This window comes from Amycolatopsis circi (genome assembly GCF_003385235.1).
GTDB classification, from domain to species: Bacteria; Actinomycetota; Actinomycetes; order Mycobacteriales; family Pseudonocardiaceae; genus Amycolatopsis; species Amycolatopsis circi.
Window position 1 is genome coordinate 1 of sequence record NZ_PQIA01000019.1, and the last position, 55,543, is coordinate 55,543.

The following is a 55,543-nucleotide window of genomic DNA, read 5'->3' on the forward strand; positions in this document are numbered from 1 at the left end:
GGGTGGGTCCGTGAAGGGCTCCTTGAGGGAATCTGGGTCCGTGAAGGGGCCCCTCACGGACCGTCGTTGGTCGTGAGGGGAACCCTGAGGGACTCTGAGTCCGTGAAGGTTCCCCTCACGGACTCAGGCGGGGCAGGGAGTAGGGGACTAGCGTCACGGAGTGCGTCGCGCGGAGGGCTGAACCCGGTACGTCCAGACGGCATGGCCGGTGCGGCCTGCGTAGGGTGACCGCTCGTGAACGGCACTCTCCCTGCCACGCCGCCGGGTTCTGCGTCCACGTCATCTCGTTCGCGGCAGGTCACCGTGCTCCTTCCGGTGCTCGGGCTGATCGTCGTGGCGTTGTGCGGGCTTTTTCTCTTCGGGCTCGCTACCGCGCGCGTGGGGTGGCTGGCCGTCGCGATTGGCGTGGTTGCTGCGTTGCTGCCGGTCGTCGTGGTGGTCGCCGGGTTGCTCTGGGTGGATCGGTGGGAGCCTGAGCCGGCGAAGTTGCTCTTGATCGCTTTTGCTTGGGGCGCTTGCATTGCCACGGTTACCGCGCTGCTGATCAACACCGGGGCCGAGGCGTTCGGCGATCTGCTTCTCGGCGGCGGCAACGGCAGCAAGGTCAGTGCGCTCATCTCCGCGCCGCTGGTCGAGGAAGCCGCGAAGGGCGTCTTTGTCCTGTTGATCTTCTGGCGGCGCAACGAGGAATTCGACGGGATCGTCGACGGCGTCGTCTACGCGGGGTTCGCGGCCGCCGGGTTTGCCTTCACCGAGAATATCTATTACTTCGGCCGCGCCTTCGCTGACCATGGCTTCGGCAACGGCACCAGCTCCGGGGTGCTCGCCGCTTTCCTCGTGCGGGGCGTGCTTTCGCCGTTCACGCATCCGCTGTTCACCGCTATGACCGGCATCGGGTTCGGGATCGCCGCTCGCTATGCGCAGCGGTGGGTCCGGATTCTCGCGCCGCTGGCCGGATACCTCGCTGGCGTCTTCCTGCACGCGCTCTGGAACGCCGCGGCTACGCTGAATGGCGGAAAGTCCTTCCTCACCCTGTATTTCCTGGTGATTTTGCCGCTGCTGATCGCCGCGATCTACGTGATCGTGTTGCAGCGGCGGAGAGAACAGCGGATCGTCGCCGCGGCGTTGCCGAAGATGGCGGCTGCGCGGTGGATCGCGCCGTCGGAGATCGACTTGCTTGCCAGTCTCCCCGGGCGGCGCGAATGGCGTAAGCAGGCGCGGAAGCAATCCGGGCGGGCGGCGGCGCGGGCGGTGGGCCGGTATCAGACGAGCGTGACGGAACTCGCATTCCTGCGCCGTACTCGGCTGCGCACTGAGCAGGACCGGCAGCGGCAGGAAGAGTTGCTGCAGGCACTGCGAGACGCCCGCGCCGATGCCATGCGATTGGCGAACAGTCGCGACAGTCGGTGAACATTCCCCGTCCGGGGTAGCTCTACCGTGCCAAAAGTGGCGTTCCACCGGGGGATTCGGGCACACGGCGACCGCGAGAAGCTGACTGCCAATAAGGTACGGGCGCGATTGGCCGCCCCGGGTGAAGCTGGTCACCCGGGCACCTTGATCCGGCCGGGGCGGGGCTACTCTCGCGCCGTCGTCTGGTACCCGCGACGAAAGAGCGGGACTGGAACGAACATGAGGAGTTCGAGCCATGAGCGTCCACAGGCGCACGCCATGAACCGGCCGGCCCGCCTTGCCGTGGGCGTCGTTTCCGCCGGCCGAGTGGGCAGTGTCCTCGGTGCGGCACTGGCCAGGGCAGGCCACACCGTCGTCGCCGCGTCGGGGCTGTCCGCCGCTTCGCTGAACCGCGCGGAACGGCTGCTGCCCGACGTCCCGTTGCTGCCGCCCGACGAAGTCGTGCGGAGAGCCGATCTGGTCCTGCTCGCGTTGCCGGACGACGCGCTCGCGGGCACCGTCCGTGGTCTGGTCGCTACGAATTCGGTCCGTGCGGGCCAGATCGTGGTGCACACCTCGGGTGCGCACGGCATCGACGTGCTGGCCCCGGTAGCGGAAGCCGGTGCGCTGCCGCTGGCGTTGCATCCGGTGCTCACCTTCACCGGCCGCGAGGAAGATCTGGAACGCCTTGTCGCGGCAAGCATCGGCGTCACCGCGGCACCGGACGACGAAGCCGCGTGGAACGTCGGCGAGGCGCTCGCCGTCGAGATGGGCGCCGAGCCGGTGCGGGTTCCCGAATCCGCGCGGGCGCTGTATCACGCGGCGCTGGCGCACGGCGCGAATCACCTGATGACGCTGGTCGCCGACTGCACCGAAATCCTGCGCGACGCCGGAATCGGGCATCCGGAACGACTCGTCGCACCGCTGCTTTCGGCGGCATTGGACAATGTCCTTCGCCACGGGGACCGCGCCCTCACCGGACCGGTCCCGCGTGGTGATCTCGGCACCGTCCGCAAGCACCTCGACGTGCTCACGGACCGGGTGCCGCAGATCGCCCCGGCCTACCGGGCGCTGGCCCGGCGCACGGCCGAACGGTCCCGCGCCGCCGGCCTGCTCGATCCCGCGGCCGCGGGCGAACTGACCGATCTTCTCGCCGACCCCGCCGAAGGACAGACCCCGTGACGACACCGAAATTCCAGCGCGGAACGCTCAACACGTTCCAGCCGCCCGAGCACATCAGCAAGGTGAGCTGGAGCCTGCGCAGCGTCGGCCGGAAGGTCGCGCTCGTGCCCACCATGGGCGCGCTGCACGACGGCCACCGAGAACTGCTGCGCCGTGCGAAGCGGCTGCCGAACACCGTCGTCGCCGCGTCGATCTTCGTGAACCCGTTGCAGTTCGGCGAGGGCGAGGACTTCGAGGCGTACCCGCGTCAGCTCGAAGCCGACTTGGCGACCTTGTCCGAAGCGGGCGTCGAGCTGGCCTTCACGCCGAAGGCTTCGGACCTGTACGCGGACAACGCGGTGGTCACCTTGAACCCCGGCCCGCTCGGCGACGAGCTTGAGGGGGCCGTCCGGCCCGGGCATTTCGCCGGGGTGCTGACGGTCGTCGCGAAGCTGTTCAACCTGCTGCGCCCGGATTACGCGTTCTTCGGGGAGAAGGACTACCAGCAGCTGGTGCTGATCAAGCGGATGGTGGCGGACCTGAACATCGACACCCGCGTCATCGGGGTGCCGACGGTCCGGGAGCGGGACGGCCTCGCGCTGTCCTCGCGCAACGTCTACCTGACGCCGGAACAGAGGCAAGACGCCGTGGTGCTGTCGTCCGCGTTGTCGGCGGGAGCGCACGTCGGGCGGGACGGAGCGGACGCCGTGCTGGAAATGGCACGGAAGACGCTCGCGGCCCGTCCCCAGGTGGAAGTGGATTACCTGGAATTGAGGGGAACCGATCTGGGGCCGGCGCCCGTCGACGGAGAGGCGCGGTTGCTGGTCGCCGCCCGGGTGGGGAGTACCCGGCTGATCGACAACGCGGGAGTGCTGCTCGGAAAAGCCGTGGAACATCCGAGCGGGGATCCGGACGCAGGGGAATAGGGAGAGTCTGCGATGTATCGCACGATGCTGAAATCGAAGATCCACCGGGCCACGGTGACCCAGGCCGACCTGCACTACGTGGGTTCGGTGACGGTCGACGAGGACCTGATGGAGGCCGCCGATCTGATCGAGGGCGAGCAGGTGTCCATTGTGGATGTCACGAACGGCGCCCGGCTGGAAACCTACGTCATCACCGGCGAGCGCGGCAGCGGCGTGCTCGGCATCAACGGGGCCGCCGCGCATCTGGTGCACCCGGGCGACCTGGTCATCCTGATCGCCTACGGCCAGATGGACGACGCGGAAGCGCGCGCCTACCGGCCGCGAGTGATCTTTGTGGACGATTACAACCGGATCGTCGAGCGCGGGGACGACCCGGCGCACGCCCCGGACGGATCGGGTCTGCTGAGCGGCACGGTCACGCTGCCCGAAGAGGACACGATGACCTTCCCGGTGGCCGAAACCGCGGACGCGCGCCGTCTCGACGCGTTGCTGCACGCCGAAAACTGACCTGTACCGGCGGCGGTCGCGAGCCGCAGTAAGGAAGACCTCGTTGCTGCTCACTGTCGACGTCGGCAACACCAATATCGTGCTCGGCCTCTACCAAGGCGCCGAGCTGGTCGGTGACTGGCGGATGCGCACCGACGCGCGGATGACCGCGGACGAACTCGCGCTCACCGTGCGCGGGCTGCTCGGCCCGCACGCCGACGCGGTCACCGGAATCAGCGCACTGTCCACAGTGCCCGCGGTGCTGCGCGAATTGCGGGTGATGCTCGGCCGCTATTACGCGCGGGTGCCGAAGATCGTGGTCGAGCCCGGCGTGCGCACCGGGGTCGCGCTGCTGGTGGACAATCCGAAGGAAGTCGGCGCGGACCGGCTCGTGAACACCCTTGCCGCGCACCATTTGCACGCCACCGCGTGCGTGGTGGTCGATTTCGGCACCTCCACGAACGTCGACGCGATCTCGGCCAGGGGCGAATTCCTCGGCGGGGCGTTCGCCCCGGGCATCGAGATCTCGGTGGACGCGCTCGCCGCCCGCGCGGCCGCGCTGCGGAAGGTGGAACTCGTCCCGCCGCGGTCGGTGATCGGCAAGAACACCGTGGAATGCCTGCAGTCCGGCATTCTGTACGGCTTCGCCGGCCAGGTCGACGGGCTCGTCCGGCGGATCGTGCGCGAATTGCAAGCCGACAGCTCGGATCCGGTCACGGTGATCGCCACCGGCGGGCTCGCTCCGCTGGTGCTGGGCGAATCCGAGACGATCAAGGAGCACGTGCCGGACCTGACGCTGCTCGGCCTGCGGCTGGTGTACGAACGGAACGTGCGTTAGAACTGCTCGGCCAGGTAATCCTCGAAGGTGCGGGTGCCGGTGTCCGCGTCGAGGTTGAGGTTGCCGTCCGCGCGATAGACCTTTCCGGCCGCACCGGGAATCCGCATGGGCATTTTCCCTCGCCGCCGTCCGCGCACCTGCAAATACTTGTCGACCAGTTCGCCCATGCCATACACCTTGGGCCCGGCCAGATCCCGTACTCGCCCGGCCGGGTCGCCGACCTCCAGCCGCGCGATCCGCTCGGCCACTTCCCGGGCGTCGACGGGCTGGAAATTGATCGCGGGCACCGGCACGATCGGCAGTTTCGCCATTGCCTGCACGGCATTGAGGCAGAAGCCGTGGAACTGGGCCGCGCGCAGGATGGTCGACGGCACGTCCGCCGCGGCGACCAGCTTCTCGGCCTCGTGCTTGCGGCGGAAATAGCCCAGCGGCACCGCGTCGGCGGCGATCACCGAAATGAAAACCAGGTGGCCGACTCCGGCGCGTTCAGCGGCGCGGACGAGATTCGCCGTTGCTACGTCGTCGCCCTTCGGTCCGCCTGCCAGGTGGACGACCACGTCCGCACCGTCGACCGCGGGAGCGAGACCTTCGCCGGTCATCAGGTCGCAGGCGAACCGGTCGGGGCCGTTCGCGTTCCGGCTGAGAATGCGTACCTTCGCGTCGCCGAGAGCGGGAACGACCAGCTTGCCGAGGGTTCCGGTGCCGCCGGTGACCAAGATCGTCGTCATGACAATTCCTTCCGGGTAAAGTGCTGCGGGGTCGGGCACTGGGGGTGTCCTACTGGGATGAACCCGCCCGTGAAGGAGATGTGACAGGTGGACGACAGAGACCTGCTCGCCGCCCAATTCGAGGAACAGCGGCCGCGGCTTCGCGGCGTCGCTTACCGGATGCTCGGCTCGCTTGCCGAGGCCGACGACGCGGTGCAGGAAGCCTGGCTGCGCGCGGACGGCGCAGATGTTTCCGAGGTACAGAATCTGCCCGCCTGGCTCACCACAGTGGTCGCGCGGGTGTGCCTGAACCTGTTGCGCACGCGCGAACGCCGCCGCGAGGACTCGCTGGACGCGTTCCCGCTCGACCGCGGCGACGACGGCGCGGACCTCGCCGAAGAAGCCCAACTGGCCGATTCTGTCGGCCTGGCGATGCTGGTAGTACTCGACGTCCTCGGCCCGGCCGAACGGATCGCGTTCGTGCTGCACGACATGTTCGCCGTGCCCTTCGAGGACATCGCGCAGATCCTCGACCGCAACCCGGCGGCGGTCCGCCAATTGGCCAGCCGGGCTCGTCGCCGGGTGCGTGGCGGAGAAGCCGGGCCAGCCGACGCGAGCAAGCGGCGCGGGGTCGTCGAGGCGTACCTGGCCGCTGCTCGCGAGGGAGACTTCGCGGGACTGTTGAAAGTGCTCGACCCGGACGTCGTGCTGCACTCGGACACCGGCGCGGCGCCGGTGGTGCTACGCGGTGTCCGAGCGGTCAGCAAGGGCGCGCTGCTCGCTTCGGAAGTCGCGCGCAGCACGCAGGTCGCGTTGGTCGACGGCGGTCCCGGCCTGGTGCTCGCCCCGCGCGGCCGGCTCGCCGTGGTCCTCAAGTTCGTTTTCGACGGCGACCTGATTGCCGGGATCGACGTGATTTCCGGGCCGGAGCGGCTGCGCGGGCTGGAGATCGCCCTCGGGTGAAGATCAGTGGAACAGTTTCAACCCGACGACCCCGGCGACAATCAGCACGAGGCAGGTGATCCGGCCGACGGTGAGCGGATCGTTCATCGCGACGATCCCGTACCCAGCGGTCCCCACCGCGCCGATGCCGACCCACACCGCGTATCCGGTGCCGAGCGGAATTTCGCGCAAGGAATACGCGAGACCGGACATGCTGAGCAGCAGTGCGCCGCCGAACAGCACGCTCGGCCAGAGCCTGCTGAAGCCTTTCGAGGCGCCGAGCGCCGCGGCCCACACGGTTTCGAGAAATCCGGAAACGACAAGAACGAGCCAAGCCATGATCGAGAGCCTTTCGCAGTGACGGATACGTCCACTGCGCCGTCTTGTCGTCACCGGGTACGACGCGCTCGTCCGGGGCGGAAGCACCGCCGCTTCCGAAATTAGCACCAACCGGACGCGCCGAGGTGGTGATTTCGGTCGCCGCTCAGCTCCGGCGGGCCCGCAGAACCGTGGTGACCAGCGGGTAGTCGAATTCGCCTGTACCGGTCTCCGGAACAGATTCCAGGTACGCCCGGGCCCGCGCGAGTTGTTCATCGCGGTCCTGCGCGGACGCGACCAGCAGATGCGAATGCGTGGCCACGGTCGCCAGCAGCGATTCGATCGAGCGCCGGTGGGTGTGGGCGAACCGGTCCTGTTCGAACGGGCCGAAGCCGTCCGCGCGCAGCGTTCGCTCCTCATCGGAGAACCCGCGGCTGATGCCGGTGCGGACCAGCCGGGCGAATTCGAGCACCCACGGCACGGATTCGTCGTCGTGATTCCACAGCGCCACCACGGCTCCCCCAGGCCGCAGGATCCGGCGGATCTGCGCGAACGCCGGCTCCAAATCGAACCAGTGCAGGGCCTGTCCGACGAACACCGCGTCCGCCGATCCGTCCGGCAGCGGGATGTCCTCGGCCTTGCCGAGCAGCGCGGGAACGTCCGGCAGCCGCCGGGACAGTTCGGCGAGCATGCCCGGGTCGGGCTCCACCGCGGTCACCGAGCGGCCGAGATCGACCAGCCCCTCGGTGAGTTTTCCGGTGCCCGCCGCGAGGTCCAGCACGTCGCGTACCGGTCGGTTTGCTCCGGACATGCCCCATTCGAGTGCCGCCCGGGGATAGTCCGGCCGGTGCCGGGCATAGGCGCTCGCCTGGTCGCCGAACGAAGAAGCCCGCTGGGCCCGCAGTTCCGCATCAGTGCTGGGATCGCTCACGAGTAACCACCCTAATACCGTGAGTGCCCCGGAAGGGGAATCCGGTTGACGCGGTTCACCAGCGGCTTCGTACGCTGTGGCCATGACCGAATTCCCCGCGTCCGACGCACTGCCCGATGACGACCTGCCCGAACAGATGCGGGTGCGCCGGGACAAGCGCGACCGGATAATCGCGGAGGGCGCCGATCCTTACCCGGTAGAGGTTCCGCGCACGCACACTCTCGCGCAGATCCGTGCCGAACATTCCGGTCTCGAAGCCGACACCAGCACCGGTCAGTCGGTCGGCGTCACCGGTCGCGTCATGTTTCTCCGCAATACGGGCAAACTGTGTTTCGCCACTCTTCGTGAGGGCGACGGCACGGAACTGCAGGCGATGCTGAGTCTCGCGCAGGTCGGGCCCGAGTCTCTCGCCTCGTGGAAGTCCGATGTCGATCTCGGCGACCACGTATTCGTGCACGGCGAGGTGATCACCTCGAAGCGCGGCGAGCTTTCCGTGCTGGCCGACAGCTGGCAGATCGCGGCGAAGTCGCTGCGACCGCTGCCGGTGGCGTTCAAGGAGCTGTCCGAGGAAACGCGAATCCGGCAGCGTTATGTCGATCTGATTATGCGGCCGAAGGCGCGCGACGTGGTGCGCACGCGCTCCGGCGTGATGCGTTCGCTGCGCGAGTCGTTCCACCGCCGGGGATTCACCGAGGTCGAGACCCCGATGCTGCAGACGTTGCACGGCGGAGCGACGGCCCGGCCGTTCGTCACGCATTCCAATGCCTTCGACCTCGAGCTGTTCCTGCGCATCGCGCCGGAGCTGTACCTCAAGCGCTGCGTGGTCGGCGGGATCGAGAAGGTTTTCGAGATCAACCGGAACTTCCGCAACGAGGGCAGCGACTCCTCGCACTCGCCGGAGTTCGCGATGCTCGAGTACTACGAGGCCTACGCCACTTACGACACGAATGCCGTGATGACCCGCGAACTCATCCAGGAGGCCGCGGAGAACGTGCTCGGCACCCAGGTCGTCACTCTCGCCGACGGAACCGAGTACGACCTTTCCGGCGAATGGACGACACTCGGCATGTACGAGTCGCTCTCGGAAGCGCTCGGCGAGGAAGTGACGCCGGATACTCCCGCCGAAGCACTGCACAAGATCGCCGCGGCGCGCGAGATCGAGGTGGATCCCAAGCTAGCGCACGGCAAACTCGTCGAAGAACTGTGGGAACATCTCGTCGGCGACGGACTGCAAGCGCCTACATTTGTCCGGGATTTCCCGCTCGAGACCTCTCCTCTCACGCGGCAGCACCGCAGCCGCGCGGGCGTGGCCGAGAAGTGGGACCTGTACGTGCGCGGTTTCGAACTCGCGACCGGATACTCCGAGCTGGTGGATCCGGTGGTGGAACGGCAGCGGCTCACCGAACAGGCGCGGCTCGGCGCCGCCGGGGATAGCGAGGCGATGCGTCTCGACGAGGATTTCCTGCGCGCGCTCGAGTACGGAATGCCGCCGAGCGGCGGGGTCGGAATGGGGATCGACCGGCTGCTCATGGCACTGACCGGGCTCGGTATCCGCGAGACGATCCTCTTCCCGCTCGTGCGACCTGAATAGGACGCCGTTCGCCGCACCGGTCGAGATTTCCTCAATGCGGATTTGCCTACGGCCGGGCAAGCGGGTATTAATATGGGTGTCAAAGACTTCTGTAGCTCGGGGCTTGCCCCGAAACCAGATCATGTAGCCAGATCATTCGGGTAAGCCCCGCAGGAGGAATCAGATGGCACAGAAGGTGCTTGTCTCTCTGGTCGACGACCTCGACGGCAGTGAGGCGGAAGAGACCGTCGAGTTCGGTTTGGACGGTGTGAGCTACCAGATCGACCTGTCGAACGAAAACGCCGAGGAGCTGCGGGACGCGCTGGCGCAGTACGTCGAGCACGCCCGTCGTGCGGGCGGCCGCAAGCGCGCGCCGCTGCGTCCGGTCGCCGGCGGCAAGTCCCCGGCCCGCCCGGCCGCGGTCGACCGCGAGCAGAACCAGGCGATTCGCGCGTGGGCCCGCAAGAACGGTTTCCAGGTTTCCGACCGCGGGCGCATCCCGTCGGAGGTCGTCGAGGCTTACCACAAGAAGAACTGACCGGGCATTTCCGGAACTCGCGGATGCGGTCCTCCGGTTAGCGAACCGGGAGAACGCACCGCGGCGGAGACGGGGGTGTCTTCGCACTCCGCACGCCAAACGGCCGTCGGGAACATTCCCGGCGGCCGTTTGGCGTTCCGTATTAGTTTCCCGGCTATGCGCCGTCCGGCGTGCCCGAGATCAGCCGGCGGGCCGAACGGGCGTACTCCGCGGGAGGCGCTCCGGTCACCGCGCGGAAATCGCGGACGAAGTGAGGTTGGTCGCTATAGCCCAGCCGAGTCGCCAGATCCGCGTAATCCGGAGCGGCCGGTGCGGCGAGCAACCGGGCGGCTTCGTTGAGGCGGTAAATCCGGATCGCCCACTTCGGCGTTGTTCCGACGTGCTCGGCGAACAACCGCTGCACTGCCCGGATCGACAGTCCGAGTGCCGCCGCCAGTTCCGCGACCTTGGTGATCTCGGGATCCGCCGCGATTGTTTCCACCGCCTCGGCGGCCGTCCGGGCGGCCGGGAGAATGGGACGACGGTGTGCGATCAGCAAGTTGTCGATTGCAGTGATCATTTCCTCGTCCGTCCGCGCATTGCGGACGGATTTTTCCGCGACCGCGGCGGCGGGTCCGAAGATCGTGGTCACGTCCTCCGCGCGATCGGCGAGGGTGCGCACCGGGGCGTCGAGGAACGGGCGGAAACATCCGGGCCGGATCCTGGCCCCGATCCCGTGCACGCGTCCGCTGAGCCGATGCGTGAAAAGCCGGTGCGCCGGACCGTAAACGCCGCACGCGCCGGGGAAGAACGTCACGTGCACCGACAGATTCGGCAGCACGTGCTGTTCGTGGGATTCGGTCAGGTCCCAGCGCAGTATCCAGTGGTGTTCCACGAAATCGCGCAGTTCCGGGGCGGGCGGATGCCGGGCGAGAGTGAACTTGGTGCGAGCCGTCCGCTCGTTCAGGATGCCGCTCGGGATCCGCCGCATGGCTGAAAACAGTAGTGCGTCGCGTAATTTCAAGACGGGTCCCGCGCCGCGTGGTTGGCTGGGCCGCATGTCGAATCACTCCGGACTGCTCGCCCCGGCCGCCGCCGAACTGCGGCGCGTCGCGGCTGCCGCCCCGTCGCTGACCGCGCCCACCGCCTGCGCGGACTACGACGTTCGCGGCCTTCTCAACCACCTTTTCTACTGGGGCCCTTGGCTCGCCGCCGCCATCCGGCACGAGTCCTACGAACCGCCCGCGCCGAGCGAAGCCGAGGCCTCGCTCGTCGGCGACGACTGGCCGAAGACTCTGGAAGCACTGACCGACGACGTCGTCGCCGCGCTCGCTCCGCCGGAAGCGTGGACCGGCACCATCACCTTCGGCGGGTCCGAACTGCCCGCCGCGGCCGTCGGAGACATGGTGCTCGGCGAATTCGTCGTGCACGCCTGGGATCTCACGCGGGCGAGCGGCACCGAGCTGAACTGCTCGGACGAAGCCGCCGAAGTGGTTCTCGCGTTCGCGGCCGGAATGGGCGAGGAGGCCCGCGCCGGCGGAGTCTTCGGCCCGGAAGTCGCGGTGCCGGAAACCGCGCCGGTGCTGCACCGGGCGCTGGGCGCGACAGGCCGGGACCCGTACGCCTGATATTTCACTCGATGGAGATCAACGACGGCAGATTCGCGGACAGCTTTCGCATTCCGCCTCCCCGGGCAGGAGATAGGAGAAGCAGCAGCTCTCCCGGCGGCGCTCCCAAGCCCGGTGTCCGTCGTCGTCGATCGCCACGCGCAAGGTGGACGCCGAGGTCAACGGGCGGTACTGCGCGTCGAGCACCAGCGCGGCGTCCGCGACGCCAGCGCCTTCGGCCTCGGCTGTCCCGCCTTGTTTGCCAACCCGCCACAGCGCGCCGTCCAGTGCGTCTGTGGCGGCCGCCCAGAGCATGCGGCGGCCGAGCCGGGTGCCGGGGGCGTAGGCGCGGACGAAGCGGGCAGCGTGGCCGATGAACTGCGCACGCAGCACTGCGGCCAGCGCGCGTTCGTCGCGCACGACGGTGGCCTCCGGGCGGACGCTGCCCGGGTCGGTGGGCAGGCAGTAGAAGGCGTCGCTGAGCACAGCCATGCCCTCTGGATGCGGCCGGTCGGGGCCGAGGCCGAACGCGAGCCGCTCCGGCTTCAGGGACGGCACGCGGCGCTCGTGGTGCAGCAGCAACGCGCCTACGTACGCGGGGACGTAGAGGTACCAGGACATGACGTAGCTGGCCGCTGTCCGCGCCGGTGCCGCGCCGTGCTGGTCAAGGAGCCAGTCGGTCAGCCGGGACCGCCACTCGCCGAACAGCGCGGGCTGTTCCAGGAGGTCAGCGCAGCGGAACCAGTCCGCCGGGACGTCGCGGCGCAGTTCGTACCGTGCGCTGGCGCGCAGCAGGGAGGACGCGAGCCCGTCGCCGATCTCGCGGGCACCGTCGCGCGAGCGCTGCGGGTTCACCGGTCCACCCCCGTCCTGGGCACGGCTAGCATTAGGTGTGCCTAACCTTACATGTGGAGCGGGATTGCGCCAATCGGGTGGCCAAGGGGGGAGACCACCCGGTCGCGCGGGGTGTTCGCGCTGAGCGGACAGGGGTGCCCGGGCGGAATCCTAATCCGGTCCCGTACGTTCGACAGGGAGTAAAGGTGCAGCGCAACCGGATGAGCAGCGGTGACCGACCGGGTCGCCGTCCGGGTGCGAACGGGCCGCCGGAAGCCGTAGTGGTACGCAAGCGCGACCGCTTGGCTACTAGAGTGGTCTCACGGTGCTGTCCGCCGTGGACGCGATCCACGGAGGTTACGGGCCGCCGACGCAGCAGTCGAGGGAGTGCGCATGTTTGAGAGGTTCACCGACCGCGCGAGGCGGGTGGTCGTCCTGGCCCAAGAAGAGGCCCGGATGCTCAACCACAACTACATCGGCACCGAGCACATCCTCCTGGGTCTGATCCACGAGGGTGAGGGTGTCGCCGCCAAGGCGCTGGAGTCGCTGGGCATCGCCCTCGAGGGCGTGCGCCAGCAGGTCGAGGAGATCATCGGCCAGGGCCAGCAGGCGCCGAGCGGGCACATCCCGTTCACGCCGCGGGCGAAGAAGGTGCTGGAGCTGTCGCTGCGCGAGGCGCTGCAGCTCGGCCACAACTACATCGGCACGGAGCACATCCTGCTCGGCCTGATCCGCGAGGGCGAGGGCGTCGCCGCCCAGGTGCTCGTGAAGCTGGGCGCGGACCTCAACCGGGTCCGCCAGCAGGTGCTGCAGCTCCTGTCGGGCTACCAGACCGGCGAGAAGTCCACCGAGAGCGGTTCCGGCCGCGGCGAGGGCACGCCGTCCTCCTCGCTGGTGCTCGACCAGTTCGGCCGCAACATGACCGTGCTCGCCCGCGAGGGCAAGCTCGACCCGGTCATCGGGCGCGGCAAGGAGATCGAGCGGGTCATGCAGGTGCTGTCCCGCCGGACCAAGAACAACCCGGTGCTCATCGGCGAGCCGGGCGTCGGCAAGACCGCCGTCGTCGAGGGCCTGGCGCAGAGCATCGTCAAGGGCGAGGTGCCCGAGACGCTCAAGGACAAGCAGCTCTACACCCTCGACCTGGGCTCGCTGGTCGCCGGTTCGCGGTACCGCGGCGACTTCGAAGAGCGCCTGAAGAAGGTGCTCAAGGAGATCAAGACCCGCGGCGACATCATCCTGTTCATCGACGAGCTGCACACGCTCGTCGGCGCGGGCGCGGCCGAGGGCGCGATCGACGCGGCGTCGATCCTGAAGCCGATGCTGGCCCGCGGCGAGCTGCAGACGATCGGCGCGACCACGCTCGAGGAGTACCGCAAGTACATCGAGAAGGACGCCGCGCTGGAGCGCCGTTTCCAGCCGATCCAGGTGGGCGAGCCGTCGCTCGAGCACACGATCGAGATCCTCAAGGGCCTGCGCGACCGGTACGAGGCGCACCACCGCGTCTCGATCACCGACTCGGCGCTGGTCGCGGCCGCGACGCTGGCCGACCGCTACATCAACGACCGGTTCCTGCCGGACAAGGCGATCGACCTGATCGACGAGGCCGGGGCCCGGATGCGCATCCGCCGGATGACCGCGCCGCCGGACCTGCGCGAGTTCGACGAGAAGATCGCCGACGTGCGCCGGGACAAGGAGTCCGCGATCGACGCGCAGGACTTCGAGCGGGCCGCGCGCCTTCGCGACGAGGAGAAGCAGCTCCTCGGCCAGAAGGGCGAGCGGGAGAAGCAGTGGAAGGACGGCGACCTCGACGTCGTCGCCGAGGTGGACGACGAGCAGATCGCGGAGGTGCTGGCCAACTGGACCGGCATCCCGGTGTTCAAGCTCACCGAGGAGGAGACCACCCGGCTGCTGCGCATGGAGGACGAGCTCCACAAGCGCATCATCGGCCAGGAGGACGCGGTCAAGGCCGTCTCGCAGGCGATCCGCCGTACGCGTGCGGGTCTGAAGGACCCGAAGCGTCCGTCCGGTTCGTTCATCTTCGCCGGTCCGTCCGGTGTCGGTAAGACGGAGCTGTCGAAGGCGCTGGCGGCGTTCCTGTTCGGCGAGGACGACGCGCTCATCCAGATCGACATGGGCGAGTTCCACGACCGCTACACCGCCTCGCGGCTCTTCGGTGCCCCTCCGGGCTACGTCGGCTACGAAGAGGGCGGGCAGCTGACCGAGAAGGTGCGGCGCAAGCCGTTCTCGGTGGTGCTGTTCGACGAGATCGAGAAGGCGCACCAGGAGATCTACAACACCCTCCTGCAGGTGCTCGAAGACGGTCGCCTCACCGACGGCCAGGGCCGCACGGTCGACTTCAAGAACACCGTGCTGATCTTCACCTCGAACCTGGGCACCTCGGACATCTCCAAGTCCGTGAGCCTCGGCTTCTCCTCCGGAGCGGATTCGAGCAACCGCTACGAGAAGATGAAGCAGAAGGTCAACGAGGAAATGAAGAAGCATTTCCGCCCGGAGTTCCTGAACCGGATCGACGACATCATCGTCTTCCACCAGCTCAACCAGGAACAGATCATCCAGATGGTGGATCTGATGATCGGCCGGGTCGAGACGCAGCTCAAGGCCAAGGACATGGAGCTCGAGCTGACCGAGAAGGCGAAGGCGCTGCTGGCCAAGCGCGGCTTCGACCCGGTGCTCGGCGCCCGGCCGCTGCGCCGCACGATCCAGCGCGAGATCGAGGACCAGCTGTCGGAGAAGATCCTCTTCGGCGAGGTCGAGGCCGGACAGATCATCCTGGTCGACGTCGACGGCTGGAGCGGCAACCCGGAAGACCGCGACGACGAGGCGCACTTCACCTTCCGCGGGGAGAAGCGCCCGGCCTCGGTCCCCGACGCTCCGCCGGTGACCATCGGCGCCGCGGAAAACGGCGAGTCCGAGAACGAGTGAAGTAACTGAAGAAAAAGGGCGGCTCCCGGTTCGGGAGCCGCCCTTTTCTCTATTGTCGGGTTATGGGGTCTTCTCGAATCTCGCGGCACGCCGCGGCGAGCACCGCGCTTTCCCTGCTGAGCGACCGTCAGCTCACCGAACGGCTCGAGTCCGCTGAGGTGTTGTCCGAGGGAATCGGCGGCAGCGGTGCCCGGCTGGACGTCGGCGGGGTGCCGGTGTTCGCGAAGCGGGTGCCGCTCACCTCGTTGGAGCGGCAGCATCCGCATTCCACCGCCAATCTGTATGGCCTGCCTGGCTTTTGCCATTACGGTCTGGGCTCGCCGGAGGGTTCGGCTTGGCGGGAGCTGGCGTTGCACGTCATGGCCAACGGCTGGGTCCTCAGTGGACAGTGCGAGAACTTCCCTTTGCTGCACCACTGGCGAGTACTGCCGGTCCTCTCGGGTCGAGTGCCGGATCGTTCGCTGGAAGAGGACGTCGAGTACTGGGGCGGTTCTCTTGCGGTCCGGCGGCGGCTCATGGAACTGCAGGAGGCTTCGTCGAGCGTTGTGCTGTTCTGCGAGTATTTTCCGACTAACTTGCACCGTTGGCTGCCGGGGCATTTGGATCAGGCTGAACGTGTTGCGTCGCAGGTCGGCGAGACGCTCTCGTTTCTTCGTGCGCAGGGTGTCCTGCACTTCGACAACCACTTCGAGAACTTCCTGACCGACGGGGATCGGTTCGTGCTGACTGATTTCGGCCTGTCGTTCGCGCGCCGGTTCGATCTGACCGAGGAGGAGTTGGCGTTCGCTGAGCTGAATACTGAGCATGACCGGGCTTATGGGTCGATGTATTTGGTGAACTGGCTGGTGACCGAGGTGCACGGAACGTGGGATCGCGAGAGCCGCCTGGCCGCCGTGCGCAAGGCGGCGGCTGGGGAGCTTGAGCTGCCTTCGCCGATCGCCGATGTGGTGGCTAGGCATGCGGCGGTGGCGGTGGAGATGAACGACTTCTATACGCGGCTTCAAGCGGATCGGGAGACGCGTTTTCCGGCGGAGCTTTTCGCGGGGTAGGCCTGCGGCTACTGGTCGAGTGCGATCTCGCGGCAGCGCTCAGTGATTCGCTCAGCGAAGGCGGGACAGCCGGATTTCACCAGTGCGCCAGCGAAGTCCGGGTGCGCGCCACCTCGTCCGGAGAAGTACAGGATTTGCCTGCGCAGTGTTGCGCGGACCAGCCTCGGCGACGAATCGTCAATGAGGAGGAAGAATTCGTCCGGGGTGTAGATCTCGTAATCGAGTGTGTCTCGCACTGCCGTCGGCAGGTTGGTGAACCCGTGGTCAAGACTGACGACGCAACCCATCGATCCGGGGATCGCGGCCGCGTGGATGCGCCGGTCGAACGGGTCAGTCAGCATGACGGCGTCCTGTCCGGACGGATAGTCGTCGATGCGGCCGTCCATCGTCCCGGCGATCGCGTCGCGGATTTTGGTGATCTCGGTTCCGGTGAGACCGGGATTGCGTCGGCGAATGCTCTGGATGGTCTCGGCAAGAATGTCTTCGGTGTAGCAGACGTGAAACATGCTTGCGTTTCCCGTGTCCTTCAGCAGAAGCAGCCAGTCTCGGAGCGTTCTGGCGTGCAGGACATTGGCATCGGGAAGCACGCGAGTGGGCATCGCACCACGATGCGAGGACGAGAGTTCGGCGGTGCGGCCCCTCCTGATCGATTCTGACTATTCGACGCCGAGCTGGTCTTCGATCGCGAGCAATTCATTCAAGGCGTCCCGTTGTTTGCGCAGTCGTTCCCGGCGAAAGGCGAGGACGTCGTCGCGGCGGAGTTTCGTGTGGCTGCCGGTCCGGGTGCTCGGCAGGTCGCCGGCGCGGACGTGTTTCATCAGCGTGGTCCTGGAGATCCCGAGCAACTCCGCGGCCACCGTGGTGGTGATGATCTCCGGCATCGCACCGACGGTCACTGTTCCGCCGTCGGCGACGATGGCGATGATCTGGCGCAGCAGTTCGCGGATCTCGCCGCCCAGTTCAACGCCGTCGAGCGTGACCTGGCCGCCTGCTTCGGCGATCAGCTCCGCGGCGGCGTGGGCCTCTTGCTGTGCGCGCGGGGTCGCGAACAGCGACTCTCGCGCGGTGGTGGTCGGCGTCATGGTCTCTCCGCTTCCCGGCTGTTGACGTACTCAAGTGTGCCTCAGTGTCGCTTGCTATGGCAAGTTGGTTTCAGTTATATCTGCCACCTGGGCTCGTGAGACGATGCGGTGGGGTTTTGGGGAGGGGAACTGCGTGGACGTCCTGTCGATCGACTTCGGTACTTCCAGCACGGTTGGCGTCTTGGCTGCCTTCGGGCGCGGACCGCGGGCGATCGAGGTCGACGGGTCGGTCACCATGTCTTCCGCGGTTTACGCGGAGGAGGACGGGCGGCTCGTCGTCGGGCAGGACGCGGAGCGGCGGGCTCGGCTGGATCCCAGCCGGTTCGAGCCGAATCCCAAGCGGCGCATCGACGACGGCGAGCTTCTGCTCGGCGATCGGGCGGTGCCGGTCGTCGACGCCTTCGCCGCCGTGTTGCGGCGGATGGGCGAGGAGGCCGAGCGGCAGCTTTCCGGGGTTCCGGACGAGGTGCGGTTGTCCCATCCGGCCGGGTGGGGCGCGCAGCGGCAGCAACTTCTTCGCGCGGCGGCGGGGAAGGCCGGGTTTGGGCAGGTGCGGTTGGTGCCGGAGCCGGTCGCGGCGGCGGCGCATTACGCGACCCTGCGCGAAAACGGAGCGCCTGGCGGGCCGATCGCGGTGTACGACCTCGGGGCGGGCACGTTCGACTGCGCGGTCGTCGGGGCGGGCACCGCGGTTCTGGCGGAGGACGGGTTGCCGGATCTCGGCAGCCTGGACATCGACCAAGCCTTGCTGGTCCATATTGGACGTTCGGTTTCGCATGCGGATCCGGCCCAGTGGCAACGGCTTCTCCGGCCGCAGACGACCAGCGATCGACGGTTGCGGCGGGTGTTGCTCCAGGACGTCCGCGACGCCAAGGAGAGTCTTTCCCGGCACGTGCACACCGAGGTACCGATGCCGGATCCCTTCGGCGACGTTCTCGTCACCCGCGCCGAGTTGGAAGCGTTGGTGCGGCCGAATCTGTTGCGCAGCGCTGAAATGCTCGCGGCGACGATCGCGCGCGCCGGGCTTTCGCCGGATCGGCTCGGTGGCGTGTACCTGGTCGGTGGACCCAGCCGGATGCCGTTGCTGGCCTCGTTGGTCGGGTCGACGCTCGGGGTGGTGCCGACTACCGAGGACCAGCCGGAGACGGCGGTCGCGTTCGGGTTGCATCACGTGCCGGTGGACGAGCGTCCGGCGGCACCGATTCCAGCTGCACCAATGCAGGCAGCACCAACGCAGGCAGGGCCAATGCAGGCACCGCCATCCTGGCCGCCCGTCCAGCAGCAGCCCGGTCCAGTTCGGCAAGCCGGTCCGATTCAGCAGCCGGTCCTGAACCAGCGGCCGCCCATGCCGCCCCCGCCCGGATGGCAGCAGCCGCGAAAGAAGTCCCGCAAACCTCTCGTATTCGGCGCGATCGCCCTGACCGTGCTCGTCGTCGCCGGAATCGTGACCGCCGTTCTCGCCACCAGCCGCGACGACAAGCCCTTGCCCTCCGCGGCGGCGAATCAGCCCGCCAGTCCGTCCAGTTCAGCAGCCCCGGCTGCCGCCTGCGTCGGCTATCAAGCAGCAGCCCCGGCCGAGAACGGAATAACCCGGTGCATGCTCCGCCTCGCCGGTTCGACCATTCAAACCCGCGCCACCTGCTCGGACGACCCGGAACTGGCGAAAGCCCTAGGCGCACTCCGCACCGCACTGTGCCGCTTCCCGGACCAGACCACGGTCGCGTTCCACGAAGGACTCACCCTCGCCCAGGTCGAGCCGGGTGCGCGCAAGGACATGACCGGCCGCGTCGAGACCGACACCTGGCGCACCCGCACCGGGCTGAGCGGCCGTTACGTCGCGGGCGTCGGACCGAAGCTGGGTCTGCTGATCTACCAGGCCGACGGCATCCCCGTGGTCGGCACGGTGATGGACACCAGCCCGTCGCACACGAGCCGGAGGCCGCAGGATTTGGTGCAGTTCTTCCAGCAGACCGTCCAGCCTGGCGAATAAAGCTCAGTGCAGCGTTCCGGCCGAGGTCGGCACGTCCTCGTGCACGGTCAGCGCGGTGTCCACGACGATCCCGAGCGCTCGCGCGGTCGAGTCCAGCGGCATCCGGGCTTCCTCCGGCACGTGCACGAAACCGCCGCGCAGTCCGGGGAACTCCGTCGTGATCAGGTGCATCAGGCCGTAGAAGACTTGATTGCACACGTACGTCCCGGCGGTGTACGACACGGCCGCGGGCAATCCCGCCGCCTCGATCGCCGCGACCACCGCTTTCACCGGCAGCATGGTGAAGTACGCGGAAGGCCCGTCCGCGACCACCGGCACGTCGACCGGCTGTGCGCCCGCGTTGTCCGGGATCCGGGCGTCGATCAGGTTGATCGCCACTCGTTCCGGCGTGACGTGCTCACGTCCGCCGGCGAGCCCGGCGCACACGACCAGTTCTGGCCGGTGTGCCAGGATCGCGGCCCGCAGCGCCGGCAGCGACGCGTCGAACTCGCACGGCAGCTCTACCGCCACCGTGTCCGTCCGCCGCGCCGCTGCCAGCGAAGCTGCCTGCCAAGAAGGATTCGACGCCGCTCCGTCAAAGGGCGCGAACCCGGTCAGCAGAACTGTCACTTCGCGGCCGGTTTGAGGTCGCCCGGGTAGAGGAACTCGTCGGACGGCTTGCCGTTGCCGTAGATCCACGCGTCGAAGAAGCCCTGCAGGTCCATGCCGGACAGCTTCTCACAGTACTTCTGGAACTCCTGCATGCTTGCGTTCCCGTTGTGGTGCACGGAATTCCAGGTCTTCAGCATCCGGTCGAACGCGTCCTGGCCCATGTACTTGCTGAGCGCGTGCAGCATGACCGGGCCCTTGGAGTACACGTAGGTGAACTCGTGGCCGGGACCCATGTCGTACAGCTTGCCGTTCCAGAACTGGTCGCTGGCCGAGGCGACCTCGTTGAGGTAGGTGGCGTCGAGGTCCTCGCCGTTCTTCGCCTGCGCCCACAGCCAGGTCGCGTAGGACGCGAAGCATTCGTTGAGGCAGACGTCCTTCCAATGGTCGACGGCCACGGTGTCGCCCCACCACTGGTGCGCGTTCTCGTGCACGATCGTGCTGATGTTGCCCGCGCGGCCGGAGTAGATCGGGCGGCTCATCGTCTCGAGCGAGAACCCGATCGGCTCGGTCAGGTAGATGCCGCCCGCGGCGTCCACCGGATACTTGCCGAACTTCGATTCGAGGAAGTCGATGACCTCCGGCAGTTGGCCGTCAGCCTGCTTCGTGGCGTCCGAGGTGCCCGGCGCGTACGCGCTGACGATCGGGGTGCCGTCCTCGCGCTTGCGCTTGTTGAAGGTCCACTTGTCGATCGCGACCGTGGTCATGTACGGCGCGGTCGGGGTGTCCTCCGCCCAGACGTGCGTGGTGCCCGCGCGCGTCCGGAACGAGCCGACCTCGCGGCCGTTGGCGATCACGCCCCATTCGTTCGGGACGGTGATCGACAGCCGGAACCGGGCCTTGTTGCGCGGGGTGTCGTTGACCGGGTACCAGGTGGTGGCCGACTTCGGTTCGCCTGCCGCGAACGCGCCGCCGGACTTGGTGAACTGCCAGCCGTTCTTGCCCAGGTTCGGGTCGTTGATCGCGACCGGAACGCCGTGGTAGGCGACCTCGGCGATGAACGGCAGCCCCTTCCACAGCGGCATCTTCGGCGTGATCACGAGTTCGTGGTCTTCGGTGCGGGTGAACTTCGCGGGCATCCCGTTGACCCGGACCGAGTCGACGGTGAGGCCCCGGAGGTCCAGGTCGAACGAGCTGAGCGACTGGGTCGCCTTCGCATGGACCGTCTGGAGACCGGCGAGCTGATGGGTGTCCGGGGCGTAGTCGACCTTGAGGTCGTAGTCGGAGACCTGGTACCCGCCGTTGCCGTCCTGCGGGTAGTAGCTGTCTCCGGCGCCGTCCGAACCGGGGGTCGGCCGGTCCCAGCCGTCCTGGCCGGCCGAGGCGATTCCAGTGCCGAGCGTCAATGCGGTGAGGGTGGCTGCGACGGTCACTGCCGGGCGACGCCAGCGGTGCAGTGCTCTCATGGGCGCTCCTGTGTCTGCGTGTGAATCCTCCGCAACGTAGCGCCGAGAAGGCATGGAGTAACCGCAAGGTGGGCAGATTGTCTCGAAAGTCCACACTTCCGTCGGGCCCCCACACGGCGTGGCCGTCGTCTGGAAAGCTGGACCTCATGCGCGTCGCGCTGCTGGGTCCGCTGCGAGCGGAGGGGGAGGACGGCACGCCGATCGACATCGGCGGAGCCCGCCTTCGCATGCTCCTTTCGCGGCTCGCGCTCGACGCCGGGCGCGCGGTTTCCGCCGAGGCGCTGATCGACGGCCTGTGGGGTGCCGAACCCCCGGCCGACGCGGCCAATGCGCTCCAGTCGCTCGTCTCGCGGTTGCGCCGCGCGCTGCGGCCCGCGGGTGCCGAACTGGAGTCCGTCAACGGCGGTTACCGGCTCGCGGTGCCGCCGGAAGCGGTGGATCTCCACCGGTTCGAGCAGCTGTCCGCCGAAGGACGCCGGGAGCTTGCCGCTGGCCGGGACGGTACCGCGGCCGAATCGCTCGCTGCCGCGCTCGCGTTGTGGCGCGGGCCGGCGCTCGCGGACGTGCTGGACGCGCCGTTCGCCGCCGCGCCCGCGACTCTTCTGGAAGAGCGGCGCACGGAGACCAGCGAGGACTGGTTCGAAGCCGAGCTGCGGCTGGGCCGGCACTCGGATGTGCTCGCGGAACTCACCGCGGCCTCGCAGGCGCATCCGCTGCGGGAACGGTTGGCTGGCTTGCGCATCCGGGCGCTTTCCGCCGCTGGTCGGCAGGCCGACGCGCTCGCCGCGTACTCCGCGATCCGCACGACGCTGGCTGACGAGCTGGGCGTTGACCCGTCGGCGGAATTGCAGGAAGTGCATCTGCGTGCGCTGCGCGGCGAGTACACGCCGGTCGCCGCGGTGGCGGACCGATTGCCGCAGCGGCTCACCAGCTTCATCGGCCGTACTGACGAGCTGAAGCTGCTGGCCGAACTGCTCGAAGGATCCCGGCTGGTCACGCTCGTCGGCCCAGGTGGTGCTGGCAAGACCCGGCTCGCCACGGAGGCGGCGTCGCGGCATCCGGCGCACTCACGCGGCCTGGTGTGGTTCGTGCCGCTGGCCGGCGTGCGGGATGACGAAGACGTGTTGGCGGCGCTGCTCAACGCGTTGGAGGTCCGCGATCTCCGGACGACGGAGACCGACGCGCGGCGTCGGCAGGTCGATCCGTTCGAGCACGCGGTGGAGGCGCTTAGCGGCGCGGAAGCGTTGCTGGTGCTGGACAACTGCGAACACGTCGTGGACACCGCCGCGGAGCTGGCCGACAACTTGCTGCGTCGGCTGCCCGCGTTGCGCGTGCTCGCGACGAGCCGCGAACCGCTGGCGATCACCGGCGAAGCGCTGTGCCCGCTCGGTCCGCTGCCAGTGCCGGACGAGGCCGCGCCGCCCGCGGACGTCGGCACGCTCGATTCCGTCCGGTTGTTCCTCGACCGTGCGATGGCGGTGCGTCCGGGATTCCGGCTCGATGAGTCCACAGTGGACGCGGTGCGGCAGATCTGCCGCCGCCTCGACGGAATGCCGCTGGCGCTGGAACTGGCCGCGGCGCGGTTGCGGTCGATGACCGCCGAGCAGATCGCCGAACGCCTCGACGATCGGTTCCGGCTGCTCACCTCCGGCAGCCGGACGGCGTTGCCGCGCCAGCGCACCCTGCGCGCCGTCGTAGAGTGGAGCTGGGATCTGCTGAGCGACGCGGAGGTCCGGCTCGCCCGCAGGCTCGCGGTGTTCGCGGCGAGTTTCTCCGAAGAGGCAGTGGAAAACGTGTGCGCCGACGACGAACTGCCCGCAGACGACATCGTGTACGTACTGGGTTCGCTAGTCGAGAAGTCCATTGTGGACGTGGTGGGCATGCGGTACCGCCTGCTGGAAACCTTGCGCGCCTACGCGACCGAACGGCTCGCCGAATCCGGCGAGAAGGAGCGGATGCGGGCGGCGATGGTCGCGTACTACGCGGAACTGGCCCACCGCAACGAACCGTTGCTGCGCGGGCGGGATCAGCTGCGGGCGATCGACGTCTACGAGCACGAAAGCGACAACTTCACCGCCGCGCTGCGGGCGGCGATCGAGTCGGGCTCCGCGGAATCGGCGGCCCGGCTGTTGTTCGGATTGTTCTGGTATCTCAACATCGTCGGCCAGAACGAGCGGGCCGCGCTGTTCGTCAACGAGGTGCTCGAACTGGGCGGCAAGCTGCCGCCGGACATGGCGGCGAGCCTGCGGTTGAGCCAGGTGCTGATGCTGGCCATGTCCGGTCCGCACGAGAAGGTGAACGTTCCCGAACTGATCGAGGAATGCGTGCGGACCGGTGCGGCGGAACGGAATCCGTGGCTCTGGGTCGGGTTGCCGATAGTGGCTTACCTCAACGGCGAACGGGATCTGGCGAAGCGCGAGATCCGCCGGGCCGTCGCGCGGGACGACGTCTGGAGCCGCGCCGCCGGGTACTGGGCGGAGAGCTTCGTCCTCGGCGACACCGGCGATCTCGAGAGCGCGGACCGGGCGCGAGAGCTTGCCCACCTTGGCTTCGCCGAGGTCGGCGACCGATGGGGCCTCGGCATGACGCACGGTTTCCGGGCCGCGGCGCGATCGCAGGCCGGCGACCACGAAGGGGCGATCGCCGGGTACACCGAGGGCCTGCGGCTGGTCATGGAGCTGAGATCCCGGGACGACATCGTGCAGCAGTGGTGGCGGCTGGCCGTGGAACGTTCGCGGGCTGGCGACCAGGAGGGCGCGTGGCGGGACATGGAAGCCGCGGAACGCTACGCGGCTTCCGGCGGTAACAGCGGGCTGCGGTTGATCGTGCTGCTCGGCCGCGCTGAGCTGCTGGTCCGCGAGAACAACGTGACCGAGGCGCGAGCGGTCTTCCGGGAAATGAAGTCGGCGCGCGCGGACTGGCCGACGCCGGAGGGTTTCCAGACGGAATGGCTCGGCACCATCGAGGCCGGTTTGCTGCTCGCCGAAGGCCGCCCGGACGAAGCGGAGCCAACGGTGTTCGAGGTGATCGAGCAGACGGCCAGGCGCTTTGACATGCCGGACTTGGCTGCCATGGTCGAACTGCTGGCGCGGATCCGGTACCAGCAGGGCCGGCTGGAGTCGTCCGCTCGGATGCTCGGGCTGAGCGCGGTGGTGCGCGGACGGTTCGACCTGGGGAGCCCGGAAGTCCGGGAGCTGATCGCGAACCTGACCCGGGAACTGGGCGCGGAGCGGTACGAGGCGCTGGTGGCGGGGGTGGCGCTGATAGGCCGCGACGAGGCGATCGAAGCGGTTCGGGCGGAGCGCTCGCCGAAGTAGTCGATATCGGTGATAACTAATCCTTGCTTCCAGTGATGTTTCCGGTGATACGCTGAGTTGAGTATCACTGGAAACACCGAGGAGCTGTCATGCGTATCGTCGCCCTGGAAGAACACGTGGTCCTGCCCGTCCTGCGCGACGCGTGGGCGAAGGCGGGGGTCCAGCCGCACGTCTATCCCGAGGACCACCCAGTCACGCGACGCCTGCGCGACGTCGGCGACGGACGTCTCGCCGACATGGACGAGCAGGGCATCGACGTCGCGGTGTTGTCCCTGTCGACCCCCGGCGTGCAGAACCTTCCGACGGTAGATGCCGTGCCTGTCGCGCGGGAGGCCAACGACGCGCTCGCCGAGATCGTCGCGGCCAATCCCACGCGGTTCCAGGCCTTCGCCACGCTTCCGACGTCCTCGCCCGAAGCCGCCGTCGAGGAGCTGGAACGCGCGGTCTCCCTGGGCTTCCGCGGCGCGATGCTGTACGGCCGCACCGGCGACAAACTGGCCGACGCACCGGAATTCGACGTCATCTACGCAACCGCGGAACGGCTTCGCGTCCCGCTGCACTTCCATCCCCAAGCGCCCGTGCGGGCGGTGCAGGAGGCGTACTACTCAGAGCTGCCCAACGGCGTCGGAGCGGCTTTGGCGACCGCCGGACTCGGCTGGTACTACGACCTCGGCGTGCAATACCTGCGGATGATCTTCTCCGGAGTCTTCGACCGGCATCCCGAACTGCAGGTGATCGCCGGGCACTGGGGCGAGGTCGTGCTGTTCTACCTCGACCACGTCGGCTTCCTGCAGGAGATGGCCGGGCTGCGGCAGCCGTTGGCCGACTACTTCCGCCGGAACTTCTGGATCGCGGGCAGCGGCACGGTCAGCGAACGCTACCTGCGCTGGGCGGCGGAGATGGTCGGGACGGAGCGGATGCTGTACTCGACCGACTACCCGTACACCTTCGGCACCCGGCCCGGCGGTTTCCCTTACCTGGACACGAGCGGCGGGGTCGCGCGGTCGTTTCTGGAGACGGCGCCGTTCAGCGAAGAAGAGAAGATCGCCATCGGCTCCGGCAACTGGGAGCGGTTGACCGGCCATCTCGCGGGAGCCTCACTCGCGTGAGCCTGGCTGGAGCTGATCGAGAGTCCGCTTGATCACTTCCAGCCCGGCCGACATCGCTTCGGTCATCGGCGCGGCCAGTTCGTCGGGGAGCACGTCGCGGATCCACACCAGGCGGCACCGCTGTTGGCCGTCGGGGAGAACCTGCATGGAGGCGTTGTCGTGTTCGGGCTGGACGTCGCCGCCGACGACCGAGTAGACGATCCGGCGCGCGCCGTGGTCGACGCTGACCCGCCGTTCTCGCACGACCGTTCCGTCAGCGAAGGTGACGACCCGGCAGTCTCCCTCGGCCCGGCTGTCCTGCGCGAACCCCGGTGCCATCCGCCGGGGGCCCGCGGCGAAGTCGCCGATCACCTCCCACGCGTCGTCGGCACTGGACTCGATCACTGTTTCTTTCCGGATGGACGCCATGTCTCCTGCTTCGTTTTTCCTGCGGTGGCAATGGGTGTGCCAGCCTGCCCGGTCTCTGCCCGCGGGTCTTGAAGATTCTTGCGGGATTGTCGGACCCTCCGCTTAGCCTCCGGGAGTGCTCTCCTTCGTTGGTCTCGCCACTCGCCCGGAGTTCGCCGTCGGGGCGGTGGACTGCCGGGACGATCACCGCGGCTGGTCGGCGGAGCAGCCGCGCGAAGACGTGCGGCTCGTGCTCGTGCGCCGAGGCGGATTCCGCCGCCGCGTCCGCGGTGTCTGCGCGGACCTCGACCGCACCGTCGGTTACCTCGGGATGCCCGACGAGGAGGAGCACTTCGCCCATCCCGTCGGAGGTGACCGGTGCACCTCGATCACCCTGCCCCCCGCGTTCTGGCGCGCCCTGGCCGGCGACGCACCGGTGCTGGACCGCTCGACGCTGTACGTGGACGGTGCGCTCGACCTCTCCCATCGCCAGCTCCTCGCCGCGACCCGCGCTGCCGACACTGACTACGCGGCGGCCGAAGGACTGATCGGCCTGGCAGCCGCGGTGGTCCGGCAGGTGGTGGCCACGGCCGTCCCGGACAGCGGCCGTGCAGGCGATAGCGACCGGGCACTGGCAGCCCAAGCCCGCGCCGCGATCGGCGCCGATCATCCTGCGGCGACTGGCCTGATTCCGCTGGCCGCTCTGCTGGGCGTCTCGCCGTACCGGCTCAGCCGAGCCTTCACCCGCGAACTGGGAGTGTCGCTGACCCGCTACCGCAACCGCGTGCGCGTAGCCCGCGCGCTGGACCGGCTGGAGGCAGGCGAACCCAGCTCGGCCGCCCTCGCCGCAGACCTCGGCTTCGCCGATCAAGCTCACCTGTGCCGAACTGTGCGCGCGCACCTCGGACATACCCCGACCGCACTGCGCAGGCTGCTCGCAACAAAAAAGTGAGTGTCTGTGCCCGGCTGTGGAACCCGGACACAGACACTCACTCACAGCGCCCACACCCCCGTGAAGGACGCCCTCAGACCCGCTTGCGGTAAGCCCACGTCGCGAGCGGGAAGAACACCACGACCGCACCGGCCATCCATGCCAGGGAGCCCAGCAGGGATCCGCCGTACGCGCCGCCGTTGAGCAGGCCGCGCATCACGTCGGACATCAGGCTCACCGGGCTGATGTCCGCCCAGGCCTTCAGCCAGCCCGGCATCGTGGCCGTCGGGAGGAACACGTTGCTGCCGAACGTCAGCGGCATGATGAAGACGAACATCAGGCCCTGCGCCGCGCCAGGGGACTTCATCAGCATCCCGACGAACACCGAACCCCAGCAGAAGCACAGTCCGAACGCGATCGCCAGCAGGATCGCGAGGACGAACTCCCCGGGACCGGTCTGCACGCGGAAGCCCATCACGGTCGCCACGGTCAGCAGCACCGCCAGGCACACCACGTACCGCACGAGGTCCGCCAGCACCGCGCCCACCAAGGGCGCCGAGCGGGCGATCGGCATGGCTCGGAAGCGGTCGAAGACGCCCTTCGTGATGTCGGTGTTGAGCTGGGTGCCGACGGTCAGCGAGGCCTGCAGCACGTTCATCACAATCAGGCCCGGCACGAACGACTGCAGGTAGTTCTCGATCGAACCGCCCAGCGCGTTGCCGAACAGGTAGGTGAACATCAGCAGGAAGATGATCGGCATCAGCGTGACGTCGGCCAGCTGTTCCGGATTCTTGCGGATCTTCAGTACGCCGCGCCAGGCAAGGGAAAACGCGTGTTTCGTGCCCTGGGCGAGGCTGATGTGCCGGGGCGGGGCCACGGCGGTCGCGGTCGTCACGACCTGCTCCCTTCGAGTTCGCGGTCCGGCTTCGGCTCCTCGGCCGCGTGCCCGGTCAGCGCGAGGAACACCTCGTCGAGACTGGGCAGCCGCAGCGCCAGCTCGTCGGAGGTGATGCCCGCCGAGTCGAGGCGGCGCACCAGCGTGGACAGCAGCACCGGGTCGGACACCGGCGCGGTCAGCAGCCCGGTCGCGTTGTCGCGGATCGGCCGGACGCCGGTGAGTTCGGCCAGGATGCGGTCGACCTCGTCGAGATCGCGCAGCGACGTCGGCCGCACCTGCAGCGTCTGCCCGCCGACCCGTCGCTTCAGCTCGTCCGCGCGGCCGTCGGCGACCACGTGGCCGTGGTCGAACACGGTGATCCGGTCGGCCAGCTGGTCGGCCTCCTCCAGATACTGCGTGGTGAGCAGCACCGTCGCGCCGTCGGCGACGAGGCTGCGGACCACCGCCCACACCTCGTTGCGCGCGTGCGGGTCGAGTCCGGTGGTCGGCTCGTCCAGGTACAGCACGGCGGGACGGCCGACGAGGCTCGCCGCCAGGTCGAGCCGGCGTCGCATGCCGCCGGAATACGTCCGGATCGGCCGCTTGGCCGCGTCGGTCAGCTCGAACCGCTCCAGCAGTTCTGCCGCCCGCGCCCGGGCGTCGGCCCGGGACAGGTTCAGCAGCTTGCCGATCAGCACCAGGTTCTCGGTGCCGCTCAGGTCCTCGTCCACCGACGCGTACTGCCCGGTGAGCCCGATCAGCCCGCGCACCCGGACCGGGTCGCGGACCACGTCGTAACCCCCGACCGTGGCGCGCCCCGCGTCCGGTCTCAGCAGGGTGGCCAGGATACGGACCGCGGTCGTCTTGCCCGCGCCGTTCGGCCCGAGCACCCCGACCACCTTCCCGAACGGGACCTCCAGGTCCACGCCGTCCAGCGCCTTCGTCTCCCCGAAATGCTTGACCAGGCCCTCGGCCTGGATCGCGTGCGACATGTCGCCTCCTCCTGTGACGCTCCAGCACACTGTGGACGGAGTCGCTGGCAAGCCGCGCACACGGCGCTGACACGGACCTGTCAGCGGGGCCCCGGCATACTCGGGATCATGGTGATGGAGGCGCGGACGCGAACCCGGCTGGTCACGAGCCTGCTCGTGCTGGTCGGCCTGCCACTGCTGGCGGTGGCTGTGCTGCGCACGATCGGCTGGGACGGCAGCGGCTGGTACCTGACCGCGCTGCTCGCGCTGACCCCGTACTTCGTCATCTACGGCGTCCTGCTGGCCGCGCTCGCACTGTTGCTGCGGCGGTGGTGGGTCGGCGGCGTCGCGCTGGCGTTGTCCGCGCTGCTGGCGGTGTACGTCGCGCCGCGGGTGATCCCCGACGACCAGCCCGCGGCGCACGGGAAGACGGTGCGCGTACTGGCCGCCAATCTCTACCTGGGCCAGGCCGATCCGGCGGCGCTCGTGCGGCTGGTCCGGGAGCATCGGATCGACGTGCTGAACCTGGTGGAGATGACGCCTGCCGCGATGTCCGGGCTGGAGAAGGCCGGGCTGTTCCAGACGCTGCCGTACCGCGTGATGCATCCGGTGTCCGGTGTGGACGGTTCGGGCATCGTGTCGCGCTATCCGCTGACGGAAGAGGACTACACCGGCGATTCGGTCCAGAAGCAGCCTGGTGCGGAGGCAGATCTCGGCGGCGGGACGACGTTGGAGATCGTGGCCGCGCATCCGCGTTCGCCGGACTCCGGGTATTACCAGTGGGAGCGAGAGATGCGGGACCTGTCGCGCGCGATCGGCGAGCACGGGCTGCGCGTGGTGGCCGGAGATTTCAACGCGACCCTCGACCATGCCGCGCTGCGGACGGTGCTGTCCCGCGGATATGTCGACTCGGCGGAGGCACGCGGCGACGGGATGGTCCCGACTTGGTCGACGTCGGCGGTCCCGCTTGTGCCGCTGGATCACGTGCTGGTGGACCGCCGGGTGGCGATCCGGGATTACCAGGCTTTCGATGTGCCAGGAAGCGATCACCGGGCGGTTTACGCGGAGGTGCAGTTGCCGTGACGACCTTGCGGCCAAGCAACGGGGCAGCCGAGTACCCGAGGCTGCTGGAGGTCTGGCGCAGCGCCGTCGAGGCGACGCACGACTTCCTGGCACCTGTGGACGTCGAGTACTACGCCACGCGCGTCCCGCTCTACTTCCCGGAAGTGGACCTGACCGTGGCGGAGGTCGACGGAATCGCCGTGGGTTTCTCGGGAATCGCCGAGGGAAAGCTGGAAATGCTGTTCGTGCACGACGATTTCCGCGGTCGCGGCGTCGGCACGGCGTTGCTGCGCGCGGCGCTGGACCGCTTCCCGGATCTCACGCTGGACGTGAACGAGCAAAACCCGCAGGCGATCGGTTTCTATCTGCACCACGGGTTCGAGGTCGTCGGCAGGCAGGAGACCGATTCGGACGGCCGCCCGTTTCCCTTGCTGGAACTCAACCGAGCTTGACCAACGTCTCCAGCGCGCCGGCGGCGAGCGAAACCCCGCGGCCATGCCGGATCTGCGGCTCCCGCGGATTGATCCGGATCAGCGCACCCGTCGCCGCGCTGGCGAGTTCGGAATACCGCCGAACCGTCGGAACCGCTTGCCCGGCACCGATTTCGACCACCACCGCGTCGCGATGTGCGCGCCGCCAATCAGCCAGCTCGTCCAGCTGTTCCTGACTCCGGTCGGGAACCCAGTCGAAATCCCCGAACATCAGAATGTTCGGCCTCGCCAAACTGCCACAGCGCGGACACGACGGCAACGGCGGCCGAGCACGCATCGTCGTCTCGTCCAACTCGACCGAGATGTCCTCAGCCGACCAGATCTCCCGCGAACACCCGGCCAGGCACTGCAGATGGTGGATCGACCCGTGCGCCTCGGCCACGTGCGGAAACCCCGCCGCCTGAAACTGTCCGTCCACATTGGACGTGAAAACGCGCACGCCGCCCGGTTTCGCCAGCCCCCATTCGAGAAGCAGACTGAACCCGCGATGCGGCACCGTTTTCCGGTACAGGTCGAGCCGGTGCCCGTAGAAACCCCACGCCAGCTCCGGATCCGAGGCGAAATGCCGCGGATCAGCCAACTCCTCGAACCGCAGCCCGAGCCCGGCGTACGGCGGATACGCCCGCCAAAACCCTTCCCCGCCACGAAAATCGGGCAGACCGGAGTCGACGCCCATCCCGGCGCCGGCGCACACGAGCAGCGCGCCGGCGCCCGAGATCAGCTCGGCGGCGCGGGCGAGTTCGTCACTCACCCGGCTTCGATGCCTGCACGACCTCGAACTCCAGCAAATTCGCGCCGGTCGACACCGGGTTCTTGCGCTCGCCCGCGTGCGCCTCGCGCGCCGGACCGCCCGCCCATGCCTGGTAGTGCTCCTCGGTTTCCCACTTCGTGTACACGAAGTAGCGCTTCTCGCCCGCGATCGGGCGGAGCAGCTCGAAGCCGAGGAACCCCTCCTGGTTGTCGACGGAGTGCAGCCGCGCGGCGAAACGCTTCTCCAACTCCGGGCCGGCGCCTTCAGGGACCTCGATTGCGTTGATCTTGACTACAGCCATGCTCGCAGTTTATTGCACGCTGTGTTTGATGGCGCCGACTCCGTCGTCGCGGGCGGGATCGCCTTTAAGTCGGCGTGCGGAGGGGCAGTGCGCCCGGCCCGGGGGGCCGTTCACACTGCCCCTCCGCACGCCGACGCGATCCCGCGTTTGGGTTGCGTTGGGGAGGCGTGGGGCTGGTTCGGGGTCGCGGTTCGTGCCACTCTGCTCACATGGGGGACGACGAAGTCTTTGGCACCGAATTGGCCCGCAACCTGCAGCGTCTCGTGAAAGCCGCGGCGGAGTCGGCCGGTTCGGGCAACGGGAATGAGCTGATCGGCCGCGTCATCGGGCACCTCGGCGTGCCGCTCGCGCAGGCGCTGGTGGTCACGCGCAACTTCGAGGACTGGGAGCACGCGAACATCCAGGCCGGGGTCGACGCGTACCTCGCCGAGCACGGGGTCGGCACGGACTGGTTCGGCATCGCCGGTGGTCTGCGCGGGCACGAGGACCTGGTCGGCATGCTGGTCACGGCCAAACAGCACGGCCACTACGAGCTGGGCGCGGTGGACTACGCGACAGTCGCGATCGGCCCGGACGAGGCGGCGGATGTCGTCCAGCTGGGCCTGGTCGGCACGGTCGCACCGGACGGCTCCCAGGTGCTGATCGGGGTGCGTGGTGCCGCACCGCAGTACGGGCAGGTGAACTGCCGCCTCGAGGTGATGGCCGAGGACCGGCGGGCAGCGACCGAGACCCGGGATCGCATCGAAGCACTGATGACCGAGCACGACGTGCTGCGCGGCCAGGTGATCGCGTTCGGCTTGAGCGAGCACCGCAACAACGAGCTGGTCACCTTCCTGCCGCGGCCAGAGCTGAGCAAGGAAGACGTGGTGCTGCCGGACGGCGTCCTCGAAGCGATCGAGCGGCACACCATCGGCATCGCCGAGCACGGCGCGCGCCTGGCCGCGGCGGGCCAGCATCTGAAGCGCGGTCTCCTGCTGCACGGCGCGCCCGGCACTGGAAAAACGCACACCGTGCGGTACCTGATGGGTCAGCTCCCGGACTGCACGGTCGTGATCCTGACCGGCACCGCGATGCGGTTCATCTCGAAAGCCGCTTCGCTGGCGCGCCGGCTGCAGCCGAGCATCATGGTGCTGGAGGACGTTGACCTGATCGCCGAGGACCGCGACCTCGTGCACGGCCCGACGCCGCTGCTGTTCAGCCTGCTCGACGCGATGGACGGCGTCGGCGGTGACGCGGATGTCACCTTCCTGCTCACCACCAACCGGGCGAGCAGTCTGGAGAAAGCGCTGGCAGACCGTCCGGGCCGGGTCGATCTGGCGGTCGAGGTGCCGCTGCCCGACGCGGCAGGTCGGGAAGCGTTGCTGCGCCTGTACTCGCGTGGCCTGGAGCTGACGGCTGATCTGGCCCCAGTGGTCGAGGCGACGGACGGTGTCACGGCGTCGTTCATGAAGGAGTTGCTTCGCCGGGCGTCACTGCACGCGTTGGCGCTTCGGCCCGACGAACCCGTGCGGGTCGGTGACATCGAACTGGGCGAGGCCCTAGCCGAGATGAACGATGCTCGCAGCAGCCTGACCAGGTCGTTGCTAGGCAGTCAGGGCCGCAACCCGCCCGGGTAGAGATCAGCGTCCGACGGCAGTTTCGTCCCGTGGAACCAGTCGTTGAGGAACCCGCTCAAATCGCGTCCGGCGACCTTCGACCTGGCGGTCGAGGTGCCGCTGCCGGACGCGGCAGGTCGGGAAGCGTTGCTGCGCCTGTACTCGCGTGGCCTGGAGCTGACGGCTGATCTGGCCCCAGTGGTCGAGGCGACCGACGGCGTCACGGCGTCGTTCATGAAGGAGCTGCTTCGCCGGGCGTCACTGCACGCGTTGGCGCTTCGGCCGGATGACGAAGTGCGGGTCGGCGACGACGAGCTTGGCGAGGCGCTGGCCGAGATGAACGACGCGCGCAGCAGTCTGACCAGGTCGTTGCTAGGCAGTCAGGGTCGCAACCCGCCCGGGTAGAGATCGGCGTCCGACGGCAGTTTCGTCCCGTGGAACCAGTCGTTGAGGAACCCGCTCAAATCGCGTCCGGCGACCTTCGACACGAGCTTCTCGAAGTCCGCCCACGTCGCGTTGCTGTTGCGGTGCTCGCCGACCCATTCGTGCAATACCATCTCGAATCCCGGTTCGCCCAGTTCCCGGCGCAGCGCGTGCACCGCCAGGATGCCCTTGTCGTACGCGCCCTCGAACAGGTGCTCCGGGCCCATGTCGACGAGTTTCTGGCCCCAGAAATCCTTGCTGCCCTGGGTGATTTCGACAGCCGCGCGGTAGCGGTCGTCCAGGTTCTGGCCCTCGCGTTCGCCCCACATCCACTGCGCGTACGACGCGAAGCATTCGTTCAGGCAGATGTCCGCCCACGAGTCGAGCGACACCGAATCGCCGAACCACTGGTGCGCGTTCTCGTGCACCAAAGTCAGAATTTCCGCCCATTTCGCATAAGTGGGACGGGTTTGCGTTTCCAGGGAGAAGTGGATGTCCTCGTCGAGGTAGATCCCGCCGGCCGCGCTCTGCGGGTATTTGCCGAACTTGCTCTCCAGGAACGAGAGCACCTCGGGCAGCCGGTCGCCGGTGGCCTCGCGGGGTTCGGCGCCGGGCGCGTAGCCGGAAACGACTGGCGTGCCGTCCGGCAGCTTGGAGCGCTGCACGGTGAACTTGTCGATCGCGATCGTGGTCAGGTAGCTGGCCACCGGATTCGGATCGCCCCACGTCGTGGTGGTTTTGCCGTCTTTGGCGCTGGTGCCCTGCTCCCGGCCGTTGGACAGCACCGTCCAGCCGGTGGGCACATGCGCGGTCAGCGTGAAGGTCGCCTTGTCGCGCGGGGTTTCATTGACCGGGTACCAGAACGACGCCGAATGCGGCTCGCCGACCAGGTATACGCCGCCGTCCTCGGAGCGAGCCCAGCCGTTTTCCGACCCGCCGTCGTGCGGGGTTTTCGCCGGAATACCCGAATAGCGCACGCGCGTCCGGAACGTCGAACCCGACCGCAGCGGCTCGGCCGGAGTCACGACCAGTTTGTTCTTCTCCCGGCTGTATTTCGCCGGTTTTCCGTCGATCTCCACCGCGGAAACATCCAGCCCGCGCAGGTCGAGGTCGAAGCGGCTGAGGTCTTGGGTGGCTTTCGCGGAGACTGTGGTGTCGCCGTCGAGACGGCCGCTCGGCGGGTCGTAGCTGACGTCGACGTGGTAGTCGAGAGCGTCGTATCCGCCGTTGCCGTCGTCCGGGAAGTACGGGTCGCCCGCGCTGTTCGCGCCTGGTGCCGGATGCATCGGCGGCAACGGCGGAGCAGCGGGCCCGGCGGGGCTGCACGCGGACAGCGCAAGCACACCGATGAGGGCGAGGACGGCGGTCTGGCGGCTGCGCATTCCTTCACCCTAAGGGCAGGTTTGTGATGAAGTAGCCGTGAAAACCCAGGAGGACTAATGCGACCAGGCCTGATCGACTTCGGCGGCGACGAACGCCCCGGCGTGTCGATCCTGCTGCTGCACGGGCTGATGGGCCGCGCCCGCACCTGGTGGCCGGTCGCGCAATGGCTCAAGCGATACGGCCGCGTGTACGCCCTCGACGCCCGTGGTCACGGGCGTGCGCCGCACACTGGGCCGTGGACCACCGAACAGTTCGCGGAGGACGTCGCGGACGTGCTGGCCGACCTCGGTCCGTCCGTGCTGATCGGGCATTCGATGGGCGGGCTGCACGCGTGGGCCACCGCGGCGAAGTATCCGGAGCTGGTGCGCGCGGTGGTCAGCGAGGATTTCGCCCCGGACCAGCGCGGACGCACTGTCGAAACCTGGCGTGGCTACTTCGAGAGCTGGCCGGTGCCGTTCGAGTCGCTGGCGCACGTACGCGAGTTCTTCGGCACCGCGGGCGACTACTTCACCGAATGCGTCGAGGAACGCGAAGACGGCTATCACCTGATCGCCGACCTGGAGAATCTGTACGAGATCGCCGCCGAATGGGGCCGCCGGGACTACTGGTCCATTGTGGACGGTATCCGCTGTCCGCTGCTGCTGGTCGAGGGCGAGTACACCGCGATGCCCGCTGGTCAGCAAGCCGAGGTCGCGGCGCGGGTGCCCGGCGCCAAGCACCTGGTCGTGGCGGGGGCGGCGCACCTGCCGCACGCCGAGGTGCCGGAGACGTATCGCGGCGCGGTGGAGGCGTTCCTGTCCTCGTGAGTGTTTATGCCGGTTCTAACCGGCATAAACACTCACGAGAACCCGACCCGTGCGCAGCCCTCGCTCACGCACGCGCCCGCCCTTCACTCCCTGCTCAGCTCGCTTCGCCAAGCCGCCACTGACCGTCCGCCCGGCACGATCAACGGCCAGACGTCCGAGCCGAGGTAGGCGGATTCGTCGCTGGCTCGGGCAGCGGTGCAGCTGTCGCGGGAAAGCCCGTGCGCGACAGCCAGCGAGGACACCGCATCAGCGGTGGCCTCGCCGAACACGCCGTCGGTGGGCACGCCGAACCCGGCAGCGCGCAGGAACTGTTGCGCGGTCCTCACCTGCGGCCCAGTGTCACCCGGTTTGAGCAGCGGCCACTCCGGCGCGTCGAGCCGCGCGACAGACAGCCCGAGCTGCTGGCCGACCGCCGTCCGCAGCTCCGGGAGCCGGTTGTAGAGCACCTGGCCGCAACACTCGGTCGAGTTGAAATCGCGGTGGCCCTTGATGAACTCGGGCGTGATGCCGTACTGGTGCGCGATGTAGGCGATCAGCTGCACGAGCGAATCCCACAGCGCGACCGGCACGTCGACCGTGCTGTAGAGGCCCTCGTTCTCGATGCCGAGGCATTCGCTGTTGTGGTTGGCCACGTTCGCGCCCTGCACGTGCTGCTTCCCGCCGCGCAGGATTTCGAGGCTGCGGTGCCGCCCCTCGGTGACGAAGCCGCCGCGGCTGTTCGTGAACTGCTGGCCGGTGTCGATCCAGCCGCGGGTGTCCATGTGGAAGTTCTGGATGTCCCGCGAGATCTGCAACGCGTGCGCCAGCGAGTAGTCGGTGTTGTTGCCGGGATCGACGGTGTGGTGCACCACGATGTACGTCGGCTTGTGGTTCTCCACCACGATCGCACCCGACGCGGGCCGGGCGTTCCACTCGGCCGTCGAATGGATGACCGGCGTGCTGACGGCGGCCGCGGATCTCGCCGTGGCGAACCCCAAAGCGCCCACGGCGGTGACGGTGAGGCCGCCCTTCAAGACGGCACGACGCGTTGCTTCCCCCATGCGGAACTCCTCAGCCTGCAAGTGCGACGGGAGGAAAGCTAACCCGGCGCCCCGGAGGGGACAACTTTTTGCCGACTTTCGTCGTAGTGCGTCAGTGTTCCCCGGGAAGCGCGAAGAGCCCGTCGCGGGTTTGCTCCAGCAGACCGTCCACGAGCAGCGAGTCCAGGCACCGGTCGCGCTGGCCGGATTCGTGCCACACGAGGTCCAGCCGGGCCTTCTCGACCGGCCCCTCGCTGCCGCGCAGGACGTCCAGCAGCAGCCCGCGCACCTGCCGGTCGGTGCCGGCGAACTTCTGCACCGGCTTGGCCGGACCGGCGTATTCGGGACGGCCGTTGTGCTGCCAGGCGCATTCGGCGTAAATCGGGCAGTCCGCGCACTTCGGCGACCGGGCGGTGCAGATCAGCGCGCCCAGCTCCATCAACGCCGCGGACAGCTTCGCCGCGGGCGCGTCCTCGGCGGGAAGCAACGCTTCGACGTCCGCCATGTCGCGGGTATTCGACGCCGGGCCCGCGTCGCCCGCGCCATGAACGGCACGCGCGACTACCCGTCGGACGTTCGTATCCACGACCGGCGCACGCTTGCCGTACGCGAACGCCGCCACCGCGCGCGCCGTGTACGCGCCGATACCCGGCAACGCGAGCAGAGTGTCCACATCGGACGGAACGACGTCGCCGTGCTCCTGCGCGATAACGGTGGCGGCGGCATGCAGCCGAAGCGCGCGGCGCGGATAGCCGAGCTTGCCCCACGCGCGCACGACCTCGCCGGTGGTCTCCGCGGCCAGCGCCGAGGGCACCGGCCAGCGGGCCATCCACTCCAGCCAGATCGGCTGGACGCGCGAGACCGGCGTCTGCTGCAGCATGATTTCGCTGACCAGCACGCCCCACGCCGAGCAGTCCGGTTCCCGCCACGGCAGGTCCCGGCCGACATCGGCGAACCACTCGATCAGAACATCGGTGTCAACTGCCACCCCGCCATTGAATACGACGGCTCTTACTTGACCTCGGTCAGGCTCCCGGCCTTCACGTCGTAGACGAATCCGCGCACGTTGTCGTTGTGCAGGAGGAAGTCGCTGCGCCGGGCGCGCTCGACCGAGGTGCGGACGCTGTCCTCGACCTTGCGGAACGCCTCGACCGCCCAGGTCGGCCGCAGCCCGGTGGCGGACTCCAGCTCGTCCTTGAACTCGTCCTCGGTGACCGCGGAGAGGCCGCAGTCGGTGTGCTGGACGATCAGCACCTCGCGGGTGCCGAGCTTGCGCTGGCTGAGCGAGAGCGAGCGGATCATGTCGTCGGTGACCACGCCGCCCGCGTTGCGCAGCACGTGCGCCTCGCCCTGGAGCAGGCCGAAGATCTCGAACACCCGGATCCGGGCGTCCATGCAGGTCAGGATCGACACCTGCAGCGACGGCTTGGGGGAGGACCGGTCGCCGGGAACGATGTTCCCGATCTCCTGATTGCGCTTGAGCAGCACGTCGATGGAGGTCATGGGGCACCTTTCGGCCTGCGCTTCCCCGCGGGAGCGGGCGGTTGCGTCCATGGAACCGGCACCGGGCCGCGCACACAATGCGGTGGGCCTGAGATCACGGCAAAGGCTGGGGTGCTCGTGAGTGTTTATGCCGGTTCTAACCGGCATTGCCGCGCACGACTCACCCGCCGAACCAGGGCTCCTCGACCGTCCGCGGCGGCGCCGACGTCCTCCCGACCCGCAGCTCGGTCGGCAAGGTGATGACCTTGGGCCCGACCCGCTCGGCCGCGCTGAGCAGCAGCCGTCCGGCCACCTTGCCCTTCTCCAGCACCGGCTGATGCACCGTCGTGAGCCCGGACCGCTCCGCCTCGGAGATGCCGTCGAAACCGGTCACCGTGAGATCGAGCGGCACTCGCAGCCCGCGACGCGCGGCCTCGGCCAGCGCGCCGAGCGCGAGAATGTCCGAGGTGCAGACCAGGGCGGTGACCTGCGGATACGCGTCCAGCAGCTGGCGCGCGGCGGAGGCGCCGTCGTCCACCGTGTGGTCGAAACGCTCGACCACCGGCACGGTTGCCCAGTCGACACCAGCCGAGGAGAACGCCGTCGCCAGCGCCTCCAGCCGGGTGCGTTGCACGTGGAAGTGTGCGCCGCTCTGGCGTTCGGAAGTCACGAAGTCGTCGTTGCGTTCGCGGCCGAGCCGCATGCAGAGAACGCCGATCTGCCGGTGGCCGAGCGCCACCAGATGGTCGGCGAGCTGCGTGACGGCGGCCGCGTCGTCCGGGCCGACGCGGTCCACGCCCTCGATGCGGGGCTGGTCGATGATCACCGTCGGCACGGGCCGTTCCAGGACGGCCGCGAGATGCGGGTCGTCGTCCGGCACGGAGTAGACGACGAAACCGTCCACGCCCGCGCGGTGCACCGCGGCGAGGTCCTCGCGACCGGGGCTGGCCGGCACGAGATGCAGGCCGACGCCCGCGTCCTCGCAGGCCAGCGCGAGTCCTTCGAGCACGCCGACGGCGGCCGGGTCGCGGAAGGCGTAGGAGAGGTTCTCGGTCAGCAGCAGCCCGACCGCGCCCGCCTTGCGGGTGCGCAGCGAGCGCGCGACCGGGTCCGGGCCGGGGTAGCCGAGCCGCCGCGCGGTCTCGAGCACCCTGCGGCGCAGTTCTGGGGAGAGCTGATCCGGGCGGTTGTAGGCGTTGGACACGGTGGTCCTGGACACCCCGAGTTCCGCCGCGAGCGACGCCAATGTCGCCTGCCTCCGGGTGCGAATAGGACGGCCCATCCGCAAACCGTAACGGTTCAGATCGTTTTCCAGAAGCGACACCCCTGTGGTGAGCGTCTCGATCCTCTCGGTGATCAAGAGCGGGTGCGGCCACCCGGTGGAGTGAGGCTCGCCCTTCGGATGGGGTAAAGTGAATCTGACAACGGTTTCCATTAGCAGTTCGACCCAGGAGTGCCCGATGACTTCCCGCCGCACCACGAGCGTTCTCGCCGCCGCGTCGGCTCTGGCTGTGTTCGCGCTCGGCGCGTGCTCCAGCACGTCCTCGACCGGTTCCGGGGCGGGAGGGGGAACGGGCGACCAGGTGAAGGTCGTCGCCTCCACCGATGTCTGGGGCAGCGTCGCGTCCGCCATCGGCGGCGACAAAGTGCAGGTCACGTCGATCATTCACGACCCGTCGGCCGACCCGCACTCCTACGAGTCCACTGCCGACGACGCGCTCGCCGCCAAGAAGGCGCAGCTGACGCTGGCCAACGGCGGCGGGTACGACGAGTTTTTCACCAAGCTGTCCGGCGAGGCGGCTTCGGCGAAGAAACTGGTCGCCTACGACATCGCCAAGCCCGGCGAGGAGAACGAGCACGTCTGGTACGACCTGCCGGGCGTCGAGAAGGTCGCCGACCAGGTCGCGGCCGCGCTCGGCGAGATCCAGCCCGCGTCGAAGCAGACGTTCGAGGACAACGCCAAGAACTTCAAAGGCCAGGTCGACGGCCTGATCAAGAAGGCGGGGGCGCTGGGCACCGCGCACCCGGACACGAAGGTCGTCGTCACCGAACCGGTCGCGCACTATCTGCTGAAGACCGCGAACATCGCCGATGCCACCCCGAAGGCGTTCTCCGACGCGATCGAAAACGAGACCGACGTGCCTGCCGCGGCGGTTTCGGAGTTCACCAAGCTGATCAAGGAGAAGCAGGTGAAGGCGCTGGTCAACAACGTGCAGACAGTCACCCCGCTGACCAAGCAAGCGGTCACCGACGCGAAGGCCTCCGGGGTCGCGGTGGTCGACGTATCCGAGACGCTCCCGGCGAACGTCACGGGCTACATTGACTGGATGACCAAGGATGTGGACGCGCTGTCGGGGGCTCTGAACAGCTGATGTCCGTCCAGCTTCCCGATGCCGGCCCCGCGGTCCGCGTGCGCGGGGCCGGGCTCGCCTTCGGCGACCGCACCCTCTGGTCCGGTTTGGACCTGGACGTCGAGCCGGGCGAATTCCTGGCCGTCCTCGGCCCGAACGGTTCCGGCAAAAGCAGCTTCCTCAAGGCGTTGCTGGGCATGCAGTCGCTGTCGGCGGGCACGGTGGAAATCGCCGGCGGCCGTCCGGGCGGCGCGAACCGCAAAATCGGCTACATCCCGCAGCAGCGCGCGATCGACGATTCGCTCACGCTGCGCGGCGTCGACCTGGTCGGCCTCGGCCTGGACGGCCACCGCTGGGGCCCGGGCCTGGCCGGAATGCGCGCACGGAAACGCCGCGTGGCGTCGGTGATCGAATCGGTCGGCGGCACGCGATACGCGAAACAGCCGGTCGGTCGCCTGTCCGGCGGCGAGCAGCAGCGGCTTCGGGTGGCGCAGGCGCTGGTCGGCGACCCGGCGGTGTTGCTGTGCGACGAACCGCTGCTGTCGCTGGACCTGGCGCACCAACGCGCGGTCAGCGAACTGATCGACGCGCGCCGCCGCGATGCCGGATCCGCGGTGCTGTTCGTGACGCACGAGATCAACCCGGTCCTGCAGTTCGTCGACCGCGTGCTGTACCTGGTGAACGGCCAGTTCCGGATCGGCAAGCCGGACGAGGTGATGACCTCGGAGACGCTGTCGGATCTGTACGGCACGAAGATCGAGGTGCTGCGCGTCGGCGGGCAGATCCACATCGCCGGTGCGCAAAGCGCGCTGTGCGAGGACGAACCGCATCACCACGAGCAGGAAGCAGTGGGCTGAGCCTTGGACGGCATGTTCGACTTCGCCAAGACGTGGGAGCTGATCGCGGAACTGGACAGCGTCCGGATCGCGCTGATCGCCGCCGCGGTGCTTGGCTTGCTGGCCGGAGTGCTCGGCCCGTTGATCGTGATGCGCCGCATGTCCTTCGCGGTGCACGGCACGTCCGAGCTGGCGTTCACCGGCGCGGCTGGCGCGTTGTTGCTGGGCGTCGGAGTGGAATACGGCGCACTGGCCGGTGCGGTAGCTGCCGCGCTGCTGCTGGGAATCCTGGGAATTCGCGACTCCGACCGCGATTCGGTCATCGGCGTGATCCTGTCCTTCGGGCTGGGCATGGGCGTCCTGCTGCTGTCGTTCTACAAAGGACGGTCGGCGAACAAATTCGGCATCCTGACCGGCCAGATCATCACCGTGGACAGCACGAACCTGACCGCCTTGGTGATCTCGGCGGCGGCGGTCCTGGCCGTGCTGTCGCTGATCTACCGGCCGTTGCTGTTCGCCAGCGTCGACCGCGCGGTGGCCGAGGCGCGCGGGGTCCCGGTCAAGACGCTGACGGTGCTGTTCTCCCTGCTGGTCGGCGTCGCGACGGCGTTGAGCGTGCAGGTGGTCGGGTCGCTCTTGGTGGTCGCTTTGATGGTCACGCCCGCCGCGGCCGCTGCCCGGGTGACGGCAAGCCCGTTGCGCGCGACGGTGTTGTCCGTGGTGTTCGCGGAGATTTCCGCACTGGGCGGGATCGTGCTGTCGCTCGCGCCGGGATTGCCGGTGAGTGCGTTCGTGACTTCGATTTCGTTCTTGATCTACCTGGTGTGCCGGGTGCTCGCGTGGGTCCGCGACCGTCGGCGCGGGGTACGGACCAGCCCGGTGGAAGCGGCTCCGGTTCCGGTCGGCTAGCGGTAGACGGACACCTGCTGGCGAGACGAAGTCGGTGCCTCGATCTGGTCGAGGACGGCTGTCGCAAGGTCCGCGTAGGACAACGGAACCGGCGCTGCTCGGGGGTCGAGCACGTCGCCCGCGAGCCGGTACTCGCCGGTCGCCGGTGCTTCGAGCGACAACTCGGGCGGCGGTGTGATGACCAGCCAGTCCACCGCGGCGGGTTGTTCCCGCCAGGCGGCCAGGCCCTTCAACCGGGCTTCCGCGAAGGGGCGCAAGAAGGCGGGAAAGGCTGCGGGATCCTCGAACATCCGGCCGTTGCCGGTACGAAGGGTCGCGGCGAGACCGATTTCGATCAGCCGAGACCTCGGCGCGGCCCGAGCCAGGTTCGCGACCAAACGCACGTAGTGCTCGGGGTCGAAGCCTTCGAACGACTCCGGCGGGCCAGGAAACGGCGAGACCGCATTCACCAACGCCGCGACCTCGCCAGACACGCCACCCAGCACCGCCGCGACACTGTCCGAATCGGTCAGATCTCCCGCGACGACCGTGACGGCATGCCCGAGGGCGGATAGTTCGGAGTGCCGGGCGGGATCGCGAACCACTCCGAGCACTGGGCGTCCGCGGTGCAGTGCTTCGGCGACTACGGCGAGCCCGGCACGCCCGCCAGCGCCGAAAACCACGATCGGACTGTTTCTCTCGTCAGGCACCATGTGCGCGAAGGTATCTTCGGAAAACTGGTTACTTCAACGAAACCGGAGGCCACCGGCGATGTCTGCCGATGCCCAGCTCAGCGCGCGGATGGATCCGGCGTGCCCGATGGCCGCCTTCCCCTTCCACGTCGGCGGGAAGTGGACCGGGATGGTCGTCGTCGCGTTGCTGGACGGCCCGCGGCGCTTCGGCCATCTCCGGCAAACCCTGGGCGTCAGCAGCGCCAAAGTCCTGACCGAAACCCTGCGCGACATGGCTCGCGACGGTCTCCTCACCCGCATCGACCACCAGGCCAATCCGCCCCACGTCACCTACGAGCTGACCGACCTGGGCCGCAGCCTCCTGCCCGTCATCGACGCCATGCGCGAGTGGAGCGATCAGCACCTGGCCGATCTCCTTGCGCACCGCCGAAACCACCCGTCCACTACCGGATCGGATGCTGCGCCAACGCCGCCTTCACCGCCGAAATAAAGCCCTCGTCAGTGAACGGCACCAACCCGCCCGCGACATTTCGCTCCACCGCCTGCAGCACCACCACGTGCGAGTTCACGAACTGGTCCACCGCCTGCGACTGCGGCGTCTTGTCCGTCGAATACGCCAGATACGTGAGATTCGTGAACGCCGCCTCCAGATACCGCGACGACGCGAGGCTGAACGAGTCGCCGTAGACGAGGGTCGGCTGGTCGATCGTGCCGACGATCGGCGGGGCCGAGCGGTGCACCGGCTGGTCGATGCTTCCGACGAATTCTCCCGCGCGGTCGGTGACGCCGTCCGGACGCAGGTCGTACCGGGTGTTGCTCTTCACGCCGGTTTGGCCGAGCAGCAACGGCAGGTCCGCGACCGCGTCGTACTGGCCGTCCGGTGCGCTCAGCCAGCTGTTCGTGGTGCCCGGCTTGATCGTGTCGGCGAGCGCGCGGGTCAGGACGAGGCCGCCTTCGTCGCGCCAGTGCGTGTCGTTGGGGGCGTAGATCGGGTGCCCGACCTTGGCCGCTTCGGCGGCGAGCTGCGGGCGCAGGTCAAGCGAGTGGCCCTCGGTGGTGATCTTGTACCAGTCGTTCGGCGAGGCGGCCTGCGAGCATTCCTTGCCCGGGTAACTCGCGGGCAAGAACTGCGGCACCATCGTCGTCTTGTCCGGCGTCACCACGAAGATGAACTTCCGGCCGGACGCCTCGACCGCCGAGCGCAGTTCGTCGACCCGCTTCATCGTGGTGTCGATGTCCTGGGTCGGCGTGCACTTCGCCTCGGAGTCGTAGCCGTAGTACAGCCAGCCGTCCGCGCCCTGAACCACCTTGCGGTACCCGGCCTGGCTGGAACCCGGTCCGCTCGGCACGGTCGGCCCGGTGTTCGGCGCGCTCGGCTGCTGCAGCGGCGGTGCCGGGATGGGGCCGGAATTCGACGCCGAACCCTGGTCGAGCGGCGCGGCCTCGCCGAAGACGCCCTCGCTGATCCCGTTCGCCGCGTTGATCGCGCCCGCCCGGAACGACAGCTGGTCTGTCGCCCATTTGGGCAGGTTGGTGAAGAACCCGAACCCCTCGCCGAGGTTGGGGAATCCGGCGAGCTTGTGGTTTTCGATCTCGCTCGGCCGGACGCCGACGACCCACAGCAGGGTCGGCGTCACGAAGAACAACAGGGCGCTGACCAGCGCGGTCAGCTGCCGCTTGCCGTGCCGCGGGCGATGCAGCGCGTGCTCGCGGGGCAGGTAGGCCTCGTGGACTGCGGGCAGCTGCGGTGGCTCGGACACGTAGCTGAGGTTAGTCAGTTCGAGTGAGCCCGGCGCGAACAACCGCCGAAAAGTCAGCCGAGCATGAGGAGGACTTGCAACTCGCCGACGAGGAACCCGATCACGCCGCCGACCGCGATCAGCTTCCACTCGTCCTGCCGGAACGCCGGCCGCAGCAAGCCCTCGAACTCCAGCGGCGTCAGCGCGAGCATTCGCTGCTCCACCATCTTCGCCACGTCCATCGCCTCGGTCAGGTACCCCTCGGCATAGCGCGCGGTCAGCGGCATCTCGGCCAGCGCCCGCTGCGCCGCGGCGTGCTTCATCTCCTGCAGCCGCTGCGCGCCGACGGCAAGCGCGACCACCGGTTTCGCGGCGCTGACCTGCGCATCCACCGCGTGCCCGACAGCGCGTTCGACCATCGCCACCAGCCGGTCCGACTTCGGGCCGCGCAGCAGGGCGTCGAGCAGATTCGGGACGGTGAGCACCTCGTTGGCGACCAGTTCGCCGTACTGCCGGGCCACTTCGGCACGTCGCCGCTGGAACTTGCCCTGCAGGATCACCCGGCCCAGCCGCACCGGTTCGCGCGGCAGGAAGATCATCTTGATCGCCAGCCAGTCGGTGAACAGCCCGATCGCGCCGCCGAAGATCGGCAGCACCAGCGGCTGCCTGGTCAACGCCCACACCAGGGCTTGGACGAGACCGAGCACGAAGCCGAAGACGATCCCGGCGCGCGCGATGAACGTCATCTCCGGGCGGGACGTCTCACGGATCAGCCGGACCAGCAGCGCGCGGTCGCGGGTGAGCCGTTCGACCGTCATGTGCCGGACGTCGAGGACCTCGTCCAGGTTGTCGCGGACCTCGTCCAGGAATTCCCGCACCAGCTGCGGCGCGCTGGCCTGCACCTGTTTGATCAGCAGTTCCTGCGCGATCGTGGGCATGACCTCCCACAGCCGCGGATGATGCTGTTCGAGCACGTCGCGGGCGATCCCGTCGACCGCGCGCAGCAGCGGCTGTTCGAGTTCGCGGGTGATGATCGCCGGATCGACGCGGGCGAAGACCTCTTCGATGTCGAGCAGGTTCGCGGTGAGCAGGTCGGTCGCGATCGCGGCCATCCGGCCACCGTGCTTCGGCACGACGCCCTGCCAGCCGAGGAACGGCCGGATGCCGACGAATTCGAGCGGGCGGAACATCATCTCGATCGCGACGCGCTTGGTGACGTAGCCGATCAACGCGGCGACGAACGGCATCGAGACGTACACCGGCCAGTGCCGCGCGAAGTCGTCCAGCACCGCGTCCACCGGGTCTCCCTCCCCGCTCCGGAAGGAAACCGTATCGCGTGCCCGCCTACCCGAGGAGGAGCAACGCCTGCAGTTCGCCGACGAGCCCGCCGATCACCGCGCCGACCGCGATCAGTTTCCATTCGTCCTGCCGGAACGCGGGCCGCAGCAGCTGCTCGAACTCGAGCGGGCTGAGCCGGCGCATCCGGTCCACGATCGTGTTGCGGACGTCGAGCGCGTTGATCGCGTACTTCTCCGCGTGCCGGATGGTGTCCGGCACCCGCTCGGCCGCCTTCGCGGCGGCGACCTGCTTCATTTCCTGGAACCGTTTCGTGCCCACCGCGATCGCGACGAACGGCTTCACGACGCTCGCCTGCGCGTCTATCGTCTTCTGCACCTCGCGGCTGATCAGCGAGAACAGCCGATCCGCCTTCGGCCCGCGCAGCACGGCCTCCAGCAGATTCGGCACGGTGATGATCTCGCGCGCGATCATGTCGCCGTAGTCGGCGGCCACCTCGTCGCGGCGCTTCTGGAACACGCCCTGCCAGCTGTAAAAGCCGAAGAACCGTTTCGGCTCGCGCGGCAGGAAGATCATTTTGAGCGCGAGCCAGTCGGTCAGCCAGCCGATCGCGAGCCCGAACAGCGGAAGCACGATCGGCGACTTCGTCAGCGCCCAGACCAGCAGCTGCACGCAGCCGAGAATGAACCCGAACCAGATGCCCGACCGCGCGATGAACCGCATTTCCGGCCGCGAGATGTCGCGGATCAGCCGGTTGAGCAAAGCCTTGTCGCGCACCAGGTTCGTGACGACCATGTGCTTGAGGTCGAGCACGTCCTCGATGTTCTGGGAAATCTCGCGCATGATCTTCGTGATCGCCCGCGGGGCCTCCGCCTGCACGCGTTTCAGCAGCAGCTGTTGCGCGCCTGAGGGAAGCATTTCCCACAGCCGCGGCTGGTAGGTCTCCATCACTTCGCGGGTGACGTCCTCGACCACGCGCAGCAGCGGCTGTTCGATCTCCTTCGCGACCTGCGCCGGATCGAGCCGGGCGAAGATCTCCCGCGGGTCGACGAGGTTGGTGGTGAGCATTTCGGTCGCGGTCGTCGCCATCCGCTCGGCGTTCGCGGGCAGCACGCCCTGCCAGCCGAGGAACGGCCGCACGCCGACGAATTCGAGCGGCTGGAACATCATCTCGATGGCGACGCGTTTGGTGACGTAGCCGATCAGCGCCGCGATGAACGGCATGGAGACGTACACCGGCCAGTGCTCGGCGAAAGTGTGCACGCGCGTCCCCTCCGTGTTGCCTACGGAACGGTAACCCGCGCGTTCAGTGGAGCAGCAGCAGCACCTGCAGTTCGCCGACGAGCCCGCCGATCACGGCGCCGACCGCGATCAGTTTCCATTCGTCCTGTTTGAACGCCGGACGGAGAATGCCCTCGAACTCCAGCGGCGTCAGTTGCTGCATCTTCTCGACGATGGTGTTGCGGACGTCGAGCGCGTCGGTCGCGTAACTCTCGACGTGCTTCACGGTTTCCGGCAGATACGCGATGGCCTTCTCCGCGGCGGCCTGCTTCATCTGCTGGTACTCCCGGCCGCCGACAGCCAGCGCGACCAGCGGTTTCGCCAGCCCGGCCTGCGCGTCGACGGTCCGCTGAACCTCTCGCGTGACGAGCGCGAACAGCTTGTCCGCACGCGGCCCGGTCAGCACGGCCTCCAGCACATTCCCCGCGGTGAGGACTTCTTCCGCGATCAACGCACCGTAATCCGCGGCGACCTGCGCGCGGCGTTTCTGGAACATTCCCTGCCAGCTGAAGAACAAGAACCGGCGCGGCTGACGCGGGTAGAAGATCATTTTGAGCGCGAGCCAGTCTGTGACGAAGCCCGTGACGAAACCGAAGATCGGCATGATCACCGGTTGTTTCGTAAGCGCCCACGCGATGAGCTGGACGAGCCCGATCACGAATCCGAAGCCGATCCCGCTGCGCGCGATGAACCGGAACTCGGGCGCCGCGACCTCGCGGATCAGCCGGCAGGTGAGCGATTTGTCCCGGACCATCGCGTTGATCAGCATGTCGTTGACGTCGAGAACTTCGTCCACATTGGCCGACACTTCCCGCATCAGCCGCTTAACGACCACGGGCGCCTGCGCGCGGACGCGGTCCACCAGCAGTTGCTGCGCGCGAGCGGGCAGCATTTCCCACAACCGCGGCTGATACGTCTCGAACACCTCGCGGGTGACCTCGTCGACCGCCTTCAGCAGCGGTTCTTCCAGCTGCGCACCATTTCCTCCGGATCGAGCCGGGCGAAGACCTCGCGCGGGTCGAGGAGATTCTTGGTGAGCAGGTCGACCGCGGTGGTGGCCATCCGCCGCGAGTTGGCCGGGATGACGCCCTGCCAGCCGAGGAAGGGCCGGATGCCGCGGAACTCGAGCGGCCGGAACATCATTTCGATGGCGACGCGTTTGGTCAGGTAGCCGATGAGCGCCGCGATGAACGGCATGGTCGCGTACACGTGCCAGTGCGCGGCCAGGTCGGCGGCGACGGCTGAAAGGTCCATGCGTCTGCCCCGTTCGCCCGCGCGGTACGTCGAGGGGACAGGATGCCATGCGTGACGTCGGGTTTCGCGCTTCGTAATACAGCCGTTTGGCGGTACGTGCCTCGGGTGCCCCGATCACTAAGGTAGCCCGATGGTCGCGCCCGAAAAGCCGCAGCACCCCGCCTTTGCTGTTACCCGGAAGGGATACGACCCGAACCAGGTCGACGCCCGCATCTCCCAGCTGACCAGCGAACTGAGGACGACCTCCCACGGCCGGGACGAGGCGGTGGCCACGGCTGGCGAACTCACGAAGGCCTTGACGACGGCCCAGACGGAGCTGTCCGAGGCGAAGGCCGCGCTAGTCCGAGTCACCTCGAGCCCGGCCGGTGCCGGCGCGATCTCCGAGCGCGTGCGGATGATGGTGCAGCTGGCCGAGGAGGAAATCGCCGACCTGCGCCGCTCGGCGGACGCGGACGCGACCTCAACGCGCGGCGAAGCGGACCGCTACGCCCACGAAACCCAACGGGCAGCGGACAAAGCGGCCAAAGAAGCGGAAGCGGAACGCCAGCGGTTGCTGACGGAGACCAACGCCGACCTGGCCGCGCGGTCGGAGGCGTTGGACGCCCGCGTCGCGGCGGCAGAGAAGGACCTAGCCGCGCGACAGGCGGACCTGGAGTCCCGGATCGCTGCTGCCGAAAAGGACATCGCTACTCGAACTGCTGCCGCGGACGAGGAGATCGCGACGCGCCTGGCGGATCTGGAGGCGCGGCTCAAGGCGGGCAACGAAGACATCGCCACCCGCACCGCTGCTGCCGACGCGGACATCGCCGCCCGCACGGCCGCAGCAGATTCGGATATCGCCACTCGCACTGCGGCGGCCAATGAGGACATCACCTCGCGCACTGCCGCAGCTGACGCCGAAATCGCGTCCCGCACCGAGGCTGCCGACCGCGCCCGCACCGAAGCCGACGAAGCAGCCGCTCGGGCTCGCGCCGAAGCAGACCAGGCTTCCGCCGCCGCCCGCGCCGAAGCAGACCAGGCTGCGTTGGCGGCCCGCACTCAGGCCGACGAAGCCGCAGCCGAAGCCCGTGCCAAGGCCGACGCCGAATCCCAGCACGCGCGCCTAGCCGCGGACGCCGAAGCCCGCCGAATCCGCGACGAGAAGGACGCCGAAGCCCTCCGCGTCCGCACCGAAGCCGACGAAGCAGCCGCCCAAGCCCGCGCCGAGGCAGACGCCGCAGCCGAAGCCGCCCGCCTCGCCGCCGACGAAGAATCGACCCGAGCCCGCGCCGAAACCGACGCCGCCGCCGAAGCCGAGGCCGCCAAACTCCGAGCCGAAGCCGATCGCCGAGCGTCGGAAGAGATCGCGGTCAAGAAGGCACAGGCCGAAACCGCCCTCGCCGACGCCCTTCGAAAGCAAACCGAAGCCACCGAATCGCGCACCCTGGCCCTGGACCTGCGCACCAAGGTCGCCGACCGGATCGCTGCCACCAACGAGGCCGTCCAGGAGGCATTGCGCTTTCTCGGTACGCAGGAAGAGGACGCAGCCGCTTCGGCCCCTTCGCAGGCTTCAGCTGACGCACCATCGCCCGCTGACTCGTCCGCACCTGCCCTGCCTCAGCCGACTCCGCGCCCAACCGACTCCGTGACTTCGGACGCGGACCCGCAGCAAACTGCCGCGCCCGCGGATCCGTCGGCCTCTCGGACTGGCAACGGCAATGGCCGCCGCCCCGGCCGTCCTCGCGCGGGCCGCTCCTGACCAGCTCGCTCGCTTGGCGCGGCCGAAGTGTGGACTGCGCCGTCACCGGGCGTCCAGCCGCCTCCGCAGCTCCGGACGCGCAGCGAACCGGCAAGCCCGCGAATGCGTCGGCCTCTCGCGCTGGCAACGGCAATGGCCGCCGCCCCGGCCGTCGCCTCGCGGGGCGCTCCTGGTCTGCTCGCCTGGTGCTGCGCAGCTGAGGTGTGGACTGCGCCGTCACCAGTCGCCCCAGCCGCTTTCCGCGACTTCGGACGCGGATCCGCAGCAACCCGCCGCGTCCGCGGATCCGTCGGCCTCTCGTACTGGCAACGGCAATGGCCGCCGCCCCGGCCGCCCTCGCGCGGGCCGTTCCTGACCTGACCGCCTGGCGCTGCGCGGCCCGCGACGTCCCCAGAAATGACCGCGCCGTGCGCCGGATTGGCGTCGGCGGCGGAAGCAAGATCACGCCGGTCTCCGCGAGCGTGCGGGACTCGCCGTGAATTCCTTGGCCGGAACAGGACAGCAGGGTGGACCGCGCCAAGGAAGATGAGAGGCTCGCCTCTACCCGCGATCGTCAGGAGTTCCGGATGTCCGTACCACCCGGTTTCCCTTCGCCGACCCCTGCGGTGGTCCGCCGCCGGGCCAACCTTCCGGCAGGTGCGGTCGCGGCCGCCCTCGCTGGCTGCATGGCGATCGCGCTGGTGTGGTTCGTCTTCGCGAACGTGCTGATCGGCGGCCCGTTCGGCGAATGGTCGGGCATGGTCTGGACGAACGTCGTGTGCGGCCTGATCTCCGCGTTCGCCGTGGTCGTGCCGGCTGGCTTCCTGCTCGCACGGCACATCTGGGCAGCATGGACCCTGTTCGGCCTGTGCCTGCTGTACGTGGTGGTGATTGTGGCCGTGCCGATGCCGGCGGGCACGAGTTTCGGCGCTCACCTCGACTTCGTGCTCGGTTTCCACAAGAGCAACGGCGTGCCGATCGGTCTGGCCACGATCTTCGCGTTCCTTACCGCGATCGCCGCAGTCGTCTCCGCGACGGTGCGACCGCCGCGCCGCTGACCACGGCAGCGGAAAGCGGTCAGCCCAGCGCATGCGTAAGGCCAGTCACCAGATCGCGACCGTCCTCCGGTTTCGATCACTCCGGCGCACGCTTCCGCCGCCCATCCGGCCAAGCAACGACGCTTAGCCTCGCACCAGTACGACTCCCAGCCGCATCACCCCGCCGCCACCGCGAACAACTCGTCGTCAATCCAGCCGCGGTCCCGCAACTCCCGGCAAAACCGTTGGTACGAAGTCAACATAGCCGCTGCCTCACGAGGCTCCGGCTCGACGAGCGACCCCACTGGCATTCCCTTGCACACCGCACTCAGTCCACCCGGTGTGCACCCTGCCGCCGCAAGAAGCGCCGCGCCGTAGCCCGTCTCTGCCTGCGGTGCCACCTGCAGCCCAAGCCCGCTCACCGTAGCCCGAATCCGAGTCCACAAAGGACTCTTGCTTCCGCCGCCCGCCGCGAGGAGCGGTTCGCGGACCGGAACCCCCAGTCGCCGCAGGTGGTCCAAGGCGAGTCGCTCTAGGAAGGCAACTCCTTCCAGCCGAGCCCGATGCAGCTCGACCTCGTCGGCCGGAGTGCCAAGGACGAAGCCTTCCGCATCGCCGTGCGCGAAGGGAAACCGTTCTCCCTTGCGCCGCAACGGGAACGCCACCACGTCGGCTGGGCCACGGGCCGCAGCGGCGGCATCCAGCTCGGCCAGTCGCGGACTGTCCGAAACGGACTCGCCGCCGGTGTTCGACGCACCGCCCGGCAACCACCAGCCGTCCGGATGCCGGTGGCTGTACATAACTCCAGTGGGATCCGGCACCAACGATTCCGTGACGCCCTTCAAGACATACGTGGTCCCGAGAATCCCCACGAACCGTCCCGGTTCGACCGCGCCTGCGGCCAACTGTCCCGCGCACCCGTCCGTCATGCCTGCCACCACGAGACATCCGGCAGGCAACCCGGCCGTCGGCACCGAAATCTCGCCGAGCACGCTCGTCGGCGCGACCACCGGCGGCAACATCCCGTCTGGCACGCCCAACCCGGTGAATACTTCCGACGCCCATTCGTCAGCCAGCGGGTCGTAGCCGCTTTTGAGCGCGTGCGACCAATCGGCCGCGACCGGATGTCCGGTCAATTTCGCTGCGATCATCTCCGGCGTGTGCCGGACAGCGACCGCCTCGGTGTGCTCGGCCAGCCAGGCGATTCGGCCGAGCGCCGCGGTCGGCGAGACGCCCGAACCGAGTTTCCGCCACCGTCCGGCTCCGAGTTCCACGGCTTTCGCGTTGTAGTCCGCGCCGCGCCGGTCGTCGTACATCAACGCGGGCGTAACCGGTTCACCCGCGGCGTCGACTCCGACGATCGTCCCGGACGTCGCCGCGATCGCCACCGCCGAGACTTCCGCACCGCGTCCGGGCAGCGCGGAAGTGACCTCGCTCAGCACCGAACCGACCGCGGGCCACCACGCCGACGGATCCTGTTCGCTGCGGCCACCGCCCGCGCGCACCGGCGCCGGCAGCGCCGCCGATGCGGTGGCGAGGACCGAGCCGCCGCGCACCGCGAAGGCGCGAACCCCCGCGGTGGCGACGTCGATGCCGACCGAGACCTGCTCGTTCACGCCGTGTTGACCCTCTCTTCGACATCCTGCAGGCTGCCGTCTTTCGCGAGTGCCTTCTCGGTTTCCTCAGGCAGCTTCAGGAATCGCACCAGCACCGCGGCCACCAGGTACAGCGCGGCGAAGATGATGACCACTCCGGCGGCACCGGCCGGCCCGAGGAACAGCGACACGATCGCCGGTCCGACGAACGCCGCCGCACCCGCACCGAGGTTCAGCAGAGCCATCGCACCGCCCTTGTGCTCCGGGGCCAGCGACGGCAGCAGCGCGGAGATCGGCACGAACCCGGCGAGCGTCGCGCCGTAGAGCGCACCGACGATCAACGCGAGCCAGTAGTACTGCGAGCCCATCGCGACCGGCACGAAGTACAGCAGCAGGATCGAGATCGCGCAGCCGATCGCGCCGAACCAGAAAATCGTGGTGCGCCAGCCGATCCGGTCGCTCAGCACGCCGAAGATCAGGTTGAAGAAGATGTTCGTCCCGTAGATCACCGACACGAGCAGAAGCCAGCGGCTCTCCCCGAACCCGATCTGGGAGATGAAGATCGTCGGGAAGAACACCAGCATGCCGAATTCGGGCGCGGTGTTGATGACCCGCACGATCATGCCGACGCCGACCTGCGGCTTCTTCCACGCGATCGACACGCTGGAAACCAGGCTCTGCACCGGTTTCACATCCGGCGGCGCGAGCCTGCGGTATCCCGTGCGCTGCCGGACGCCGAACACCGCGACGAGCCCGCCGATGCCGAGCAGCACGACCGCCACCCACAACGTGCCGTAGTGGCCGAACATCGGGTTGGTGAAGCTCGCGACGAGCGCGCCGAGCGTGGGGAGGCCGCCGGTGAAGGCGAAGTAGAACCAGCCGACCGCCGCGCCGAGCCGGGCGACCGGAGCCACCGCGGTGATCCACACCAGGAATCCGAACGCGAACATCGGATAGCCGAATCCGCGGATGCCGTAGCAGATCAGCATCGCCGCGTAGTTCCCGCCGGCGAGGCCGAGCGTCAGGAACAGCGCGTCGAACACCAGCCAGATGACCAGGCCGATGATCATCACCCGGCGCGGCCCCCACAGTTCGGACAGCGCGCCCGACAGCCACGACGCCAGCATCACGGCGACGCCGTACACGGTGATCACGTACGACGCCTTGATTTCCGTGCCCGCGCCGTTGCCCGCCATGTACGGCGCGATGAAACCGGACTCCACTCCGTCGCCGATCATGAACAGGAGCAGTCCGACATACCCGAGGAACAGGGGCGCGGGCAGCCCCCATTTCGTGAGCAAGCGCCCGAAGCCCGACTTGGGCAACTCCGCTGTTGCCGACTCGTTCATACACGCCTCCATGACGTCGAGATCGAACGTATCATGGACCGTGTGAACTTCGCACGCAAGAGTGTTATTAAGTCGATCAGCTGTCGGGATGTTCGGCGACCTGCACCTCGACCCGGCTGCGCAGCTCGTCGACGTAGTGCGGATCGGTCTCCTCGTCCACGATCAGCAGGTCGTAATCGTCCAGCGGCGCGAGCCGGTGCAGCGCCGTGCGCTTCATCTTGCTGTGGTCCATCAGCAGCACCTTGTGCCGCGCGGCGGCCAGCATGGCCCGCTTGATCATCACGATCTCGGGCTCCTGGTGGAAGCTCATCGACGTGCTCATCGCCGAGGTGGACACGAACGCGATGTCCACCGAGAGCCGCTCGATCGACTCGATGCTCTGCATGCCGAGAAACGAGTCGTGAGTGGGCGAGTAGTCGCCGCCGATGCAGATCAGCCGCAGTTCGTGCACGTTCTTGAGGGCGTCGATCGCGGCGAGATAGTTCGTGGCCACGGTCAGCGGCGTCACCTCGACCAGGAGCCTGGCCAGCGCGAGAGCGCTCGTGGAGTCGTCGAGCAGCACCGACATGCCCGGCTCGACCTGCTCCACCGCGTGCATCGCGATCACCCGTTTGGCGTCGACGTGCGCGTTCATCCGGTACTCGGCATTGCTCTCGAACACCGTCGACGGCATCGCCGAGACCCCGCCGCGGTACTTCCGGACCAGGCCGCGCCGGGACAGCTCGTCGATGTCCCGGTGGACCGTCATCATGCTGACGCCGAGCAGGTCGACGAGTTCGCCGATGGTCGCCGAACCCTGCCGGAAGACGTGCTCGGTCAGCTTCTGCTGACGGTTCTCGCGGGGGTGGGCGGCAGGCTTTTCGCTCGACATGCCGTGATTATCGCGGTTCGACTGGGAGGTTGAACCGCACCAGGGCAGTTCGGTCACCGCTCACCTCCAGTTCGGTGACGGCCGCGTTGTCCAACCGCGGAAACACGCTGCGATAGCGGGAAAGCGGGATGCCGAGCAACTCGCAGAGCGTGAGCCGCAGCAGCGTGTTGTGCGCGACGACCAGGGCAGTTCCGCTGGTCGCGGCAGCAATCGCCCGGATCGCGCGAGCCCCGCGCGCGGCCGCCTCGGCCGGATCGTCGGCACCGGGGAACGCGCCGGCGATCGGATCGGCGAGGAAGCGTTCGACCGCCTCGGGATCGGTCTGGCACACCTCGTCGCGAGTCCGGCCCTCGGCGATCCCGAAATAGGTTTCCCGCAGGTCGGTGAC

At 68.3% G+C, this 55,543-nt stretch carries 53 protein-coding genes, 1 pseudogene and 1 riboswitch (1 of these 55 cut by a window edge); of the genes and pseudogenes, 26 read left to right on the forward strand and 28 right to left on the reverse strand.

Going from position 1 to position 55,543, the window contains the following annotated elements; all coding sequences use genetic code 11:
* The first annotated feature begins 303 nt into the window (after positions 1-303).
* From D0D37_RS10035 to D0D37_RS10055, 5 genes are all read left to right on the forward strand, one after another.
* A complete protein-coding gene (locus D0D37_RS10035; RefSeq protein WP_116200232.1) occupies positions 304-1,410 on the forward strand; it encodes a PrsW family intramembrane metalloprotease in 1,107 nt (368 codons plus the stop codon).
* A gap of 219 nt (positions 1,411-1,629) precedes the next feature.
* The gene (locus D0D37_RS10040) at positions 1,630-2,571 is read left to right on the forward strand and encodes a Rossmann-like and DUF2520 domain-containing protein (RefSeq protein WP_425266917.1); all 942 of its coding nucleotides are present in this window, start codon (positions 1,630-1,632) and stop codon (positions 2,569-2,571) included.
* Positions 2,568-3,476 carry a pantoate--beta-alanine ligase gene (panC, locus tag D0D37_RS10045; RefSeq protein WP_116200234.1) on the forward strand — a complete coding sequence of 303 codons (909 nt, stop codon included), beginning with the start codon at positions 2,568-2,570 and terminating at the stop codon, positions 3,474-3,476. Before D0D37_RS10040 ends, panC begins: the two co-directional genes overlap by 4 nt.
* A gap of 12 nt (positions 3,477-3,488) precedes the next feature.
* On the forward strand, positions 3,489-3,983 hold the full coding sequence (panD, locus tag D0D37_RS10050; protein WP_116200235.1) for an aspartate 1-decarboxylase: 495 nt from the start codon (positions 3,489-3,491) through the stop codon (positions 3,981-3,983).
* Between the two features lie 43 nt (positions 3,984-4,026).
* Positions 4,027-4,800 (forward strand): type III pantothenate kinase, encoded by a 774-nt coding sequence (locus D0D37_RS10055; RefSeq protein WP_116200236.1) that lies wholly within the window; start codon positions 4,027-4,029, stop codon positions 4,798-4,800.
* On the opposite strand, the gene D0D37_RS10060 is transcribed toward D0D37_RS10055, so the two are convergent.
* Positions 4,797-5,528, reverse strand: a complete 732-nt coding sequence (locus D0D37_RS10060; RefSeq protein WP_116200237.1) for an SDR family oxidoreductase — start codon at positions 5,526-5,528, stop codon at positions 4,797-4,799. The two genes, D0D37_RS10055 and D0D37_RS10060, sit on opposite strands and share 4 nt — an antisense overlap.
* 87 nt (positions 5,529-5,615) lie before the next feature.
* Here D0D37_RS10060 and D0D37_RS10065 point away from each other — a divergent pair, with 87 nt between their 5' ends.
* Positions 5,616-6,470, forward strand: coding sequence for a sigma-70 family RNA polymerase sigma factor (locus tag D0D37_RS10065; protein ID WP_116200238.1), 855 nt, complete (start codon positions 5,616-5,618; stop codon positions 6,468-6,470).
* Between the two features lie 3 nt (positions 6,471-6,473).
* Here D0D37_RS10065 and D0D37_RS10070 read toward each other — a convergent pair whose 3' ends face one another.
* The gene (locus tag D0D37_RS10070; protein ID WP_116200239.1) at positions 6,474-6,788 is read right to left on the reverse strand and encodes a DMT family transporter; all 315 of its coding nucleotides are present in this window, start codon (positions 6,786-6,788) and stop codon (positions 6,474-6,476) included.
* A gap of 33 nt (positions 6,789-6,821) precedes the next feature.
* A riboswitch (guanidine-III (ykkC-III) riboswitch) is annotated at positions 6,822-6,884 on the reverse strand.
* Positions 6,885-6,933: 49 nt separating this feature from the next.
* Positions 6,934-7,698 (reverse strand): class I SAM-dependent methyltransferase, encoded by a 765-nt coding sequence (locus D0D37_RS10075; RefSeq protein WP_167493515.1) that lies wholly within the window; start codon positions 7,696-7,698, stop codon positions 6,934-6,936.
* Positions 7,699-7,780: 82 nt separating this feature from the next.
* Here D0D37_RS10075 and lysS point away from each other — a divergent pair, with 82 nt between their 5' ends.
* Complete coding sequence (gene lysS / locus D0D37_RS10080) at positions 7,781-9,289, forward strand: lysine--tRNA ligase (RefSeq protein WP_116200240.1); 1,509 nt, start codon at positions 7,781-7,783, stop codon at positions 9,287-9,289.
* Positions 9,290-9,452: 163 nt separating this feature from the next.
* The gene (locus tag D0D37_RS10085) at positions 9,453-9,806 is read left to right on the forward strand and encodes a histone-like nucleoid-structuring protein Lsr2 (RefSeq protein ID WP_116200241.1); all 354 of its coding nucleotides are present in this window, start codon (positions 9,453-9,455) and stop codon (positions 9,804-9,806) included.
* Positions 9,807-9,960: 154 nt separating this feature from the next.
* On the opposite strand, the gene D0D37_RS10090 is transcribed toward D0D37_RS10085, so the two are convergent.
* Entirely contained in the window at positions 9,961-10,776 is an 816-nt protein-coding gene (locus D0D37_RS10090) for a helix-turn-helix domain-containing protein (protein ID WP_208719888.1), read from the reverse strand.
* A 67-nt stretch (positions 10,777-10,843) separates the two neighbouring features.
* Here D0D37_RS10090 and D0D37_RS10095 point away from each other — a divergent pair, with 67 nt between their 5' ends.
* Positions 10,844-11,413: a TIGR03086 family metal-binding protein gene (locus D0D37_RS10095; RefSeq protein WP_116200243.1), complete on the forward strand. Its 570-nt coding sequence runs from the start codon at positions 10,844-10,846 to the stop codon at positions 11,411-11,413.
* 18 nt (positions 11,414-11,431) lie between these two features.
* Here D0D37_RS10095 and D0D37_RS10100 read toward each other — a convergent pair whose 3' ends face one another.
* Entirely contained in the window at positions 11,432-12,247 is an 816-nt protein-coding gene (locus tag D0D37_RS10100) for a (2Fe-2S)-binding protein (protein WP_116200244.1), read from the reverse strand.
* A 372-nt stretch (positions 12,248-12,619) separates the two neighbouring features.
* Here D0D37_RS10100 and D0D37_RS10105 point away from each other — a divergent pair, with 372 nt between their 5' ends.
* Together D0D37_RS10105 and D0D37_RS10110 are read left to right on the forward strand one after the other, a co-directional pair.
* Positions 12,620-15,169 (forward strand): ATP-dependent Clp protease ATP-binding subunit, encoded by a 2,550-nt coding sequence (locus tag D0D37_RS10105; RefSeq protein ID WP_116200245.1) that lies wholly within the window; start codon positions 12,620-12,622, stop codon positions 15,167-15,169.
* A gap of 62 nt (positions 15,170-15,231) precedes the next feature.
* The gene (locus D0D37_RS10110) at positions 15,232-16,218 is read left to right on the forward strand and encodes a protein kinase family protein (RefSeq protein ID WP_116200246.1); all 987 of its coding nucleotides are present in this window, start codon (positions 15,232-15,234) and stop codon (positions 16,216-16,218) included.
* Positions 16,219-16,226: 8 nt separating this feature from the next.
* On the opposite strand, the gene D0D37_RS10115 is transcribed toward D0D37_RS10110, so the two are convergent.
* Both D0D37_RS10115 and D0D37_RS10120 read right to left on the reverse strand, forming a co-directional pair.
* Complete coding sequence (locus D0D37_RS10115) at positions 16,227-16,817, reverse strand: PIN domain-containing protein (RefSeq protein ID WP_162834145.1); 591 nt, start codon at positions 16,815-16,817, stop codon at positions 16,227-16,229.
* A gap of 57 nt (positions 16,818-16,874) precedes the next feature.
* Positions 16,875-17,300: a helix-turn-helix domain-containing protein gene (locus D0D37_RS10120; protein WP_116200248.1), complete on the reverse strand. Its 426-nt coding sequence runs from the start codon at positions 17,298-17,300 to the stop codon at positions 16,875-16,877.
* Between the two features lie 133 nt (positions 17,301-17,433).
* Here D0D37_RS10120 and D0D37_RS10125 point away from each other — a divergent pair, with 133 nt between their 5' ends.
* Entirely contained in the window at positions 17,434-19,290 is a 1,857-nt protein-coding gene (locus D0D37_RS10125; RefSeq protein WP_116200249.1) for an Hsp70 family protein, read from the forward strand.
* A 3-nt stretch (positions 19,291-19,293) separates the two neighbouring features.
* Here the strand turns inward: D0D37_RS10125 and pcp are convergent, their stop codons facing one another.
* Positions 19,294-19,899 carry a pyroglutamyl-peptidase I gene (gene pcp / locus D0D37_RS10130; RefSeq protein WP_208719889.1) on the reverse strand — a complete coding sequence of 202 codons (606 nt, stop codon included), beginning with the start codon at positions 19,897-19,899 and terminating at the stop codon, positions 19,294-19,296.
* On the reverse strand, positions 19,896-21,344 hold the full coding sequence (locus D0D37_RS10135; RefSeq protein ID WP_116200251.1) for a M1 family metallopeptidase: 1,449 nt from the start codon (positions 21,342-21,344) through the stop codon (positions 19,896-19,898). The genes pcp and D0D37_RS10135 overlap by 4 nt, the downstream gene beginning before the upstream one ends.
* 146 nt (positions 21,345-21,490) lie before the next feature.
* Here D0D37_RS10135 and D0D37_RS10140 point away from each other — a divergent pair, with 146 nt between their 5' ends.
* Both D0D37_RS10140 and D0D37_RS10145 read left to right on the forward strand, forming a co-directional pair.
* Positions 21,491-24,661, forward strand: coding sequence for an AfsR/SARP family transcriptional regulator (locus tag D0D37_RS10140; protein ID WP_116200252.1), 3,171 nt, complete (start codon positions 21,491-21,493; stop codon positions 24,659-24,661).
* A gap of 89 nt (positions 24,662-24,750) precedes the next feature.
* Positions 24,751-25,770, forward strand: coding sequence for an amidohydrolase family protein (locus D0D37_RS10145; RefSeq protein ID WP_116200253.1), 1,020 nt, complete (start codon positions 24,751-24,753; stop codon positions 25,768-25,770).
* Here D0D37_RS10145 and D0D37_RS10150 read toward each other — a convergent pair.
* The gene (locus D0D37_RS10150; protein WP_116200254.1) at positions 25,759-26,178 is read right to left on the reverse strand and encodes an SRPBCC family protein; all 420 of its coding nucleotides are present in this window, start codon (positions 26,176-26,178) and stop codon (positions 25,759-25,761) included. The two genes, D0D37_RS10145 and D0D37_RS10150, sit on opposite strands and share 12 nt — an antisense overlap.
* 115 nt (positions 26,179-26,293) lie before the next feature.
* Here D0D37_RS10150 and D0D37_RS10155 point away from each other — a divergent pair, with 115 nt between their 5' ends.
* Positions 26,294-27,109: a helix-turn-helix domain-containing protein gene (locus tag D0D37_RS10155; RefSeq protein WP_116200255.1), complete on the forward strand. Its 816-nt coding sequence runs from the start codon at positions 26,294-26,296 to the stop codon at positions 27,107-27,109.
* 73 nt (positions 27,110-27,182) lie between these two features.
* Here D0D37_RS10155 and D0D37_RS10160 read toward each other — a convergent pair whose 3' ends face one another.
* Positions 27,183-27,983, reverse strand: a complete 801-nt coding sequence (locus D0D37_RS10160) for an ABC transporter permease (RefSeq protein WP_116200256.1) — start codon at positions 27,981-27,983, stop codon at positions 27,183-27,185.
* Positions 27,980-28,957: an ATP-binding cassette domain-containing protein gene (locus tag D0D37_RS10165; RefSeq protein ID WP_116200257.1), complete on the reverse strand. Its 978-nt coding sequence runs from the start codon at positions 28,955-28,957 to the stop codon at positions 27,980-27,982. Before D0D37_RS10165 ends, D0D37_RS10160 begins: the two co-directional genes overlap by 4 nt.
* 108 nt (positions 28,958-29,065) lie before the next feature.
* Here D0D37_RS10165 and D0D37_RS10170 point away from each other — a divergent pair, with 108 nt between their 5' ends.
* Complete coding sequence (locus D0D37_RS10170; RefSeq protein WP_116200258.1) at positions 29,066-30,019, forward strand: endonuclease/exonuclease/phosphatase family protein; 954 nt, start codon at positions 29,066-29,068, stop codon at positions 30,017-30,019.
* Positions 30,016-30,450: an acetyltransferase gene (locus D0D37_RS10175; RefSeq protein ID WP_116200259.1), complete on the forward strand. Its 435-nt coding sequence runs from the start codon at positions 30,016-30,018 to the stop codon at positions 30,448-30,450. Before D0D37_RS10170 ends, D0D37_RS10175 begins: the two co-directional genes overlap by 4 nt.
* Here the strand turns inward: D0D37_RS10175 and D0D37_RS10180 are convergent.
* Both D0D37_RS10180 and D0D37_RS10185 read right to left on the reverse strand, forming a co-directional pair.
* Entirely contained in the window at positions 30,437-31,240 is an 804-nt protein-coding gene (locus tag D0D37_RS10180; protein WP_116200260.1) for an SIR2 family NAD-dependent protein deacylase, read from the reverse strand. The two genes, D0D37_RS10175 and D0D37_RS10180, sit on opposite strands and share 14 nt — an antisense overlap.
* On the reverse strand, positions 31,233-31,541 hold the full coding sequence (locus D0D37_RS10185) for an antibiotic biosynthesis monooxygenase family protein (protein WP_116200261.1): 309 nt from the start codon (positions 31,539-31,541) through the stop codon (positions 31,233-31,235). Before D0D37_RS10185 ends, D0D37_RS10180 begins: the two co-directional genes overlap by 8 nt.
* A gap of 209 nt (positions 31,542-31,750) precedes the next feature.
* Between D0D37_RS10185 and D0D37_RS46495 the strand changes: the two genes are divergently transcribed.
* Together D0D37_RS46495 and D0D37_RS10195 are read left to right on the forward strand one after the other, a co-directional pair.
* Positions 31,751-33,157, forward strand: coding sequence for an AAA family ATPase (locus D0D37_RS46495; RefSeq protein ID WP_162834146.1), 1,407 nt, complete (start codon positions 31,751-31,753; stop codon positions 33,155-33,157).
* A gap of 42 nt (positions 33,158-33,199) precedes the next feature.
* Positions 33,200-33,541: an ATP-binding protein gene (locus D0D37_RS10195; RefSeq protein WP_244223465.1), complete on the forward strand. Its 342-nt coding sequence runs from the start codon at positions 33,200-33,202 to the stop codon at positions 33,539-33,541.
* Here D0D37_RS10195 and D0D37_RS10200 read toward each other — a convergent pair.
* The gene (locus D0D37_RS10200; protein ID WP_116200262.1) at positions 33,517-34,941 is read right to left on the reverse strand and encodes a M1 family metallopeptidase; all 1,425 of its coding nucleotides are present in this window, start codon (positions 34,939-34,941) and stop codon (positions 33,517-33,519) included. The genes D0D37_RS10195 and D0D37_RS10200 overlap by 25 nt on opposite strands.
* 57 nt (positions 34,942-34,998) lie before the next feature.
* Here D0D37_RS10200 and D0D37_RS10205 point away from each other — a divergent pair, with 57 nt between their 5' ends.
* Positions 34,999-35,748, forward strand: a complete 750-nt coding sequence (locus D0D37_RS10205) for an alpha/beta fold hydrolase (RefSeq protein WP_208719890.1) — start codon at positions 34,999-35,001, stop codon at positions 35,746-35,748.
* An 83-nt stretch (positions 35,749-35,831) separates the two neighbouring features.
* On the opposite strand, the gene D0D37_RS10210 is transcribed toward D0D37_RS10205, so the two are convergent.
* The 4 genes from D0D37_RS10210 to D0D37_RS10225 form a co-directional block, all read right to left on the reverse strand.
* Positions 35,832-36,788, reverse strand: a complete 957-nt coding sequence (locus D0D37_RS10210) for a peptidoglycan recognition protein family protein (RefSeq protein WP_116200263.1) — start codon at positions 36,786-36,788, stop codon at positions 35,832-35,834.
* Between the two features lie 91 nt (positions 36,789-36,879).
* The gene (locus D0D37_RS10215) at positions 36,880-37,755 is read right to left on the reverse strand and encodes an HhH-GPD family protein (RefSeq protein WP_116200264.1); all 876 of its coding nucleotides are present in this window, start codon (positions 37,753-37,755) and stop codon (positions 36,880-36,882) included.
* 23 nt (positions 37,756-37,778) lie between these two features.
* Entirely contained in the window at positions 37,779-38,270 is a 492-nt protein-coding gene (locus D0D37_RS10220) for a beta-class carbonic anhydrase (RefSeq protein WP_116200265.1), read from the reverse strand.
* A gap of 160 nt (positions 38,271-38,430) precedes the next feature.
* Positions 38,431-39,531, reverse strand: coding sequence for a LacI family DNA-binding transcriptional regulator (locus D0D37_RS10225; RefSeq protein WP_116200400.1), 1,101 nt, complete (start codon positions 39,529-39,531; stop codon positions 38,431-38,433).
* 178 nt (positions 39,532-39,709) lie between these two features.
* Here D0D37_RS10225 and D0D37_RS10230 point away from each other — a divergent pair, with 178 nt between their 5' ends.
* The 3 genes from D0D37_RS10230 to D0D37_RS10240 are packed head-to-tail and all read left to right on the forward strand — an operon-like array spanning position 39,710 to position 42,345.
* Positions 39,710-40,621, forward strand: a complete 912-nt coding sequence (locus tag D0D37_RS10230) for a metal ABC transporter solute-binding protein, Zn/Mn family (protein ID WP_116200266.1) — start codon at positions 39,710-39,712, stop codon at positions 40,619-40,621.
* Positions 40,621-41,457, forward strand: a complete 837-nt coding sequence (locus D0D37_RS10235; RefSeq protein WP_116200267.1) for a metal ABC transporter ATP-binding protein — start codon at positions 40,621-40,623, stop codon at positions 41,455-41,457. Before D0D37_RS10230 ends, D0D37_RS10235 begins: the two co-directional genes overlap by 1 nt.
* Positions 41,458-41,460: 3 nt before the next feature.
* The gene (locus D0D37_RS10240; protein ID WP_116200268.1) at positions 41,461-42,345 is read left to right on the forward strand and encodes a metal ABC transporter permease; all 885 of its coding nucleotides are present in this window, start codon (positions 41,461-41,463) and stop codon (positions 42,343-42,345) included.
* On the opposite strand, the gene D0D37_RS10245 is transcribed toward D0D37_RS10240, so the two are convergent.
* Positions 42,342-43,037: an NAD(P)-dependent oxidoreductase gene (locus tag D0D37_RS10245; protein ID WP_116200269.1), complete on the reverse strand. Its 696-nt coding sequence runs from the start codon at positions 43,035-43,037 to the stop codon at positions 42,342-42,344. The two genes, D0D37_RS10240 and D0D37_RS10245, sit on opposite strands and share 4 nt — an antisense overlap.
* Before the next feature lie 58 nt (positions 43,038-43,095).
* Here D0D37_RS10245 and D0D37_RS10250 point away from each other — a divergent pair, with 58 nt between their 5' ends.
* A complete protein-coding gene (locus D0D37_RS10250) occupies positions 43,096-43,506 on the forward strand; it encodes a winged helix-turn-helix transcriptional regulator (protein WP_116200270.1) in 411 nt (136 codons plus the stop codon).
* Here D0D37_RS10250 and D0D37_RS10255 read toward each other — a convergent pair.
* The 4 genes and pseudogenes from D0D37_RS10255 to D0D37_RS10270 form a co-directional block, all read right to left on the reverse strand.
* Positions 43,460-44,776 (reverse strand): alginate O-acetyltransferase AlgX-related protein, encoded by a 1,317-nt coding sequence (locus tag D0D37_RS10255; protein ID WP_116200271.1) that lies wholly within the window; start codon positions 44,774-44,776, stop codon positions 43,460-43,462. The genes D0D37_RS10250 and D0D37_RS10255 overlap by 47 nt on opposite strands.
* A 53-nt stretch (positions 44,777-44,829) precedes the next feature.
* Positions 44,830-46,053: a DUF445 domain-containing protein gene (locus D0D37_RS10260; protein ID WP_116200272.1), complete on the reverse strand. Its 1,224-nt coding sequence runs from the start codon at positions 46,051-46,053 to the stop codon at positions 44,830-44,832.
* Between the two features lie 46 nt (positions 46,054-46,099).
* Positions 46,100-47,275 (reverse strand): DUF445 domain-containing protein, encoded by a 1,176-nt coding sequence (locus D0D37_RS10265; protein ID WP_116200401.1) that lies wholly within the window; start codon positions 47,273-47,275, stop codon positions 46,100-46,102.
* Positions 47,276-47,357: 82 nt separating this feature from the next.
* A pseudogene (locus tag D0D37_RS10270) lies at positions 47,358-48,586 on the reverse strand (DUF445 family protein).
* Between the two features lie 130 nt (positions 48,587-48,716).
* Between D0D37_RS10270 and D0D37_RS48460 the strand changes: the two are divergent.
* Both D0D37_RS48460 and D0D37_RS10280 read left to right on the forward strand, forming a co-directional pair.
* Positions 48,717-50,324 carry a coiled-coil domain-containing protein gene (locus D0D37_RS48460; RefSeq protein ID WP_116200273.1) on the forward strand — a complete coding sequence of 536 codons (1,608 nt, stop codon included), beginning with the start codon at positions 48,717-48,719 and terminating at the stop codon, positions 50,322-50,324.
* A gap of 566 nt (positions 50,325-50,890) precedes the next feature.
* Positions 50,891-51,361 carry a hypothetical protein gene (locus tag D0D37_RS10280; RefSeq protein WP_116200274.1) on the forward strand — a complete coding sequence of 157 codons (471 nt, stop codon included), beginning with the start codon at positions 50,891-50,893 and terminating at the stop codon, positions 51,359-51,361.
* A 155-nt stretch (positions 51,362-51,516) separates the two neighbouring features.
* Here the strand turns inward: D0D37_RS10280 and D0D37_RS10285 are convergent, their stop codons facing one another.
* The 4 genes from D0D37_RS10285 to D0D37_RS10300 form a co-directional block, all read right to left on the reverse strand.
* Positions 51,517-52,956: an FGGY-family carbohydrate kinase gene (locus tag D0D37_RS10285; protein WP_116200275.1), complete on the reverse strand. Its 1,440-nt coding sequence runs from the start codon at positions 52,954-52,956 to the stop codon at positions 51,517-51,519.
* Positions 52,953-54,284, reverse strand: a complete 1,332-nt coding sequence (locus D0D37_RS10290) for an MFS transporter (RefSeq protein ID WP_167493516.1) — start codon at positions 54,282-54,284, stop codon at positions 52,953-52,955. The genes D0D37_RS10285 and D0D37_RS10290 overlap by 4 nt, the downstream gene beginning before the upstream one ends.
* A 76-nt stretch (positions 54,285-54,360) precedes the next feature.
* A complete protein-coding gene (locus D0D37_RS10295) occupies positions 54,361-55,155 on the reverse strand; it encodes a DeoR/GlpR family DNA-binding transcription regulator (RefSeq protein WP_116200276.1) in 795 nt (264 codons plus the stop codon).
* Positions 55,156-55,162: 7 nt separating this feature from the next.
* Positions 55,163-55,543: the 3' portion of a histidine phosphatase family protein gene (locus tag D0D37_RS10300; RefSeq protein WP_116200277.1), read on the reverse strand. Its footprint extends 231 nt past the window's final position; the window shows 381 of its 612 coding nt (coding positions 232-612); its start codon lies beyond the right edge, outside the window — the gene reads right to left on this strand; the stop codon is at positions 55,163-55,165.

Excerpts from the sequence above, each read along its gene's own strand:
- D0D37_RS10040 (WP_425266917.1), top strand. The coding sequence starts at position 1,630 with ATGAGGAGTTCGAGCCATGAGCGTCCACAGGCGCACGCCATGAACCGG.
- panD (WP_116200235.1), top strand. The coding sequence starts at position 3,489 with ATGTATCGCACGATGCTGAAATCGAAGATCCACCGGGCCACGGTGACC.
- D0D37_RS10060 (WP_116200237.1), bottom strand. The coding sequence starts at position 5,528 with ATGACGACGATCTTGGTCACCGGCGGCACCGGAACCCTCGGCAAGCTG.
- D0D37_RS10070 (WP_116200239.1), bottom strand. The coding sequence starts at position 6,788 with ATGGCTTGGCTCGTTCTTGTCGTTTCCGGATTTCTCGAAACCGTGTGG.
- lysS (WP_116200240.1), top strand. The coding sequence starts at position 7,781 with ATGACCGAATTCCCCGCGTCCGACGCACTGCCCGATGACGACCTGCCC.
- D0D37_RS10085 (WP_116200241.1), top strand. The coding sequence starts at position 9,453 with ATGGCACAGAAGGTGCTTGTCTCTCTGGTCGACGACCTCGACGGCAGT.
- D0D37_RS10090 (WP_208719888.1), bottom strand. The coding sequence starts at position 10,776 with ATGCGGCGGATCCCGAGCGGCATCCTGAACGAGCGGACGGCTCGCACC.
- D0D37_RS10095 (WP_116200243.1), top strand. The coding sequence starts at position 10,844 with ATGTCGAATCACTCCGGACTGCTCGCCCCGGCCGCCGCCGAACTGCGG.
- D0D37_RS10105 (WP_116200245.1), top strand. The coding sequence starts at position 12,620 with ATGTTTGAGAGGTTCACCGACCGCGCGAGGCGGGTGGTCGTCCTGGCC.
- D0D37_RS10110 (WP_116200246.1), top strand. The coding sequence starts at position 15,232 with ATGGGGTCTTCTCGAATCTCGCGGCACGCCGCGGCGAGCACCGCGCTT.
- D0D37_RS10115 (WP_162834145.1), bottom strand. The coding sequence starts at position 16,817 with ATGCCCACTCGCGTGCTTCCCGATGCCAATGTCCTGCACGCCAGAACG.
- D0D37_RS10120 (WP_116200248.1), bottom strand. The coding sequence starts at position 17,300 with ATGACGCCGACCACCACCGCGCGAGAGTCGCTGTTCGCGACCCCGCGC.
- D0D37_RS10135 (WP_116200251.1), bottom strand. The coding sequence starts at position 21,344 with ATGAGAGCACTGCACCGCTGGCGTCGCCCGGCAGTGACCGTCGCAGCC.
- D0D37_RS10140 (WP_116200252.1), top strand. The coding sequence starts at position 21,491 with ATGCGCGTCGCGCTGCTGGGTCCGCTGCGAGCGGAGGGGGAGGACGGC.
- D0D37_RS10145 (WP_116200253.1), top strand. The coding sequence starts at position 24,751 with ATGCGTATCGTCGCCCTGGAAGAACACGTGGTCCTGCCCGTCCTGCGC.
- D0D37_RS10150 (WP_116200254.1), bottom strand. The coding sequence starts at position 26,178 with ATGGCGTCCATCCGGAAAGAAACAGTGATCGAGTCCAGTGCCGACGAC.
- D0D37_RS10165 (WP_116200257.1), bottom strand. The coding sequence starts at position 28,957 with ATGTCGCACGCGATCCAGGCCGAGGGCCTGGTCAAGCATTTCGGGGAG.
- D0D37_RS10170 (WP_116200258.1), top strand. The coding sequence starts at position 29,066 with ATGGTGATGGAGGCGCGGACGCGAACCCGGCTGGTCACGAGCCTGCTC.
- D0D37_RS10185 (WP_116200261.1), bottom strand. The coding sequence starts at position 31,541 with ATGGCTGTAGTCAAGATCAACGCAATCGAGGTCCCTGAAGGCGCCGGC.
- D0D37_RS46495 (WP_162834146.1), top strand. The coding sequence starts at position 31,751 with ATGGGGGACGACGAAGTCTTTGGCACCGAATTGGCCCGCAACCTGCAG.
- D0D37_RS10200 (WP_116200262.1), bottom strand. The coding sequence starts at position 34,941 with ATGCGCAGCCGCCAGACCGCCGTCCTCGCCCTCATCGGTGTGCTTGCG.
- D0D37_RS10205 (WP_208719890.1), top strand. The coding sequence starts at position 34,999 with ATGCGACCAGGCCTGATCGACTTCGGCGGCGACGAACGCCCCGGCGTG.
- D0D37_RS10210 (WP_116200263.1), bottom strand. The coding sequence starts at position 36,788 with ATGGGGGAAGCAACGCGTCGTGCCGTCTTGAAGGGCGGCCTCACCGTC.
- D0D37_RS10220 (WP_116200265.1), bottom strand. The coding sequence starts at position 38,270 with ATGACCTCCATCGACGTGCTGCTCAAGCGCAATCAGGAGATCGGGAAC.
- D0D37_RS10225 (WP_116200400.1), bottom strand. The coding sequence starts at position 39,531 with ATGGGCCGTCCTATTCGCACCCGGAGGCAGGCGACATTGGCGTCGCTC.
- D0D37_RS10230 (WP_116200266.1), top strand. The coding sequence starts at position 39,710 with ATGACTTCCCGCCGCACCACGAGCGTTCTCGCCGCCGCGTCGGCTCTG.
- D0D37_RS10235 (WP_116200267.1), top strand. The coding sequence starts at position 40,621 with ATGTCCGTCCAGCTTCCCGATGCCGGCCCCGCGGTCCGCGTGCGCGGG.
- D0D37_RS10245 (WP_116200269.1), bottom strand. The coding sequence starts at position 43,037 with ATGGTGCCTGACGAGAGAAACAGTCCGATCGTGGTTTTCGGCGCTGGC.
- D0D37_RS10250 (WP_116200270.1), top strand. The coding sequence starts at position 43,096 with ATGTCTGCCGATGCCCAGCTCAGCGCGCGGATGGATCCGGCGTGCCCG.
- D0D37_RS10265 (WP_116200401.1), bottom strand. The coding sequence starts at position 47,275 with ATGCCGTTCATCGCGGCGCTGATCGGCTACGTCACCAAACGCGTCGCC.
- D0D37_RS48460 (WP_116200273.1), top strand. The coding sequence starts at position 48,717 with ATGGTCGCGCCCGAAAAGCCGCAGCACCCCGCCTTTGCTGTTACCCGG.
- D0D37_RS10280 (WP_116200274.1), top strand. The coding sequence starts at position 50,891 with ATGTCCGTACCACCCGGTTTCCCTTCGCCGACCCCTGCGGTGGTCCGC.
- D0D37_RS10290 (WP_167493516.1), bottom strand. The coding sequence starts at position 54,284 with ATGAACGAGTCGGCAACAGCGGAGTTGCCCAAGTCGGGCTTCGGGCGC.
- D0D37_RS10295 (WP_116200276.1), bottom strand. The coding sequence starts at position 55,155 with ATGTCGAGCGAAAAGCCTGCCGCCCACCCCCGCGAGAACCGTCAGCAG.